Source organism: Prevotella sp. P2-180, assembly GCF_002251435.1.
Classification (GTDB): Bacteria; Bacteroidota; Bacteroidia; order Bacteroidales; family Bacteroidaceae; genus Prevotella.
The window spans coordinates 1-54,080 of the sequence record NZ_NPJI01000106.1; the positions used below are offsets into that span (position 1 = coordinate 1).

A 54,080-nucleotide genomic window follows, 5' to 3' on the forward strand; every position below is an offset into this window, starting at 1 on the left:
GTTTGATATATATTTTGATTTGCAACACTAAGATAGGTGAAAAATCTGACATGACAAAATCCTGAGCAACTTTTTGTTGCTCAGGTACTTAAAAAGTTATATTTGTAATAGTGTTGCGGAATTAAGGATAAAGTAAAGACCATACGACGGCGGGCGTTTGCGCAGCCCTTTAATTTTTTAATTCTTTAATTTTTTAATTCTCTAATTCTTCCTCGCCTCTTTAATTTTTTAATTCTTTAATTTTTTAATTCTCTAAAGAATCCCAGTGACAAGTTCATTGACCCGAAAGAGTTTAATATTGCTAAAATGATATCAAAAACTTAAAACAATTTGGATGATACAATAAAAAGTTGTAACTTTGCGGGCTGAACATAACATGACATATAAATGATTTCAGTAGAACAACTTAAAGTTGAGTTTGGAGTAAAACCTTTGTTCAGCGGTGCATGTTTCGTCATCAACGACAGAGACAGAATAGCACTCGTGGGAAAAAACGGTGCTGGAAAGTCGACACTGCTTAAGATTCTCTGTGGCATGCAGAAACCCACAGAGGGAGTGGTGGCTGTACCTAACGACACTACCATAGGCTATCTGCCACAGGTGATGATTCTTCAAGACGATACCACTGTGAGAGAGGAGACAAGAAAGGCTTTCGCTAACGTGACACAATTGAAGGCACGTGTGGACGAACTTAACCACCAACTGTCGGAACGCACTGACTATGAGAGCGAAGAGTATGCCGCGCTCGTGGAAAGGTTTACCTCTGAACATGAACGGCTGCTGATGATGGGAGCCGAAAACTGTGAGGCAGAACTGGAACGAACGCTTGCAGGACTCGGTTTCACACGCAACGACCTCGACCGCCCTACATCCGAATTCTCAGGAGGATGGAGAATGAGAATCGAACTGGCAAAAATACTTCTCAGCAATCCTGACGTGCTCCTGCTCGACGAGCCGACAAACCACCTCGACATCGAGTCGATACAGTGGCTCGAACAGTTTCTTAGCACTCAGGCAAAGGCTGTGGTGCTTGTTAGCCACGACAGGGCTTTCATCAACAATGTGACTAACCGGACACTGGAGATATCGTGTGGAAAGGTGATTGACTACAAGGTGAAATACAACGAGTATGTCACACTGAGAAAAGAACGACGCGAACAGCAACTCAGGGCATGGGAAAACCAGCAAAAGGAAATTGCCGACATCAAGGACTTCGTGGAGCGCTTCAGATATAAGCCCACAAAGGCCGTGCAGGTGCAAAGCCGACTGAAGCAACTGGAGAAAATCGTGCCCATAGAAATTGACGAGGTGGACAACAGTGCACTGCACCTGAAGTTTCCGCCATGTCTCAGGAGCGGCGACTATCCTGTGATATGCGACGACGTGAGGAAAGACTACGGACAGCACACCGTGTTCGACCATGTGACGCTAACTATTAAAAGAGGTGAAAAGGTGGCATTCGTGGGAAGAAACGGCGAAGGAAAGTCAACGCTCGTGAAATGTATAATGAACGAGATACCTTTCACCGGCGAACTGAAGATTGGACACAACGTGCAGATAGGTTATTTCGCACAGAACCAGGCACAGCTGCTCGACGAAAGCCTCTCGGTGTTTGACACCATAGACAGAGTGGCAAGGGGAGAAGTAAGGCTGAAGATAAACGACATACTCGGCGCTTTCATGTTCGGCGGCGAGGCATCGGAAAAGAAGGTGAAAGTGCTTAGCGGAGGGGAACGCAGCCGGCTTGCCATGATACGCCTGCTGCTCGAACCCGTTAACCTGCTAATTCTCGACGAGCCCACCAACCACCTCGACATGCCTTCGAAAGACGTGCTGAAAGAGGCAATAAAGGCTTTCGACGGTACGGCCATCATCGTAAGCCACGACCGTGAGTTTCTCGACGGACTGGTGAGCAAGGTGTATGAGTTTGGTGGCGGAAAGGTGAGAGAACACCTCGGAGGCATATACGACTACCTGAGAAACTGCGAGAAATCGGGAGTGGAAGCCTTCTCGCTGAGGACGGAGACAACGCCCGTGCAGCCCAAAGCCACCGGCACGGACGACAAGACCTCGAAACAAAGCTATGCCGAACGCAAGGAACGGCAGAAACTCATAACCAAGGCAGAGAAGGCCGTGAAGGAGTCGGAAAGGAAGATTGAGCAAATGGAAAAAAGACTCAAGGAACTCGACGAGATACTCAGCAAACCCGAAAACGCCAGCGACATGACCATAGTGACAGAATACACCTCTACAAAGAAAGCTCTCGACGAAGAGGTGGAGAAATGGGAAGAGGCATGCATGAAACTGGAAGAATTAAATAATATAAACATATGAAAATTAAGACTTTTATGACAATCATCGCATTGGCTTCTGCAGCATCAGGAGCCATGGCACAGGAAAGCCTCTCAACAGGCATTCCTGTAGACAATCTCGACAAGACAGCTCGTCCTGCCGACGACTTCTATCAGTTTGCTTGCGGCGGATGGATGAAAAACAACCCACTGCCGGCGGCTTACTCGCGCTACGGCAGTTTCGACCAACTGGCCGAAAACAACAACAAACGTATCAACGCCATTCTCAACGACCTCAAAAACGTGGACTATAAAGAGGGAAGCGTGGAACGGAAACTCAGCGACCTCTATAAACTCGCCACCGACTCGGCAAGACGCGACGCCGACGGCATTAAACCTCTCATGCCTTTTATCAAGCAACTCGAACAGGCAAAGACCAAAGAACAACTGTTTGACGTGCAACTGGAATACGCAAAGTATGGAAACAACGAGTTTATTGGAGCATGGTATGGCACCGACAGAAAGAACTCCAAACAAAATATCCTGAACATCTGGCAGGGAGGAATGACACTCGGACAAAAGTCGTACTACCTCGACGAAGACCCAGCGACAAAAGCTATACGTGAGGCTTATAAGAAGCACATAGCCAAGATGTTTGCACTCGTTGGCTTTAGTGAAACTGAAGCTGAGAAAAAGATGGTAAACGTGATGAAACTCGAGACCGAACTCGCCAAGGCTGCCAAGTCGCCGGCCGAACTGCGCGACCCTGAAGCCAACTACAACAGCATGACACGCCAGGAGTTCAACAAACGATATCCGAACATCAAGCTCGACAGACAACTGCAGGCTGCCGGCATCGACCTCAAGTATATCGACAACCTCGTGGTGGGACAACCACAGTTTGTTGAAGCAGCCGACAAACTCATAGCGTCTATCACTGCCGACGAGTATCGCGACTACATGGAGTGGGGACAGATAATGAGTGCAGTGTCGTATCTCGACGAAAAGACCATAGCTGCCAATTTCGACTTCTTCGGAAAGACCATGTCGGGACGAAAAGAAAACTATCCGCTCTGGAAACGTGCCACACAGCAGGTGGAAGGAGTGATGGGAGAGGCTCTCGGAAAAATATACGTGGAAAAGTATTTCCCCGCTTCATCAAAAGAAAGAATGGTGACACTCGTGAGAAACCTTCAGACTGCCCTCGGTGAACGCATCAAGGACCAAGACTGGATGGGCGAGGAAACAAAGAAAAACGCACTCGAAAAACTCAGCACCTTCTACGTGAAGATAGGTTATCCTGACAAGTGGGAAGACGTAGGAACTCTCATTATAGACCCTACCAAGTCGTACTACGACAACATCCTCGCCTGCCGATTGTTCTGGCATAAGAAAGAACTCGAGCAAACACTCGGCAAGCCGGTTGACAGAGACAAGTGGGGCATGACACCGCAAACCGTTAACGCTTACTACAACCCGACCACCAACGAGATCTGCTTCCCGGCAGGCATCCTCCAGCCTCCATTCTTCGACCCCCAGGCCGACGACGCTTTCAACTATGGAGCCATTGGAGTGGTGATAGGACACGAGATGACCCACGGATTCGACGACAGTGGACGCAACTACGACAAAGATGGCAATATGAAGGGATGGTGGACTGAAGACGACGCTAAAAAATTTAACGAGAAAGCAGACCTTCTCGACCGCTTCTTCTCAAACATAAAGGTACTGCCCGACCTGAATGCCAACGGACGATTCACCCTCGGCGAAAACCTTGCCGACCACGGAGGACTGCAAGTGGCATTCACAGCATTTAAAAATGCAACAAAAGACGCAAAGCCCGATAATAAAGATGGTTACACCCCGGAACAACGATTCTTCATGGCCTATTCAGGAGTGTGGGCAGGCAACATCACCGAAGAGGAAATACGCAACCGCACAAAGACAGATCCACACTCGCTGGGACGATGGAGAGTGAACGGAGCACTGCCGCACATCGACGCATGGTATGAGGCATTCGATGTGAAAGAAGGTGACAAACTCTTTATCCCGAAAGAAGAAAGACTCGACCTTTGGTAATTCACTTTTTTTTAAACTCTATATAAAAAAACGTCAGATTGTAAATTTTCTGGCGTTTTTTTTTGTATATTTCAGATTATTTCGTATCTTTGCACACATAAAACAAAAAATACTTCATATAGACAGAAGTAATCATATTAAGAACTTTTCTAAGAACCTTCTTATGGACTATAAAAATTCATTTAATGAATACACCCATGGCATGGAGGCATCAAAGCAAAAAATCCTCAACGATGCTACATACACGTCGGAGACCACCGGGCGTTCGCAACAAAATAATTATCAACAAGCTATGATGGCAAAAAACATAGCCGACTCTTCACTGTGTCCCAACTGCGGGTCGCCAATGCCAGAAGATGCCGACTACTGTGAGTCGTGCCGAAGATACATCAAATACGACACCTGCTCCTTCTGCGGGGCACACCTTCAGGGCGAAGAGGCTTACTGCCCGGAGTGTGGAAACCCAAGAGGCGGAATATTGTGCCCAAGGTGTAATACTATGAACGAGTTCGCATTCTGCAAACAATGCGGCAAACCACTGACAGAGGAAGCGAAAATGCTGCTCGAAAGAGTGAAAATGCTGCCGGAATACCAACAGATGCAAGCAATTGCCGAACAAATCAACAGTCTCGAGAAAGTGGTTCCGATGAAATCTGAGGCTGAGGTACTGCACGAAGAGGCAAACAAGGCCCTAAGGGAAAGGGTGCTCACACTGCTGGCCAAAGACAGAGGTGAGAAATCGCCCGAAATACCTGACCTCCAGTCGAAAAGAATAACTGAAGAAGAGTACCAGATAAGAAAAAACAATCTCGCAGAACAACTTATGGATGCACTTGAGGCCATGCAGACAAGACCCATGGAAAATCCAGTGGAGGCAAGAAACTACACCATGGCCATGAAACCAGCAGGACTAAGGCTCGCCTGGAAGTGTAACTACAAAAACGCCATACACAGCAGCCCATGCGGATGCGCAAAGCCACATCTTGGAGGAAGATGGATTATACTCGGAAAGAAATCTAACTCAAAATTGGTTGACGACAATGGATGAAACAATAATAAGACCAGAAGGAAACAACTCCTATGACAATACGCTCGACAACACGCTCGACGCTACGCTCGACTCCACTCTGAGAGTAGAATCGACAATATCGTTGACAAAGAATGGCAACGACAATCTCGACGTGACGGGAAGAATGGACATTGACGCCAAAACCATCAGGGGAATGGCTGACAACATGTCTGACTCTAATACCCCGGCAGATACCGACGTGTTCGAGATAAACGGAAAATTCTATAAAAAACTGAAATGCCTAAGCGACAACTCAGGAGAGGCACAGGTGTTTCTCGTGGAAAATGACGGGAACAAACTCGTACTGAAAATATACTATCCTAATTTCTCAGTAAAGAAAAAACTTCTCAGAATCATTGCAGGTATTCAATTCGAAATGATTGTCAACGTGTTTGACTTCGGCAAAATGTATGTCGATGGCGTAAACCGCGACTACGAGATAATGGAATATCTAAAGGGCGGAACACTAAACGAATACAAACTAAACAATGATTTCGACCAATTCAGGAGAATAGCACTCCAAGCTGCTGCAGCTCTTGAATACTGTCACAACAACAATATCATACACAAGGATATAAAACCCGGAAACTTCTTCTTCCGCGACGAAAACCATACACAAATCGTGCTCGGAGACTTCGGTATCTCGTCGGTGATAAGCGACAAGAAAGAACTACACAGAACCACACAGGCGAGAACACCCATCTACGCCTCGCCTGAGATGTATAACGACGTGATAGACGGAATAGTGGAACTCACACCGGCATCAGACTTCTACTCACTCGGCGTCACACTGCTCACCCTTTGGCGGGGAGCAAGCCCATTCAACGTGGGAGAACGAACCATAATGAAGAGGAAAAACGAAGGACGACTGCCTGGTGTCGACACCCTGCCAGAGAGAGTGAAAATGATAGTAAAGGGACTGACAGCGGTGAACATACAGAAACGATGGACATACAACGAAGTGGAAAGATGGTTCCTCGGAGAAAGCCCGGAAGTGGACATCACCTCGCCATTCCTCAGATACAAGACTTTCGTGGTAGACCCGGAGAGAAACCTCGTGGCGGAAAACGTGCGCGAACTAATACCAATGCTGCTCGCAAACGAAAGAATAGCAAAGGGATACCTCTACGGTGGAAGACTCGCCAACTGGTTTGACTCCTGCGGAAATACCAAGACCGCCATGGTGCTGAAAGACATCGTGACTAACAAATACCCAATAGACCAGCACGCCGGACTTATGGCTGCCGTTTATGCCATGGACCCTTCGTGGCCTTATACCGACATCACAGGACAGGAATGTAACGACATGCACAGCGTGGCCATTTCACTCGTGATAAATTCGGCTAACTACCAAGTGCTGCTGCGCAATCCGAACGACGACCTCTGGGTGTATCTTGAAAGCCACACCGACTGCGACGTGAACCGAATGAGGGGCTACTTCACCGGCAAACAAAACGACAACCCGAAAATCTCACTCATGAGAACAGTTTACGAAATGGACAAAGACATGCCCTTCTTCGCAAACTACAAGTCGAGGTCTATACGCGACATCATAAGATGTTTCGGATATGAGGACATGAATGAAGACAACTGGAGAAGCATAACCGACGGACGACTGCTGGCCTGGATGTACAGCCACGAGGACAAAATGGCATGCGAAGCCATGAGAATCATGACAGAAGGACAGGCTTACAGCAAGACTCTCGCATACAAGGTGCTGTACAACATTGACCGAACGGCGGCATTCGACCTAAAAGAGGCAAACACACCGGAAAAAGTGGGAACGGCATTTGCGCAAAAACTCAAGCAATGGCAGTCGCTCGAAGAAAAGGAGTTCCAGAAAAAACTTGAGGAATTATGCGGAAAGGAAGGCAGATTCCTCTTCTACGCACAACTGCATGGATGGACAAAACAGATACACGACTTCAACAGATGCTTCGACATGCAGAGCGATGAAAACAAAGAACGCCTCGGCGACTATAACCTCAGGACCGCAGCCTACCGCTTCTGCCGATTGCTTGGCTGCAAGCCTACATACCTCTTGCCTTCGGGAAAGGAACTCGACAACGGGACAAACATCGACACACAGGACATAGCGGAAATGAAAAACGAAATGAGAAACGCATGTCTCAGCCAGTGGATGTCGGTATATTATCACGAAAACCCCCACGAAGACTTCTCGCAAGAGTATAGCTACGAGCAAAGCCTCGAAAAATGGCTCATGGCCATAGGAACCATCGACCCGCAACAAAACTATTACAGGAGATTCATAAAGGCTAAGCAGGAAACTGCAAGAAAATATGAAGAGGTGAGAAACGAGTATGTAAGTGCTTGCAGACAGACAAAATTGCTAAAAATACTCTTCTACACACTGTCGGCCATACTTGCTGTCACACTCATAGTGGCACAGATAAAAGGCACGAAAGACATTCTCGCCAACGGTTCTGTCAAACTCTTGATAACCATTGGAATTCCTACGGCTCTGATAGTGGGAGTGAAGTCTTTCTTCAAAGGATATGGAGCTCTGTTTGCCTTCTTCCTTGCCGTAATAGGATTCTTCTCAGCAGTCTTGCCACTGTTTGCCATGAGGTTTGTGAATGCCTTAATCCCAAGCTATTTCATCCCTGTCGTACTGCTCATCGAGGGAATATATGTGGCCATAGCACACTTCACCGACACCAGCAAGGAAAGCGAGGAAGACAAACAACTGATAACAGAGGTGATGGACGACGACATGAAGTCATCACTGCTCGAACCGCTTTATTATACGTTCAAGACGAAGTCGATACGTTTCAGAGGATCGAAATTCAACGTGCTAGACGATGTGAAAAACCAATTCAAGTCAGTCAGCAGCGACTCAGTAATACATTATGCCCTATGGAGCATTTTTGCTCTCGTGGTTCTTGTCGGACTATTTCTAAATAATATTCTATGAAATGCGAACATTGTCATAAGGAAAACAGACAGATTGCAAGGTTTTGCCGATGGTGCGGGAAACCTATGGCCACCAACAACATGCTGGTGAAGCTCGTAGGGCTCGACGACGTGAAACTGCAGCTGCAGTCGGTGGTCGACACCTATACATTCCTTCATTCAAGAAAGGATGTTGCAAAGGTGAGACTCAGCGTCAATGCAATTATAATAGGTGAAACCGGTACTGGTAAGACAATGCTCGCTGAAGTCATTAGAGACTATTTCTTCCAGCATAAAATAATTTCAAAGTCGAAACTTACATTGGTAGACGCTGTTGACTATCAACGGTTTGTCGACTCTTGGGACGACAACGTGAAGAAAGCAAAGGGGGGAATACTCTTCTTCGACAACGTGCAGAAACTATTGCCGGACAGATATTCCAACCAAGTGAATCCGCTCGACAAGCTTTTCGTGGAAATGGACCACTGGGACGACGACCCTATCGTGGTTATCTCCGGACTTACAAAAGGACTTGAAGACTTCCTTACCAACAACCCTTCGGTAAGCAACAGGTTCAAGTACAAGTTCGTCCTGCCTTCTCCTGGATACAAGGAACTCACCACCATCTGCAGAAACGTGCTTAAAGATAAGTATGGAATAGACTCTTTCTCCCTGGAGGCGGAACACAAACTCGCCAGATACTTCAAATACAGGGTGAAGAAAAAAGACGAGACGTTCGGATTCGCACATGAGGCTATAAAAGTGGCTGAGGACATCTTCACTTCGTTCATCAGCAGAGGATTAGACGCACACATAGTAGAGCCCGACGACATAAAGGGATATGTGCCCGAAGAAAGGTCGCTCGACGATATTCTTGCCGAAATGGACAAGTTCATTGGAATGGACGAGGTGAAAAAGGCCGTAAGGGAAATCGCATACTCCGTGAAAAACGGACTGGAAAGAAAAGAACGTGGACTCGGCGGTAGCGAAAAAATGGCTATGCACGTAGTGCTTACCGGTAATCCCGGTACAGGAAAAACGACAATAGCCAGAAAACTCGGAGAGATACTCGCAGCCATCGGATATTTAGACAGCGGACATGTGGTGGAGGTAGACAGGGCAAAAATGGTGAGCCCATATCAAGGGGAGACACCAAAACTCGTAGACAAACTCTGCGACAAGGCCATGGGCGGCATTCTCTTCGTGGATGAGGCCTACACTCTCGCTCCTGTGAGCCAAACAGGGGAAAGAGACCAGCAAGGGGCTCAGGCATTGGAAAAACTGATGAAGAGAATGGAGGACGACAGAGGAAAATTCGTTTGCATAGTGGCGGGATACAGAATGGAGATGGACAACCTCTTCAGAATAAACCCGGGATTCAAAAGCAGATTCAACTATTTCCTCAATATCGACGACTACACGCCCGACGAACTGTTTAAAATCATGCTTACGTTCGCCGAAGACAAGAAATACCTGTTTGCACCAAAGGCGGAAGACAAAACAGTAATGGTCATAAGGGACTTGTATGAACACAGAGACAAAAACTTCGCCAACGGAAGGGCAATGAGGCAGCTCTTCGACCAAATATGCAAACAACAGGCGGAAAGACTTGAAAAAAGTGACCTCAACTCGCTCAGCAACGACCAGCTCATGACCATTGTCGAGGACGACGTGCCATACGACAGACCGCAGGTTGTGGACTATAACGACTGCCTGAAGGAACTGAACGGACTCGTGGGACTGAAAAGCGTAAAACAAGAAGTGGCTAACCTCGCATCGTTTATCAACCTCCAGATACAACGTGGCGAAAAAGACACTTTCCAAGGAAAGCATTACATATTTACAGGTAATCCGGGCACAGGAAAAACTACAGTGGCAAGAATAATGGCCAATGTGCTCAAAACTCTCGGAGTGCTGTCGAGAGGACAACTCGTTGAGGCTGACAGAAGCAGCCTCGTGGCGGGATTCAGCGGACAGACGGCAATAAAGACCAACCAACTCGTTGACTCTGCCATGGGAGGTGTCTTGTTTATCGACGAGGCTTATACTCTAAAGTCAAGCGACCAAGACTCTTTCGGCTCGGAGGCCATCGACACTCTGCTGAAACGACTGGAAGACGACAGGGGAAAGTTTGTATGTATCGTGGCTGGATATACACAACAGATGCACGACTTCATCGACTCCAACCCTGGACTAAAAAGCCGATTTACACAGACCATACACTTCGACGACTATAACGCCGACGAACTTACCGACATTTTCCTCAATATGGCAAGCGCACGACAGTTTATTGTGGATGACGACACAAAGGCCACCATACACAGGATGTTTGAACAAGTATGCCTGAGGAAAGACAATAACTTCGGTAACGCACGTGAGGCAAGAAAACTCTTCGACGAGGCCGTGGAAAGACAAAGCAGAAGACTCGTGGAGGAGATGGGCTCAAAACAGCTTGAAAAGGAGGATATGTACAAAATCGTAGCCGAAGACGTCGCTGTGGGACAAAGCACAAAGAAACGACCGCTCGACGAAGTGCTCAACGACCTCGATGCTTTCGTGGGAATGAGAACGGTGAAAAACTTGATAAGAAGACTCGCCGTGCAGAGCATGTTCCTGAAACAAAGGTCGGAAAGCGGTATAGGTAAAGTGCAGCAGATGAACATGAACTTCGTGCTCACAGGAAATCCAGGTACAGGAAAGACTTCACTGGCAAGACTCATGGGTGAACTGCTGCAAAGCATGGACATACTGCCTTCAAAAAACATTATTGAGGTGAGCAGGGCACAACTCGTGGGAAAATATATGGGAGAAACACCGAAAATCGTAAACAAATACTGTGACCAGGCCATGGGAGGTGTTCTGTTTATCGACGAGGCTTACACCTTGTGCAACGGCGGAGACGACCAGTATGGACACGAGGCGGTGGACACTCTGATGAGAAGAATGGAAAACGACAGAGGAAAGTTTGTGGTCATCATTGCTGGATACAAAGACAGAATAGACGCTTTCCTCAGCGAAAACCAAGGACTCGCAAGCAGGTTCACACACAAAATGAACATCGAAGACTACAACGAAGACGAACTGCTGGCCATAATAAAGAAAATGGCGGCACAGGAAGACTTCGTCTTTGAACCATCGGCTGAGTTCAAGATGATGGGTGTGATTTGCCAGAAAGTAATGACAAAATCGTCTTCTTTCGGAAACGCAAGGGAGATGAGAACAATGCTAGACGAAATCATAGGAAGACTTTCGGAAAGGGTGGCCGACATGGAACCGCAAGACATTACGAATGAAACTTACAAGACCATAACAACGGAGGATATTGCCGATATATAAAAAGGCAGGAATACTACTCCACATTATTAATATATATATAGAATATGATAATTTGTCCATATTGCAAAGAAGAAATCGACCCAGGGTCGCACTATTGCGACCAATGTGGAAGGAAGATGGCATACTGCGAGAAATGCAGTCATGTGGGTACCGGACGACGATGCACACTATGCGGTGGGATGATGATTTCGGCTGAAGAATTGGAACTGCGTAACCAGCAGAAAACCATGTCGGAACATTTTTCCATGCCGCTTGCTGTCTCCACGTCAAAGGCAGACATATCGACTTCGCTTATAGATATGACAATACCGACCATGTCGCTCGTAAACAGACAACTGAACATCGACATACATGCTGTCAATGGTGCTGTGATCGGAAGAAGACAAGGACCATACTGCGCAATGTTCGCTCAGAACAAGTTTGTATCAGGTGCGCATGCTCAACTCTTCTACAAAAAAGGAGAGGGCTGGAGTATTATGGACAAGCACTCTTCCAACGGAACTATGCTCAACAGGAGAAAACTTGTGCCTGACGTGGCAATGTCACTTAACAATGGCGACCTCGTGACTATTGCTAACGTAAACCTGCAGGTGATTATAAATAAAGTAATCAAACACTAACATGACAATAAACAAATTTGCTATAACTGCCTCAAGCAATGTCGGATTGGTAAGGAAAAACAACGAAGACATGATACTTGTAAGAAACAAGTATGTGAGGGACGAAAACTACAGAACCGTGATCGAACTCGACAAGTGCGACAGGTTTGTCATGGCTGTCGCCGACGGTATGGGAGGATACGATGGTGGTGAAGTGGCAAGTCAGGAAGTGCTCGCAAGCCTGCATTTCTATATCGGCGACCTGCCTGCAAAACTAACAGCCACACAGTTTTGCGAAGCCATGATGGAATGGGTAAACTCCACTAACGTCACCATCAATACAAAAGGTGAGCTGTCACCCGAAACAAAAAACATGGGTACAACACTTACGGGAATTATCGTATACGAAAAAAACGTATTCTGGATAAACTGCGGCGACAGTAGGATATACAGGCTGAGAAACAAAAAACTATCGCAGATTTCCACCGACCACTCCATGTCTGCAATATATGGACCTGAATGCGGGTCTAATGCTATAACAAACTGCATAGGAGCAGGATGTGACTACTCTTACCTCGACATATTCGAATTTACCGACGACGTAAAGCGTGGTGACATCTATATGCTTTGCTCTGACGGAATGAGCGATATGGTGGATGACGAAAACATAGAACAACTGCTCGCCATAGGATGTGACGCACTGCAAATGTGTCAGGCGGCAATCGACTCGGGTGGATACGACAATGTGTCGACTTGTGTAATAACTATAGAATAACTTTATTATAAGATATAATTGAAATGCCATTAAGACTACCAGACAAGCTGCCCGCAATAGAGCTGCTTAAGAAAGAAAATATTTTCGTGATGGACAATTCAAGGGCCACTACTCAGGATATACGCCCTCTGAAAATTGTCGTGCTTAATCTCATGCCATTGAAGATTACCACGGAGACTGACCTCGTCAGACTCCTTTCAAACACGCCACTGCAACTTGACATCTCTTTCATGAAACTTAAGAGTCATACACCAAAAAACACACCCATAGAACACATGATGATGTTCTATCGTGACTTTCAGGTGATGAAAGACGAAAAGTTTGACGGGATGATTGTTACAGGGGCGCCTGTGGAAACGTATGAATTCGAGGATGTGACTTATTGGGACGAGGTGAGCACCATTTTCAAGTGGGCAAGAACTCATGTCACTTCAACATTATATATCTGTTGGGCTGCACAGGCGGGACTTTACTGCCATTACGGAATACCAAAATATCCTTTGAAGAAAAAGATGTTCGGGATATTCAAACAGAAAACACTCGCACCGGAACTTCCCATATTCAGAGGTTTTGACGATGAGTTCAACATGCCACATAGCAGACATACTGAAATAAGACGCAAAGACATAGAGGCTTGCAAAGATCTTACTATCATTGCTGAATCTGAGGAATCGGGAGTGAGCATGGTGATGGCAAGGAATGGACGTGAGTTCTATATCACAGGACATCTGGAGTATGCTCCCGACACTCTCGACAAAGAATATAAACGTGATATGGGCATAAGGGACGATGTGGGAATGCCGGTGAACTATTATCGTGACGACAATCCGGACAACAAACCTCTCGTCACTTGGAGAGCTCACGCAAACCTGCTCTACAGCAACTGGATAAACTATTATATTTATCAGGAAACACCTTTCGACATAGATAAGATTTGCTAATTTCAAGAATCGGGATTTTTTAATATTAAAGGTGGTAAGAAAACTTGAACTGCTTGCTCCGGCAAAAAACCTGGAGTGTGGAATGGCGGCTGTCGACCATGGGGCAGACGCCGTGTATATTGGTGCTGAAATGTTTGGGGCAAGGGCCGCTGCCGGAAATCCTGTCTCTGACATAGAGAAATTGTGCAGATATGCCCACCAGTTCGGTGTCAAGGTGTATCTCACCGTTAACACCATTATTTACGACAATGAAATTGACAACGTGAAAATCCTGCTCGAAAAGCTGGACAGGGCTGGGGTCGATGCTGTGCTCGTGCAAGACATGGCTCTTGCTGAAATGGTAAGGGAAATGCAAAAGAATGGCTCGAAAATGGAATTGCATGCAAGCACACAAACTGACAACCGAACAAAAGAAAAGGTGGAATGGCTCGCAGGACTCGGATTCAACAGAGTGGTGTTGGCCAGAGAACTGTCGATAGAGGAAATCGACACCATTCACAAGGCACTGCCTGAGGTGGAACTTGAGGTGTTTGTTCATGGGGCTTTGTGTGTGAGCTATAGCGGACAGTGTTATGCATCGCAATATTGTTTCTCTCGCTCGGCCAACAGGGGAGAGTGTGCACAGTTCTGCCGACTGAAGTTCGACCTCGTGGACTCTCAGGGAAAGGTGGTGGAACACGACAGACACTTGCTGTCGCTGAAAGACTTCTGCCAGATAGACAATCTTGAACGACTTGCAGAGGCTGGGGCCACCTCGTTCAAGATTGAGGGTAGACTGAAGGATGTGGCTTATGTGAAAAACGTAACGGCGGCATACAGTAAAAAGCTTGACGAAATAGTCAAGGCTCATCCCGACAAGTATTGCCGTGCATCGTCAGGAACTGTGGAACTGTCATTCACACCAAGTCTTGACAAGACATTCAACCGGGGATATACCACATATTTTGCCGACGGACGACAACCTGACATCTTCTCGCCCGACACACCAAAGGCTCTTGGAGAGTATGTCGGGAAGGTGAAGGAGGTGAGAAGGCAGATGGTGATTGTGGCTGGAGTGGCTACATTTGCCAATGGCGACGGGCTGTGCTTCATTAACTCTGAACGACAGCTGGAGGGATTCAGGGTCAACAGGGCTGAGGGCAATCATCTCTATCCTTCGGTAATGCCCAAAAACCTGCGTAACGGTATGGCTTTGTACAGAAACAACGACCAGACGTTTGAAAAAACTCTCGCTAAGCAGACAGCAACAAGAACCATAGCTGTGGACATGACTTTCCGTGAAGTGGAAAAAGGCTTCGCTCTCGATTGTACTGCTGAGGACGGAAGGGCTTGTCACGTGACGGTTGACGCTGAACATTCCAAGGCGCAGAAACCACAACGAGAGAATATTGAAAGGCAATTGACGAAACTTGGAACCACCATTTTCTCTTGCCGGAGCATTAAGGTAGACAAGGACTTCTGCTGGTTTGTGCCGTCGAGCCTGCTTGCTGCCATGAGACGCGAAATGGTCGAGAAACTAACAACCTCAAGCCCCCAACAAGACAAGGCTATATCCCGACGTGAGACGATAAAACGGCAGGAGAATAGTAACGCACTACCAACTGACCAAAGGGCAAACAGATGCGGAGGCTATCTGCTCAATGCCTCCAATTCGCGTTCGGTGGCTTTCTATAAGAGTAGGGGAGCGGAATCGCCAACGGCATTTGAGACCGAGGATAACCACAGACTGGACAGCATGCTTATGCAATGTCGATTCTGTCTTCGTCATGCCCTTGGTTATTGTGTGGCAAGAGGAGGGAGAAAGCCACAATGGAAAGAACCTCTGTCGCTTAGACTACCCGACGGACGCATGTTCCCTTTGCAGTTTGACTGTAAGCGTTGTCAGATGAATGTACTTATGCGATGGATTCTTCTTGTCATCATTATACCATTATTTGCTTCTTGCTATAAACAGGCAAGCCCTACACCAGACGCATGGAGCCTGACGGAAAGACAGCAGGACTCCATATCATTCTATTCAACACACCATTACACCCAGAACTTCAATTTCCTCGTGAAGGGAGACTCGCTTGTGCTATTGCCACAAAGAGGAGACGAAATGGTTGACGGTGGGAATTATTCGGCTTTTGAAGACACAATAGTGGTGAACCCGGGAAGCAGGGTGGTGGTGGCAGATATAGCATTTCTGCCTAACGATACGGTTGACTCAGTATGGGTGAAACTGGCTTATGACCAAAACACTCAAGGGTGGATACAAGAGAGCAAGATGCTTCCAAACGTAAAACCAGACGACCCTATCTCCTGGTTTATAGATACCTTTTCCGACTCGCATCTGTTGCTTTTTCTTGCCTTAGTGGTTGTGGTGTTGGCAGCTTATGGCTTGCTATTGATAAAAAGACGTAAGGCGATGATAGTACATTGGAACGACATAGACTCGCCGTTTCCGATGATGTTGGCACTGTTGGTGTCCACTGCAGCCGTAGTGTATGCCTCCATACAGCTTTTTGACCCTGAGGCATGGAGACATTATTATTATCACCCTTCTCTTAACCCCTTTTCACTGCCACCAAAACTGTCGCTTTTCATGACCTTGGTTTGGGCAATACTGATAGTGTCGCTGGCAGCCCTCGACGATATTATCCACCGCTTCGCGTTTGGTGAGGCTGTGGTCTACACAATGGGGCTCTGTGCGGTTTGTGCCGTTGACTATGTGGTGTTCAGCATATCAACACTATATTATGTTGGCTATCCGTTGCTTATAGCCTATTTCGCCTATGCCGTTTACTTGCGCATGAAGGCGCATGTGCCAGGACTTCGTTGCGGCAATTGCGGACAACCATTGGCCCATACAGGCGTATGTCCGCACTGTGGTGCAGAGAATTATTGAAAACGTTGGGGTCAGATCATCTTTTTGATAAGTGCCACAAATCTTGGACCGTATTTAGTCTTCTTGTGTTCTCCAATACCCGAGATGCCGCCGAACTCGTCGAGCGTGACAGGCTTTTCGGTCGCAAGGCTATGCAGTACCTTGTCGTTGAACACGATATAAGGTGGAAACCCTTCCTCATCGGCACATTTCTTTCTAAGAATGCGTAGTGCCTCAAACAGTCTTGGGTCTTCCACTCTATCCCCGACATTAGTGAAGTGGGGTATGACGAGTTGTATCTTTTTCGTGCGCCTCTGTCTTACAGGCATATCGTCATTGGCATTAATCTCGCATAGCATGGCTTTTTTCCTTCCGAAAAGCACTTCTGCCCCGGCAGTGGTCACCACAACGGCTTCTGCCTTGTCGTATGCTATTTCGAAGAACCCCATCTGCAACATTTGAAGAGTGTAGTCTTTCCATTGTTTTGTTGTCAGTTCTTTTCCCACTCCGAACGTAGGAAGAAGGTCATAGTTTTTTCTTACAACATTTGGCGACTTCATACCTTTCACGATCTCTATGATGGTAGACACCTTGGCACTCTCTCCAGTGCGCTTTGCAGCGCTAAGGGCCATTTGTACGTATTTTGTACCGTCAAATCTCTTTGGCGGATTCTGACATACGTCGCAGTTGTGGCAATCGTGGTCGGAGGTTTCGTTAAAGTAATTAAGGAGAATACGTCGTCGGCATACCACAGATTCGGCATATTCTCTCATTCTGAGAAGTTTTTCACCGTTCACCTCTTTTTGTCCACTTTCCTTGATGAATTTCTCAAGCAGGATGATGTCTTGTAGAGAATAGAACAATATGGTTTCGGCTGGTGCCCCGTCGCGTCCAGCGCGTCCTATTTCCTGATAATAGCTCTCTATGCTTTTGGGGAGGTTGTAGTGAATAATCCATCTGACGTTGCTTTTGTCGATGCCCATTCCGAAGGCTATCGTGGCACATACCACGAGGATGTCGTCTTGCTTGAACTGTGCTTGCGTGATATCGCGCTCTTCAGCTTTCATGCCTGCATGATAGGCTGCCGCCCTTATGCCTTGGGCAGACAGTTCTTTGGCTAGCCTTTCTGTCGACGCCCTGCTGAGACAATAGATAATGCCAGCTTCGAGAGGTCTCGCCTTGATGAAGTTGATGATGAATCGTGTCTTCTCCTTTGGAGTGTAGCCTCTCTTTACTGTCAGGCTAAGGTTTGGACGGTCGAAACTCGAGATGAACACCTTTGGCTCGTGTAGATGAAGCTGGCGGATGATGTCGTTGCGGGTTATCTTGTCGGCAGTGGCGGTAAGGGCCATCATCGGAACGTCGGGAAAACGGTCGCGCAGTTCGCCCAACTGAGAATACTCGGGACGGAAGTCGTGGCCCCATTGGCTGATGCAATGAGCCTCGTCTATGGCAAACAATGAAATGTGAATATTGGACAGTAAGAAAGGCATCTCGGCAAGAAGCCTCTCTGGAGACATGTATAGCAGCTTTATGTCGCCTGCGGTAGCCCTTCGTCTGATTATCATGTCTATGCCAAGGTCAACGGCACTGTTGAGTGCTTCCGCTTTAATGCCGTTAGCCTTCAGAGCCTCTACCTGGTCTTTCATGAGGCTGATAAGAGGCGACACCACAATGCAAGTCCCAGGCATGGCAAGGGCAGGTATTTGGTAGCAGATACTTTTTCCGCCGCCAGTGGGCATGAGAACAAGAGTGTCGTGCTTTTTTCTAACAGAGTCGATGATCTCCCTTTGGTTGTCACGGAAAGAGTCATAGCCAAAATATGTCTTTAAAAGGGATTGTATTTCCATAAAAATGTGATTTTGCTGCAAAGTTATATTTTTTTTAGAAAAAAAAGAAATATTTTCGTATATTATTTCAATTATTTTTGTAATTTTGCCGATGATATTATTAATTCAAATAAACTAAGGTTATGGCTAAGTACAATATTACCGAAAAAAAAGAAAAGGAGGCTGCCTATCGGACGCTGGTGAATCCTCAGTTAATGGACGAGATGAAAGAGAAAATTCTCGAAATCATCGTTATGAAGAAAAAGTATAAGGACAAAGACTACTCGGCAAAAAAACTGGCTGAAGAACTTGGTACCAATACAAGGTATATCTCGGCGGTGGTCAACGTAAGGTTTCACATGAACTATACATCATTTGTCAACAAGTTCAGAATAGAGGAGGCTATGACTATTCTTACAGACAAACGATATATGGACCTGAATATGGAGGAGGTGAGCGATATGGTGGGATTTGCCAACAGGCAGTCGTTCTATGCCTCTTTCTATAAAATCATGAACATGACCCCAAGAGACTATCGCTTGCAACATCAAGCACAGAAAGCAAAGGCCAAAGAGGCAAGAATAAAGAAAAAGGAACAAAACGCTGAATAAATGAATAATACTTCCCGTGAGTTCTCCTACGTGGAGGAACGGTTTGCGGATATACAATTGCTCAGATACCGTCTCGACGGATTTGAGCAATTGTCGCTTGAACAGAAAACTTATATTTATTATCTCGCTGAGGCTACTCTCTGCGGGCGTGACATCACCTTCGACCAGTTTGGAAAGTACAATATCTTAATCAGAAGAGTGCTTGAAACTATCATCACGGCTCCACATGTTTGTCACGACACACCAGACTTCAAGGCTCTTGAAGTATATCTGAAAAGAGTGTGGTTCTCTAATGGTATACATCATCATTATGGGCAGGAAAAGTTTGTGCCTGATTTTTCAAAAGACTATTTTACTAAAACTGCAACCGATTGTTGTATCAATAACGGGACGTTTGGCGATGACGACGAAGTGAAACGTCTTGTGGCCTGTCTGGCCGACGTCATTTTCAATCCTGATATCTTACCTAAACGTGTAAACAAAGCCGACGGAAGTGACCTCGTCAAAACATCGGCATGCAACTATTATGAAGGAGTGTCGCAACAAGAAGTGGAAAACTTCTATGATACAATGAAGAAAAAGCATGGTGACAACTCCCCCTCGTTCGGACTCAATTCGAAACTTATTAAAAGGGATGGGGCTCTGTATGAAGACAAATGGAAGATAGGTGGAATGTATGGTGAAAAGATTGAGAAAATCGTTTACTGGCTGGAAAAAGCACGCGAAGTGGCGGAAAACGACAGACAGAAAAAGGTCATTTCGCTGCTCGTGGAATACTATAGAACAGGAAATCTTGACATCTTTGACCAGTATTCCATTGAGTGGATAAAAGAAACAGAAGGGTCTGTTGACTTCATAAACGGATTCATAGAGGTATATGGTGACCCTATGGGCATTAAAGGGTCGTGGGAAGGTTTGGTGGAATATACTGACATTGAGGCCACTGAAAGAACAATGAAGATAAGCGATAACGCACAGTGGTTTGAAGACCACTCGCCTGTAAATCCCATATTCAGGAAAAAGACAGTGAAAGGGGTTACGGCAAAGGCTATTTGCGCCGCAATGCTTGGTGGTGATGAGTATCCTTCCACTGCTATAGGTATCAACTTGCCGAATGCAGACTGGATAAGGTCTCAGTATGGAAGCAAGAGTATCACTATCAGCAATATTACTGACGCATATAACAAGGCGGCAAAAGGAAACGGAATGCTACAGGAATATGTGGTTGACGATGATACTATCGAAATGATAAATAAATATGGCGACACATGCGACTCTTTGCATACCGACCTTCATGAATGTCTTGGACATGGCAGCGGACAGATACTTGAGGGAGTCAGTCCCGACGCACTGAAAGCTTATGGCAGCACTATAGAAGAAGCAAGGGCAGACCTCTTCGGACTATACTATATGGCAGACGCCAAAATGGTGGAGTTAGGACTGCTTGACAACCTTGAGGCATACAAAGCAAACTATTATACATACATGATGAACGGACTCCTGACCCAACTCGTAAGAATAGAGCCAGGTAACGACATTGAGGAAGCTCACATGCGCAACAGGGCCATGATTGCAAGATGGTGTCTGGAAAAAGGTGGCGCCTTGAGAATGGAAAAACGTAACGGGAAGACTTATGTCGTGATAGACAACTATCCACTGCTACGTTCTCATATTGCAGAACTATTGGCTGAGGTACAGAGAATAAAGAGCGAGGGCGATTTTGAGGCAGCAAAAAATCTTGTGGAAAATTACGCAGTGAAAATCAACCCCGAACTTCACAACGAGATTCTTGAAAGATACCGTAAGCTTGGCATAGCACCTTATAAAGGATTCATCAATCCAGTATTGAAACCGATGAAAGACAGTAAGGGCCGAATAGTTGACATCGTGGTTGACTATACCGAAAGCTACACTCAGCAGATGTTAAGATACGGTAGGGATTATTAAGTAGAACTTGAAATAAAAATGCAAAATAACGAACAGCTTAATGAAAGGGTAAAGGAGATAAAACAGTCGTTCAGGCTGATGATGGACGGAGTGGCGTCACAATCCATGCGTGACAAAGGCTTAAACTACCATGTCAACTGGGGGGCGTCGTTACCCATGCTTAAACAGAAAGCTGCTGAGTTGGGAAAGGACTACGACCTGGCTATTGCACTTTGGAAGGAAAATGTGAGAGAGTGTAAGATACTCGCCACGCTGCTAATGCCTGCAGACAAGATACTATCCGAAGTGGTGGATATATGGATGGAACAGACCACCTCGCAGGAGATAGCCGAGCTCGCATCCTTTAATCTCTACCAGCATCTGCCATTTGCAGCCGAAAAGGCCTATCAATGGATAGCGTCAGAAAAGGAAATCTATCAACTCTGTGGCTTCCATGTGCTCGCACGTCTTTTCGGACGAGGCCAAGAACCTAACACGCGTGGCATAAACGAATATCTCGACCAAGCTTTAGCCGCCCTACAAGGGCAATCGCTTGCAGTAAGAAAGGCGGCACTGTCAAGTCTCATAAAGTTTGCCGATTTAGGGCTTGTGTATGAGAGATTGGCAAAAAGTGCAGCAAAAAGTATCAATATGGATATAATTTAATACATTTTTCTCGAATATTATATCTAAAATGCTTTGTAATTCGCAAAAAATGTGTAATTTTGCCGTTGCTAACAGAATGAGAAGAGATGGAACAGAACGTAGCGAGAGATAAAGCAAAGGCTTTGCTAAACGATTATCTTGAGATGAATAATCATCGCAAGACACCGGAAAGGTATGCTATTCTTGATGCTATCGCTTCTATGGATGAACAATTCTCCCTCGACCAGTTGATGGAAAAACTCACTGGGGAACTTAGATTTCCTGTCAGTCGTGCCACACTTTACAATACGATGAACTTGTTTGTAAAACTGCGAATCGTCTTCAGACACAGACTCGCAAGCAAGACCACTTACGAATTCTGCCAATTTGAAGGAGGAAATATTCATCAGGTGTGCAGTAACTGCGGAAAGATAGTACTACTGCAATCGTCTGAAGTGGAGGATGCTATAGAAAAGATGAGGCTTAAACGCTTTAAACGAGACGGATTTGCGGTATATATCTATGGTATCTGTAGCACATGTCAGGCAAAAATCACAAGAAAGAAGAACAACGAGAAATAGTGTAAACTCTACAACGTTGGGCAAATGCGAACTTAAATTAATAACTTGACAATAATAATGAAAAAAGGTAAAGTAGATGTCCTGCTCGGTTTGCAGTGGGGCGACGAAGGCAAGGGAAAGGTCGTTGACGTGCTCACACCACGTTACGACGTTGTTGCACGTTTCCAGGGAGGACCCAATGCTGGTCACACTTTGGAGTTTGAAGGAGAGAAGTATGTGCTTCGCAGTATTCCTTCAGGCATTTTTCAGGGAGGAAAGGTTAACATCATCGGTAATGGTGTCGTATTGGCTCCAGACTTGTTTATGGATGAGGCCAAGGCTCTTGAGGCAAGTGGACATAGCTTGCGCGAACGCTTGCACATATCCCGCAAAGCACATCTCATAATGCCTACTCATAGAGTTCTCGACGCTGCTTACGAGGCTGCAAAGGGAAAGAGTAAGGTGGGGACTACAGGAAAGGGCATCGGTCCTACTTACACCGACAAGGTGTCACGCACTGGACTTCGCGTGGGCGACATATTCGACGATTTCAACCGAAAGTATTCTGAATGCAAGGCGCGTCATGAGGCTATTCTGAAATCTATGAATTTCGAGTATGACATCGAAGAAGTGGAGAAGAAATGGATGGAAGGAATAGAGTATCTCAGACAGTTCCCCATTGTTGACTCTGAACATGAAATCAACTCTCTGTTGAAAGAGGGTAAGTCGGTACTTTGCGAGGGTGCACAGGGCACATTGCTTGATGTAGACTTCGGGTCATATCCATTTGTCACATCTTCAAATACGATATGCGCAGGTGCCTGCTCTGGACTTGGAATAGGACCTAACCGCATCGGAGAGGTTTATGGTATCATGAAGGCTTACTGCACACGTGTCGGAGCTGGACCATTCCCGACAGAACTCTTCGACGAAACAGGTGCCACCATACGACAGATAGGACATGAATATGGTGCAGTGACAGGTCGTGAGCGCCGTTGCGGATGGATTGACCTCGTGGCTCTCCGATATGCTATCATGATAAATGGTGTGACTCAGCTCATTATGATGAAGAGCGATGTTCTTGATGGATTCGACACCATCAAGGCTTGTGTGGCATATAAGCAAAACGGCAAGGAAATCAATTACTTCCCATACAATATTGAAGAGGGAATAGAACCAGTATATGTCGAGATGCCTGGCTGGAAAACTGACATGACACAGTTCACAAGCGAGGAACAGTTCCCTGAGGCTTTCTCAAACTACGTGAAATTCCTTGAGGAGCAGCTTGAGACTCCCATAAAGATAATCTCAATAGGTCCGGACCGCGAACAGACAATAGTAAGATAATGGCACAGAAACCAAGTATACCAAAAGGAACGCGTGATTTCTCGCCAGTGGAGATGGCAAAGAGAAACTATATCTTCGACACCATACGCGAGGTGTATGCTTTATATGGTTTCCAGCAAATAGAAACACCTGCCATGGAGACTCTGCAAACCCTTATGGGAAAGTATGGGGAAGAAGGCGACAAACTTCTATTCAAGGTGCTCAACAGTGGCGACTATCTCAACAAGGTGAGCGATGAGGAACTATGCGAGCGAAATACTCTCAAACTTGCTGCCCGTCTCTGCGAAAAGGGACTACGATATGATCTGACAGTGCCGTTTGCACGCTATGTCGTAATGCATCGCGACGAGTTGCAACTGCCGTTTAAGAGATACCAGATACAGCCTGTATGGCGTGCCGACCGACCACAGAAAGGACGCTATCGTGAATTCTATCAGTGCGATGCCGATGTGGTGGGTAGCGACTCTCTGATGAACGAGGTGGAACTGATGCAGATTGTAGACACTGTATTCACACGATTCGGTGTCAGGGTTCTGATAAAGATTAACAACAGAAAGATTCTTACCGGAATAGCGGAAGTCATAGGTGAGGCAGACAAAATTGTGGATATCACTGTAGCCATCGACAAACTCGACAAAATTGGTATTGACAATGTCAATCAGGAATTGCGTGAAGATGGCATCAGCGAAGAAGCCATAGAAAAACTTCAGCCTATCATTAATCTTACCGGTACAAATGCCGAAAAGTTGCAAGTCATAGCTGATGTCCTTGCTTCGAGCGAGACAGGACTAAAAGGTGTGGAAGAAACAAAATTCATTCTTGACACACTCGAAAAAGTAGGACTCAACAACGAGATAGAGCTTGACCTTACACTCGCACGCGGCCTGAACTACTACACAGGAGCTATCTTTGAGGTTAAGGCTCTCGACACTCCAATGGGCAGCATCACTGGCGGTGGACGTTATGACAATCTCACAGGCATTTTCGGTATGCCTGGCATTAGCGGTGTGGGCATCTCATTTGGTGCCGACAGAATATTCGACGTGTTAAACACTCTTGACCTCTATCCGAAAGAGGCAGTTTGCAGCACACAACTCCTTTTCGTCAATTTTGGAGAGAAGGAAACCGAATATTGTCTGCCTGTTGTGGCAAAGGCTCGTCAAAATGGTATCAGAACGGAGATTTATCCTGATTCGGCAAAGATGAAAAAGCAGATGAGCTATGCCAATGCAAAAGGTATTTCGTTTGTGGCTATTGCAGGAGAAAACGAGATTGCTGAAGGTAAGTTTACTCTCAAAAACATGATTACAGGAGAACAGAATCTCGTCACTCCTGATGAACTTGTCGAAACTCTAAAATCTTCCAAACTGTAAGGTTGGAATAGTATTGCGAATAAGTCCTGTGAGGGCGACATGATTGTTTTTTGTGCTTGTCGTCATTGCAGGACTTATACCTTACAATCTACTTGATTAAAAACAAAACTAATTATGAACTATCTTAAACATCATCATTTCGGAACTGCTGCAACATTAGTTGCTGCCATTTTCTCATTTTTCATATTGTTTTCTTTTAAGCCATCGTCGAAAGTAAAAATATTCATGATTGGCGATTCAACAATGGCAAATAAGAAATACCAATCCACACCGGAAAGAGGTTGGGGAATGGTGCTCGCTTGCTTCTTCGACGACGAGGTGGAAATAGATAATCATGCAGTCAACGGACGCTCGTCAAAGAGTTTTATCGACGAGGGTAGATGGCAGAAAGTTATTGACAATGTAAAGCCTGGCGACTACGTGTTCATACAGTTTGGACACAACGACGAAAAACCACAACCAGAAAGACATACCGACCCAGGCACTACGTTTGATGCAAACCTGCGACGCTTTGTGGAAGAAACCCGCCAACGTGGAGGTATACCGGTGTTGTTCAATGCTGTAGTAAGACGAAACTTCCAAATTGTTGAGGAAAAAAACGACGACGACGAGAAACTTCGTCTTATCGACGCAAAGACAGCTCCATTAGTGAAGGAAGGCGACACGCTTCGCGACACTCATGGCGCATATCTTGACTCGCCGCGTAATGTAGCACATGAAACAGGTTGTGCCTTTGTTGACGCAAATCTCATTACTCATAATCTTGAACAGTCACTCGGACGCGAAGAGTCAAAAAAACTACACATGTGGTATAAGCCCGGCGAGCATCCAATGTTGCCCGATGGACGTCGAGACAATACACATTATAATATATATGGGGCTCATCGTGTAGCAGCCCTTTTGGCAGAAGCCGTGGCAAAAGAAGTAAAACCGCTAAGGCGACACTTGGTTAGTTACGATATAGCGGTAGCCCGCGATGGCAGTGGCGACTATTTCACAATTCAGGAAGCTATACAAGCAGCACCTGAAGGGAAAAAGGTAACTATACAGATATTAGGAGGGGAATGGGAAAAACCAAAGGAAAATAAGGTAAAGAATATTAAATTCTACCTAAGAAATGGGGCAAAATGGATAAATTAGTAATATTTATATGATTAAAAAATGTAAATTACTTGGAAGTATACCAACTTTTGAGTACTTTTGCAAATGAAAAAAAAGACAGTTTATATTAAACATTAACTATAAAAAACATCTAATTATGAAGAAGAAATTTATTTGTTCAGTTTGTGGTTATATCTATGAAGGTGAAACTGCTCCTGAGAAGTGCCCACTATGTAAGGCTCCTGCTTCAAAGTTCTCAGAACTGAAGGATGACGGCGAGGCTTCTTTCGCTACTGTTCACGTTCTTGGCGCAGCTCGCAAGGAAGGTGCTAACGAAGAAATGATTAAGGATCTCGAGGCTCACTTCAATGGTGAGTGCACAGAGGTTGGTATGTATCTTGCCATGAGCCGTCAGGCTGACCGTGAGGGATATCCTGAAATAGCAGAGGCATACAAGCGTTACGCTTTCGAGGAGGCTGAGCACGCTTCTAAGTTCGCTGAACTGCTTGGTGACGTTCTTGGTGATACAAAGGCAAACCTTGAAGCTCGTATCGCTGCTGAGAAGGGTGCTTGCGAAGACAAGTTCCGTATTGCAAAGAACGCTAAGGCTGCAGGCATGGACGCTACTCATGACACTGTTCATGAAATGGCTAAGGACGAGGCTCGTCACTGCGCTGGATTCATGGGTCTTTACAAGCGTTACTTTAAGTAATAGATGTAATAACTCTATTATTTCAATATATTAAAATGTGAAGAAGTTAAGGAAGTAAAACATAATTCTTCTGTTGCTGACAATGTTGCATCAAGAATAATACTTCCTTAACTTTTTTATTATATTGACTTCTGAAATTATATATCCAAGTATACAATAAAACAAGATTTTTGTCGTTTTATAATATGATGAAACGACTTTTTTATTCCTTTATTGCAGCTCTGCTGCTTATTGCCGGCTCTTGTTCTGACGAATCTTACTCTACAAGCCGCAATGACAAGTTATTATTCTCTGTCGACACGCTGAAGATGGATACTGTGTTCAGTGGTGTCCCTTCGTCTACATATTCTTTTAAAGTATATAACCATAACGACAATTCATTGCGTATCAGTCAGGTAAGGCTTTCGAGAGGAAGCCAAAGTGGCTTTAGGGTGAATGTCGATGGAGTGTATCTCGACAATATGAACGGTAGTCAGGCTCAGAATTTTGACATTCGTAAAGGCGATAGCTTATTGGTGCTTGTGGAACTGACTTCACATTCAACTAATCAAACCGAGCCGCAGGCTGTTGAGGATAAACTCCTCTTCACCCTTGAAAGCGGTGTAGAACAAAGCGTTAGTCTTTTGGCTTGCTCCTGGGATGCAGTAAGCTTGAGAAACCTCGTCGTAAGCAACGACACTACCATAAGTTCATCAAAGCCCATTGTCATATATGGAGGAATAAAAGTCGATAGTGGAGCGGTGCTTACCATAAAATCGCCTGCTTCTCTTTATTTTCATGCATCAGCCGGTATCGATGTATTTGGACGTCTAATAATAAAAGGGCAACAGGATGATGAGGTGGTGATGAGAGGTGACAGACTTGACCGAATGTTCGACTATCTACCTTACGACCGTGTAAGCGGACAGTGGCGAGGTATTCGTTTCCACAGTTCATCAACTGCAAATTGTATTGACTATGCAGACATTCATAGCGCTGAAGACGGATTGGTGTGCGATTCTGCAGAAATAGACCCGTCGGTATTACGTCTTGATTTAGCACATACGACAATACATAACTGTAAAGGCTACGGACTGAAAGCCGATAATTCACGAGTGAGTCTCGTTAATTGTCAGTTGACAAATACATTAGACGATTGTCTTTCAGTGACAGGCGGCGAAACGGATATTATCTACTGCACACTTGCACAGTTTTATCCTTTCAGTGCCGACCGTGGTGTAGCATTGCGTTTTGGCAATTATGAGAATGCTGTTCAGCGAGGAACATTGATGTGTCAGAATAGTGTAGTAACCGGTTATTCAGAAGATGTTGTGATGGGCGACTCACTTGCTTTTGACTATCATTTTGTCAATTCCGTTTTAAGAACTCCAGCTGTTTCAGACAGTGTTCTGCTCAAGTCACGATTTGAGAATGTAGTGTTTGAGACCAGCAAGGACTCAATAAACGGAGATATGCACTTTGTAGCTGTAGACCTTGACTTACAATATTACGATTTCCATCCCGACACCCTTTCCACACTTCGTTTACAAGCCATTCCACTTGAGGCTATAAGAGACGATCGTGAAGGGCGTAAACGAGGCGATCAACCAACCATAGGTTGTTTTGAGTAGTGATAATGGAATAAGAATTATCAGAACTCCACATAGGGAGATATGCGTTGCAGGTCAGCATCAGTGAAATCAGGACAAGCATTGAGATCTTGTAAAGATTTCAATGGTCCGTAACTTCGTCGATAATCCACTATAGCCTTTGCCTGATAGTAATTGAAGTATGGATGGCTACGCAGTTGAGACAATGTCATCTTGTTGATATTGAGTTTATTGTTCAGTTTCTTTCCAATGCGTATGTAATTTTTTGCATCCTGCGGAAAACCATCAATTTCATCAAGTTGTTTTATGCTGGCATATCCACCCAGACGCCTTCTGTATTCAATAATTCTGCGGGCATAGTAGCTGCCAATTCCTGGCACTCGTTTTAGTAATGAAGTGTCAGCTTCGTTAAGGTCGACAAATTCTCCCGAATGCAGTTTTTTGGATTCTCTATTCAAACCCCTGTAAACACTGTCTTTCGACTGATAAGAATTGGTATGTATGGATTTTCCTTTTTCACTATCTTTGGAAAATAGGGAAGATGCGGGTAATGAATACTCAGGAGCTATACGGATATATGGTTCCAGTCTGCGATAGTCATGGACTGTAAGTCCATAAAGGCGGGCGAAGTCTGATGGCTTTCGGTAGGTTCCACCGCGGCTGCGATATTTATATATCGACGCCACCTGCCATCTTCTCAGTCCGAGTCTTAGTAGCGCTGTACTGTCGGCAGTGTTAGGGTCAAAGGCGAAAAGTTCTCTTTTGTCTTCGTATTCAAGACTTTCCGCCTCAGCCCTTTTTTGCCTCTGTTCTGAGTCTTTTTTTTCTTTCTCCACCCTTACTCCACCAATGTCAGTTTTCAGTCCACCTTTTATTACGACAATGATGAGTGCCATTGTTGAAATTAGAGTGCAGATAGCAAGTAAAGCTCTTCTGTTGCCTATCATCATATTTGTCAATGGCAGTTACATCTTATCCGATTTCATTGCATTTCTTTGCAGATTTGCGTGAAATCGGACTTTTAAGCGTAAAATTAATGGCGTTGAGCGAATGTATATCGTTGCCTTTCATGTCATACATGTCAGCTTTGAGTATTCGTTCTGCCTTTTCTTTTACGTGACGCCCATAGAAACCTGCAAGCGAGGGAATGTTTAGTTGGAATGATATGCCTCGCTCTTTCAGTTGCTTATAGTCGTTCATATCCATATATTCATATCGCTCAGGATGTGCCAGGAGAGGGAAATATCCCTTTGCCTTAATATTGTCGAGCATTTCGTGAAAACGAATTGGTGCATTGAAGTATGATGTCTCAACAAGCAGATAATGTTTTCCTTCTTCGAGCGGAAGGAGCTCGTCGGCTTCGAGAAGTGTATTAAACTGATTGTCGAGCATGTATTCAGCTGCAAGTGATAATTCCAGATTTCCCTTATATTCAGTCTTTACCTTGGCAAACCTGTTCAGCAAGTCAGCTTTTTTGTTAGGTATGTCTTCCATTACGTGTGGAGTAAACCATATCTTTCTTACTCCTTGTTCTTCTAAGAGTGAGAGTATGCTGATGGTGTCTTCTATTTTTTTTACGCCGTCGTCTACGCCAGGCAAGAGGTGAGAGTGGCAGTCGATGATGCCTTGCAATACGCCTGATGATGCAAATGATTTAGTGAAAAACATATTGTTTCTATATTATGTTGCTTATGTGAAAAGAAAAAAGAGGAAAGCGGCGCCATTGTGGTCATCCACTTTCCTTTATTCTTGTTTTTAAACGAGAACTGATTAATATCCGTTGTGATATCCGTTGTGGTATCCATTATGATAACCATAGCGGTAACCATAACGATACCCATATCTGTAGCTATAACGTCCCACAGCACTTTCTGTACCGTTGAGAATGAGCGACAGGTTCTTGAAGCGCTTTTGCTGATAGATATTTTCCAGCTCAGGTATCATTGAGCGTTCAAGCAGTCCGGCTCTTACCACAAATACTGTTCGGTCAGCACATTTTTCGATAATCTGTGTGTCGGCAACGATATCGATAGGCGGACAGTCGATGAAGATATAGTCGTATAGTGGTCTCAATTCTTCAATGAGCTTGCCGAGCTTTCCGTTTTCGAGCAATTCGGTCGGGTTTGGAGGAACAGTACCTATTGGCATGATGTGCAAATTATCCATCTTGCCGTATTTGACAATAAGGTCCTTCCAGTTGTCGGTACGGTTGCTGAGGTATTCGCTCAATCCCTTCGATGGAGAGTTTACATAAGAAGAAGTGGAACCATGTCTGAGGTCGCCGTCGATAACGAGGATTTTCTTGTTTTTGATAGCAAAGCTTGCCGCGATGTTCATTGTAAGGAATGACTTACCGCTGCCAGGATTGAACGACGTCATCACAAGCACATTCTTATTCTTGTCGCTACCAGCCATAAAGTCCATGTTGGAGCGGAGCACACGGAATGCCTCGTTTATTACGTCTCTGTTGCCTTCTTCCACAACAAGAGTCTTCAAACCATCTTCCTTTTCTTTCTTTTTCTTGAAGAATATCGACTTGCTTGCCTTCTTGCCTGTAGCATAGAGAGGAATTTCTCCGAGGAAAGGTACGTTGACCTTGTCGAGATCCTTTCTTCCACGCAGCTTGGTGTTCATATTTTCAAGCAGGTAGATGATTACGGCAGGAATGGCAAATCCAACAACAATTGCCACGAGGAGTATCAGAGGCTTACGTGGAGCAGTAGGAGACTTGCTTCCTCTTGGAGTGGTTATCACTCGTGTGTTGTAAGCGGTGAATGCTTGCGAGAGCTCATTCTCCTCACGTTTCTGCAGCAGGTAGAGATAGAGAGCTTCCTTCACCTTTTGCTGACGCTCAACCGAGAGCAGGTATTTTGCTTGGTTCGGGCTTGACGCAAGTTTGTTTATCGAAGTAGCTTCCTGCTGGCGGTTACTATTTATCTGTGAGTTGATGGAAAGTATCAAGTTGTCGATAGACTGTACTATGGTTTTCTGCATGCTCTGCAAAGAGCTTGTAAGGTCTTGAACGAGTGGGTTTGCCTCACTACTGTTGGAAATCAGTCGGTTGCGGTCAAGTACCATATTATTATAGTTGTTTATCTGAGTCTCGATATTTGCGTTGGCAATACCAGAGTTTGTAGGCAGGGTTTGGTCTATTGACTTGCTTGTGAGTTCGTGTCTGATATATTGAGCTGTTGTGAGCTGGCTGTTAAGTTCAAGAATAGCCTTTTTACTTTCAGCCGACTGGTTCATATACAAGGCAGAGGCAGCCTGTACGTCAGGCAGCAAGTTTGCACTTTTAAAGCTTGAGATGTTAGCGTCCACATGTCCGAGTTCGCCCTCAATTACGCCAAGGCGTTCACCGATGAACTGTGAAGTGCTGATAGCGATTTGGTTTTTGTCGAGAATCCAGTTTTCGTTATACACCTCAATGAGTGTATTGAGTATGTCTTCAGCCTTTTTTGGAGAAGTAGCCTCAGTGGTAAGTGTGATAACGGTACCTTCCTTGTTGTCCAGTTCAGCCACGAGTTTTGTAGAGAGAGCATCAGCGAGGTCGTCGATGTTCTGTTTGCTGTATGTTATCTTTTCTCCGATAAAGTCTTCGCGTGCTGTTTTGGTGCCGTGGACAGTCATTTGTCCTATTGGTGTCATCACGACTTTTCCTATATTGCCTTTCACTTCTTTGTCATACTCAACCTTACCGTCTTCAGTATACATTTTGAAGTCATATAAAGTGAACGAATGTTCGTCGTTGAGTTTGATTACAAAGGAGAATGGATATTTGGATTGTTTACGCATCATTACTTCCACGGGCGATGTCCCATAGAGTTCCACTCGTTTTAGTCCTTCACGTACGCTGTATACCTCGTTCAGTCTAAGTCGCTTCACTACTTCAGTCATGAGATTAGGCGACTTTATTGTAGACAATTCATTTTTTATGTTCGTATTAGACTTGAACAGTCCGCCCATGTCAGCGAAGTCGCTGATGAGGTTTGACGATTTTCCCTTAGCGTCTTCCTTAATGAGTATGGAAGCTGTTCGGGTGTAAATGTTTGGAGTTCTGAGCAGATAAAGCACAGCAGCCGAAGCGCAAATCAAAACAGAGAGTACGAACCATCTCCAGCGTGGCAGACAAAGTCCCCATAAGTCTTGCAGACGAAGGAAATCATCGTTCTGTTCATTTGTCTGATTATTATTGTTTGTTTCCATTTATTTAAGATTTGGATGATAATAATTACTTGAATAAAAGAACACCGAGTGAGCAGAGGAACGAACCGATGCTGAGCCAGAATCCAGCCGACTTCACACTGTTTTCGTTAAGTGTGGATTGTCCGGCACGCACATCGTTTGGTTCAACGTAAATAACGTCGCTTTGTTTGAGATAATAAACAGGCGAGTTGAAGAAATCCTTAGAACGGATGTCAACCATGTGAGTGATTCTTTTTCCGTCTTCCTCACGAATGACATATATAGCATCGCGTTTACCATAGATGTTAAGGTCTCCAGCCATGGCAATAGCTTCAAGCAGAGTGACTTGGTCTTTTGATATGGTATATTTTCCAGGGTTCTTTACTTCACCAAGCACTGAGAAGTACAGATTCATGAATTCCACTGTAACCACAGGGTCTTTGATAAGTTTGCTGTCGATAATTTTTTGTTTGATGACAGCAGCCACCTGGCTTTTAGTCAGTCCTCCGATATGTATCATACCAAGTTGTGGAAAGTCGATGTCTCCGTTTTGGTCGAGTGTGTATCCGGAAACCTCACCATTTCCATAGTTCGTACTCATTGTAGTGTAACCAGCACGATACTGTGCTCGAGTAAGGTTGAAAAGCGAGGCGAGTTCTGGGTCCTTACTTGATACGATGATAGAGATTTGGTCTTGTGGCTGTAGGGTAATATCCCTTACAGCTTCTATGACCTCTGGTCGGTTAAGTGGCACGTCTTGGAAATAGACGATTTTCTCAGAAGTGTGGCATGACACCAGCACCAATGCCACTAGAAGAAGGCTTAGAAAATGCTTTTTCATATAATTATTTTGTTTATTTTCCCTTTAGTATTGTATTTATTATTTAACGAATAATCTTCAAGAGAAGGCTTTTTCGCTGCAAAGTTACCGAAAATTTAGTTAAGTTCCAAATAAAAAATCATGTTTTTTCTAAAAAAAGTATGTTTATTGACAACTTTTCTACAAATAGTAAAAAAAAGTGGGTGATTTTATTGAAAAACAATATCAATCACCCACTTACTTATTTAAAAAAACTCCTATTTCACTGAAATCTCTTTTGTGCAAGACATCTTGCGCTGTTTGTCAAAAACAGTAACCTTAATTGTTCCAGGTGTTGTAGAACTTCTTACCACGAAAACCGTCTTTCCGCTAAACAGAGCCATTTCCGGTTGTTTCATTGGTTGAAGAGAAGTTGCGTCGCCGTTGCATGCTGCCTCGAAGCTGCCATTTCCTTCAACCTTTATAGTAATATTGTCTGAAAGGGTAGGGCAGAAGGTGCCATTTTTGTCAACCAAACTTACTGTGATGTAAGCGAGATCCATTCCGTCAGCCTTCAGTGTTCCGTCAGATGAAGCCGGACACTCAATGTCAAGTTTCATTTCTGCAGGTTTGCCGGCAGTTTTTCTACTGTCTTCTCCCACTACCGTACCATTGTTGTCATAAGCCACGACACGTATTTCACCAGGCTCATAAGCAACGTTGTTCCATCTCAGTCTGAATCTGTCGAGTCGGGAGTCTTTTTGTTTCTTTATACGTCCTTGGCTTTTTCCGTTTACGAACAGTTCAGCCTCATTAGCGTCGGTGTAGCAATAAACTGGAGTCACTTGTCCTTCCCTTCCAGGCCATGTCCAGTGAGGCAGCAGGTATACGGTGTGAGCATTGGTGTTCCAATGGCTTCGGTAGAGGTAGTAGCGGTCTTTTGGCAGACCTGCAAGGTCGCAGATTCCGAAATAGCTGCTGCGGCTTGGCCAGTAGGTGTCGTAGGGAGTAGGTTCGCCGAGATAGTCATATCCAGTCCATACGAACTCTCCTATAACCCACGGATAGTCCTCTTGGCATCTCCAGTCGTCGTCAGGAAGATTGCTCCACGAGCAGTATTCAGTGTCGTAGCTTGAGCATTGTCCGTCGTCGTAAACAGCCTTGTCGCTCACTACGACAGGGAATTTGTACACACCTCTTGAACTTACTGTAGATGCAGTTTCCGAACCGAGTAAAAATCCCTTTGGCAGTTGTTTGATATTATTTTCGTATTTATGAACCCTATAGTTAAATCCTGGCACATCCATTACTTGTGCGAACCCCGACTTGAGTGCCCTTTCAGCCTTGTCCATGCCCTGTGTTACAGGTCTTGAAGGGTCGAGTTTGTGACAGATGTCTTGTAGGTGACGTGAGATGTCCACACCTTCTTTAGACCATTGTTCAGGTATTTCGTTACCAATGCTCCACATTATGATTGAAGGGTGGTTACGATGGTGACAGACGAGGTTTGTGATGTCTCTGTTAGCCCATTCCTTGAAATATTTGGCATATCCGTTTTTGCATTTCGGGTAAATCCACATATCGAAACTTTCAGCCATGACCATCATTCCGAGCGAATCGCAAATATCCATCTGCATGGTTGATGGCATGTTGTGAGCCGTTCTTATGGCGTCGCATCCCATTTCCTTCATGGTTTTTATCTGCCTGATGAGAGCGGTTTCGTTTTCTGCAGCACCGAGTGGTCCAAGGTCGTGGTGAAGGCATACACCTTTAATTTTTCTTGTTATTCCATTGAGTTGGAATCCACCTTCTTTTGTTACGCTAATCGTACGAATGCCGACATTATGTGTTTCTTCGTCAAGCGTCTTACCGTTTAGGGAATGTGTGAGTCTGATTTTGTAGAGATAAGGCGACTCCGGTGACCAGAGCTTAGGTTTCGTTACGTTAAGTTGCATCACCACATATCCTTCATCGTCAGTGGTTTGCGAAGCTGATGCCACAATATTTCCTTTGTTGTCGGTCATTTCCGCCTTGGTAATACCTTTTTGCCCCGACACTTGAGCTATGAGTTCGAGTGTGGCTTTTTCTGCCGATGCATCAATGGTGCGTATATAAGTCTGCCATGTGTTGAAGCGAGTGTCGCCAGTGAGCAAGAGTTTCACAGGTCTGTATAGTCCGCCTCCGGGATACCATCTGCTGCTTTCCTCCACGTTGTTGAGCGACACCTCGATATCAACATTCTTTATGTCTTTGATGGGGAAGTCCACATTAAAGGCGTTGTATCCATATGGCCACCAAGCCAGTTCTTTCCCATTTATTTTTACATGTGCATTGCTCATGGCTCCATCTATCATAAGAGTAGCCTTTGAGTATCCTTCAGGTATCTCTACAGAAGTTCTGTAGTGTCCCTCTCCAATCCAGGGCAATGCCCCAGACCTTCCGGACTTTTCTGTTTTTTCCTTTTCTCCGTTTTGTTCAATGGCAACCCATTGCAAGTCCCATTTTTTGTCGAAAGGTCCAGCTATGGCCCAGTCGTGTGGAACGCTTACTTGAGTCCATTGTTGCATGTCTCTCGAGAACTCCCATCCGTTATTGAGTTCCACGACACGCCTTTCTTGTGCATTAGCCATGGCAGCTATAGCTAAAGCAATGATAGTTAGTTTGTTACGCATAATAGTAAATTAAGTTTATAGGTAAACGTCTTCGTATACGGGAGTTTTCTTTTTCTTCTTCTCCGTAGCTTCCGAGTTATTGTTCTCGCGTTGTGTCTCGTTCACTTGTGGGGCATTTTTCGGTTCGGTCAGAGGAGTTTCTTTCTTTTCTATTACGTTACCGTTTTCGTCAAGCATTACCTCTTGTTCTGTTACCACCTCCGTACTGTCTACGAGGGTAGAGTCATCATCTTTTTTATGCCAATAGCTTGAGCAGTTATAGTCTTCGTATGCTATGTCGTCCTTTGGTTTTCCAAATTTTCCGTGATACTGTTTCATGTTAGGGTCGTCGAGCACAGCTTGGAAGAAATATCCGCATATAGGCAGTGCGGTACGGCTTCCTTGTCCGAGAGCACCAGTACGGAAGTGAATACATCTGTATTCTCCACCTACCCAGGCACCGGCCACCAGGTTAGGGCTTACTCCCACGAACCAAGCGTCAGAGTGGTTGTTGGAAGTACCAGTCTTTCCGCCGAAATCCGTGTCAGGATGAGTTCCCACAAATCTCCACAGGCTTTGGCTAGTACCTCCCGGTTCTCTCATGCCACCCATGAGCATTTGTTGCATGAGGAAAGCGCTTCGGTAAGGAATGGCTTGTTTTTGAGTTGTGGGCGCCGTGTAAACTTCGTTGCCGTCTCGGTCGAGGATGTGTGTTACGAGAATTGGCTCGTGTGTCATTCCGTCGTTCGCCACGGTGCTATATGCATTTACCAGTTCAAGCAGGTTAACGTCGCTGGCACCAAGAGCCAGTGAAGGCGTGTTGTCGAGTTTGCTTTTGATGCCCATTGCGTTAGCAGTCTCGATAATGTTGTATATGCCCATTTCCTGTCCCAGTTTCACTGCTATGGAATTGATGCTTTGTGCAAAAGCACCTTTCAGAGGTATCGTGTCACCGGTGAAGTAACCGTTAGCATTGGTAGGACACCAGTTCACCTCTTTTTTCTTTTGTGCGTCATACACTTTCATGCTGATAAACTCATCCCTTCTTCTGTCGCAAGGCGTTAGTCCTTGGTTCATGGCTTCAGTGTAGACAAAGAGCTTGAAGGTAGATCCAGGTTGTCTCATGGCGGTGACTTTGTCGTATTTCCACGATTTGAAGTCAATGTCTCCCACCCATGCCTTTACATGTCCGTTATGAGGGTCCATAGCCACGAAACCGCAGTGCATAAACCTCACCATATATCTTATGGAGTCCATCGACGACATGGTCATTTCGACAGTTCCCTTTTCATAATCAAACAACTTCACCTTGTGTGGTTTATTCATATAGTAGTCTATGGAATCTTGGTTGCCATCAAATCTTTGTTTAAGTTCCTTGTAGCAAGCCTGTCTTTGTGCGATACCTTCGATAAATCCTTCAATCTCCTGATGTCTCTCGTCTTGCCATGGGTTAGTCTTTCCCCAGTGGTTGTTGAAGTTTTTTTGTACCACAGCCATTTGTTTTAATGCAGCTTGCTCAGCATATTTTTGCATTCTGGTGTCAATAGTGGTATAGATTTTCAGTCCACTTGCATCGAGGTCGAATCCGTTTTCCTTGCACCAAGGTTCAAGATAGTTGGCCACAGCCTCTCTGAAATACTGGGCCTGTCCGTCGTATCTGCTCTCAACGCTGTAGTCGAGTTTTATCGGCAACGATTTTAGCGAGTCGTAAATCACTTTGTCGAGATGTCCTTTGTTCACCATGTTGTTCAACACAGTGTTTCTTCTCTTGAGGCTGTTTTCAGGATTAATTCTCGGGTTATAGTAAGTAGTGGCTTTCAGCATTCCCACGAGTATGGCAGCTTGGTCTGTTGTCATATCTTTCGGTGTAGTGCCGAAATAAGTTTTGCATGCCGTCTTTATGCCGAAAGCATTTGAACCGAAGTCCACGGTGTTGGCATACATGGTAAGGATTTCCTGTTTGTCGAAAATCATTTCAAGTTTCACTGCCGTGATCCATTCTTTGCTTTTCATTATCAAGATCTTAAGACCTGGAATGTTTCCGAGCAATCCCGTCGAGTAGTTTGTTCTTACTCGAAACAGGTTTTTTGCAAGTTGCTGTGTGATGGTCGAAGCGCCTCTTGCGTCCCGATGTACGGCATAGTCTTTCAACGCGGCAAAAAGTCCAATGGGGTCAATACCCTTATGATGGAAGAATCTCTCGTCCTCAGTGTCAATAAGTGCTCTCCAGAATTCAGGGTTTACGTCGTTGTACTTTACCGGTTGTCTGTTCTCATTGAAGAATTTTCCGAGTAAGACACCGTCGGCGCTGTAAATTTCAGAAGCCTGGTTGCTGACCGGGTTTTTAATTTGCGCAATGCCAGGAGACTTTCCGAAAAGCCACAAGAAGTTGATGTCTACAGCACCAAGATATAGAAAGAGAGCTACGATGCATGACAGAAAAGCCACGGCAGTTTTCGTATACCATTTTCTTCCCTTGTATAGATTCGCATACCACGTTCCGAAACGTCGGAACTCTGACCAGCAGGAGCAAGCTATTCTGGCAAAGGCTCCATTTTTTTTCTCTTCATTATTATTCATAGTCGAGAATTTTTGTTCAGTCAACAAGTCAACTTGTCAACCAAATACATAAATACTTTATCTGTTTCAGCGGCATCAAACCAGACGATGTCGTTGTCTTTCTTATACCATGTCAGTTGTTTTCGCGCATAACGGCGCGTGTTTCCCTTTATTCTTTCTATCGCTTCCTCCATCGTCCATTCCCCGTCGAAATACCTGAACAATTCCTTATATCCCACGGTGTTCAAAGCATTCAGGCTACGATAAGGCAGAAGAAGTCTAGCCTCTTCCACCATACCGTTTTCCATCATTTCGTCTACCCTTCGGTTTATTCTCGAGTATAACTCTTCCCTATCCCTATTGAGTGCAATCTTAATGATTCTGAACGGTCGTTGTTTTTTTTCTTTCACCCTGAACGAAGAGTAAGTACGACCGGTTTGGTGACAAATTTCCAGTCCGTGCACAACTCTTCTTGGATTGTTTTTATCCACGAAGTCATAGTATTGCGGGTCTTTGACCTTGAGTTCCTGCAGCAATGCTGTCAGTCCTTCTTTTTCAAGACGTTGCTTGTATAGCAGTCTCACTTCGTCGCTGATGGTAGGAATATCGTCGATACCGTTACACACTGCGTCAATATACATCATGCTGCCACCAGTAAGCAGCGCTATGGCGTTATCCTTGTCTTTGAACATGGAATAGAGCAGTTTCATCACGTCTTGTTCGTACATCGAAGCGTTGTAGTATTCGTCGAGTTCGAGCAAATCCACGAAGTAATGCCTTACCCTTTTCCTTTGTTCGGGAGTAGGAGCCGCAGTGCCGATCTGCATACCGCGGAAAATCTGTCTTGAGTCAGCATTAATTACCGGAATATTAAATTTTTCGGCAATTCTGAGGCAGAGTTCCGTTTTTCCCACGGCAGTAGGACCTGTGATAACGATAAGGGTGTTCATTTATGATGATTTATCTTACAACACCTCTTTTAGAGTTTTCGATAAACGAGCAAATATACTCCACCTCTTTCACGTCGGGATATTTTTTTCTAGCCTCGCTGATTCCGTCTTTGATTATTCCGCATGCATATATGGTGCGGTAAGTGTCGTGAATGATATCAATCATCTCAGCTGAGTATCCCCTTCTCCTAAGTCCCACAATATTTATTCCGCAGTATCTTGTAGGTTCCTTACCGGCAATGATGAAAGGCGGAATGTCGAGGCTGAAACGGCATCCTCCCTGTATCATCACATATCCTCCGATTCTGCAGAACTGGTGACACAAAACAGTAGCGGAAATGATAGCATTGTCGTCAATTTCCACTTCGCCAGCCAGTTTTGTAGAGTTTCCGATGATGAGTCCGTTGCCGAGCACACAGTCGTGAGCAACATGCATGTTTTCCATAAGCAAGTTGTTCGAGCCCACTACTGTTTTTCCTTTGCTTGCCGTACCTCTGCTTATTGTGACGTTTTCCCTGATGCTGTTGTTGTCTCCCACGACACATAGAGACGCCTCTCCACGATATTTCAAGTCCTGTGGCTTAGTGCTGATGCTTGCCCCGGGAAATATCTCGTTGCCGTTTCCAAGTCTGGTTCCTTGGTGAAGAGTCACACTATTGTACAACTTGTTGTTGTCGCCGATAACCACGTCGGCGTCTATATAACAGAAAGGGCCAATTTCGTTGTTGTCACCTAACTTGGCTTCAGGATGAACGAAGGCCATAGGGCTAATAATATTCATATCAAAAAAGAATTTATTGAGTTATATTAATATAGAATACTCCTTATTTGTTCTTTACTATTTGTGCAGTGAATGTGGCTTCAGACACGATATGGTCTCCCACAAACACATAACCCCTCATCGACGATATTCCGTGTCGTATAGGAGCGAGCAGGTCGACCTTGAATAGCAGCGTGTCACCCGGCACTACTTTTTGCCTGAATTTCACATCGTCGATTCTCAGGAAGTAAGTCGACCATCTTTCCGGCTCTTCCACAGAGTTGAGCACGAGCAGTCCTCCACACTGAGCCATGGCTTCTATTTGTAACACTCCCGGCATTACGGGTTCCTGTGGGAAATGTCCTTGGAAGAAAGGCTCGTTGCTTGTCACGTTTTTCACACCTACGATGCTTGTAGCGCCCAGTGCTATCACCTTGTCCACCAGCTGCATAGGGTAGCGGTGTGGCAGCAGTTCCCTTATTCGGTTCACATCCATCAGCGGTTCCTCGTTCGGGTCATATATAGGAGCCTGTATTTCGTGTTTGCGTATTTCCTTCCGCATTTGTCTTGCAAACTTGTTGTTGATGGTGTGTCCGGGTCGAGTTGCAATGATTCTGCCTTTTATAGGCTTTCCGATGAGAGCCATGTCGCCTATTATGTCGAGCAGTTTATGGCGTGTACACTCGTTTTCCCACACCAGCGGTTTGTGCTGTATGTATCCGAGGTTGTTGGCGTCTCGGTGTTCAGCGTGCAGCATGTCAGCAAGTGTGTCGAGCTGTTCCTGCGAAATCTGTCTTTCGTAGATAACGATAGCGTTGTCGAGGTCGCCTCCCTTAATGAGGTTAGCGTTGAGCAGAGGTTGTATGTCTCTGACAAAGACGAAGGTTCTCGCCGGTGCAATTTCCTTGGCGAAATTTTCCATTTTGTCGAGCGATGCAAACTGGCTGTCGATATATTTGGAGTTAAACGAGCACATGGCAGTGATGCTGAACTCCTCGTCGGGAAGGATAGTGATGCACGACCCCGAGTTATCATCCTTCACTTCGATTTTCTTTCTGATGATATACCAGTCTTTCGGAGCGTTAAGTTCCTCTATTCCCACCTCACTGATTTTCTCGACATATTTAATAGCGCTACCGTCGAGAATAGGAAATTCCGGACCGTTGACCTGTATGAGGCAGTTGTCTATGCCGAGAGCGTAAAGAGCAGCAAGTCCGTGTTCCACAGTAGACACTCTTACATCACCTTTTCCCAACACCGTTCCCCTTTGTGTGTCCACAACGTTTTCAGCCACAGCGTCCACGATAGGTTCACCCGGCAGGTCGATTCTTTGTATTTTATATCCGTGGTTTTCCTTAGCGGGATTGAAAGTCACTGTAAGGCTAAGTCCAGTGTGAAGTCCCTTCCCGCATAGAGAGAAACTACCTTTTAATGTTGTTTGCTTTGTCATAATTGGATGCTTTGTTTGAACTTGTTATGGTAGAGTTATTTAAGATTTTTAAGTTCCTCTACTGTTTTTTGCAACTCGTTGAGTTGTTTGTATATATCTGGTAATCTGCGGAATATGGCTTGTGACTTAAAGTAAGCCTTAGGCTCCATGGGTGGAGTTCCGATAAGGGTTTGGTCTCCCTTTATGTTTCCAGGCACACCAGATTGTGCACCGAGGAAAGTCTTGTCGCCGATAGAGATATGTCCAGCAATGCCCACTTGTCCTCCAAGCATACACCACGCCCCGATTTTGGTGCTACCGGCAATGCCCACCTGAGCCGACATTACAGTATTTTCGCCCACTTCGCAGTTGTGGGCCACCTGTACGAGATTGTCGAGTTTCACACCTTTGTGAACAACGGTGCTTCCCATAGTGGAGCGGTCTACACAAGTGTTGGCCCCGATTTCCACATTGTCTTCAATCACCACGTTTCCAATTTGTGGAATTTTGTCGTATCCCTCAGCATTAGGAGCAAATCCGAATCCGTCGGCACCTATCACGCATCCGGCGTGAAGCACGCAATTGTTTCCCACCTTGCAGTGATGATAAACCACCGCGTTGCTGTATATTTCAGTATTGTCGCCCACAGAAGCCTTCTCTCCGATGGTGACATGTGGATGGAGCACACATCCGTCGCCTATCACCACTTCAGGACCAATAGCCACGAAAGGTCCGATGTAGCAGTCCTTTCCCACCTTAGCCGTAGGGTGAATATAAGCGAGAGAGTCGATACCCTTTTTCTTTGGTTGCATCGACTGGTACAGTTGCAGCAGCTTTGCCACAGCCTCGTAAGCGTTTTTCACCCTGATAAGAGTAGCCTTTGTCTGTCTTTCCAGTTTCACGGTATCGTCGACGAGCACTATCGACGACTCAGTGTCGTATATATAGTGCAAGTACTTCATGTTAGACAGGAATGAGATAGCCCCTTTCTTTCCTTCTTCAATTTTTGCGAAAGAGTTGACAGTGGCCAGCTCGTCGCCTTCCACTTTTCCACCAACGAATTCCGCTATCTGTTTTGCTGAAAATTCCATGTAGTCAAATAATTATAATGTTCAACTCCTTTACTGCTAAAGTATTATTCATTGTTAAATACCGTGTTCAGTCATGACGGCATCCATTTGTTCCTTTAGTTCCCTTGCCTTTTCTGCAGCCACGGTGTCGAAGTCCGTTCCGCTACTTGCATATATGATACCCCTTGAGCTATTGACAAGCAGTCCGCAGTCAGCCGTCATTCCATATTTGCACACTTCCTCGAGACTGCCGCCTTGGGCACCCACTCCCGGCACGAGAAGGAAGTGTTCTGGAGCCAGTCGTCTGATGTCCTCAAACATTTTTCCCTGAGTGGCTCCCACCACATACATCAAGTTGTCAGGCGTACCCCATTTCTGGCTTGTTTTCAACACCTTTTCAAACAGTCGTTCGCCTTCAGAGTCTGTGGTGAGTTGGAAGTCGTGGCTTCCCTTGTTGCTTGTGAGAGCGAGCAGTATGACCCACTTTCCCTCATATCCGAGGAAAGGAGTCACGCTGTCTTCTCCCATGTACGGAGCCACGGTGAGGGAGTCAACGTCATATTCCTCAAAGAAAGTCCTTGCATACATAGCCGACGTGTTGCCGATGTCACCACGTTTTGCGTCGGCAATGATGAAGTGTTGCGGGTAGTACTTCTTGAGGTAGTTTACGGTTTTCTCGAACGCCATAAGTCCTTTGACGCCGAAGGCCTCATAGAACGCAAGGTTAGGCTTATAAGCCACGCAGTACTTAGCCGTAGCGTCTATTATGGCTTTGTTGAAAGAAAAAATGGGATCAGAATCCTGGAGCAGGTGCTGAGGCATCTTCTTCAGGTCTGTATCGAGACCAACGCAAAGGAATGATCGTTTAGTCTTTATTTGTTCAATAAGTTGTTGTCTATTCATATTATTTCTTATTTCTTTATTTCTGTCCTTGGTGGGTCGTTAAAAGTTTCTATTGTTTTCTGCTTCATTGAGATCATCCTGTCGATGAACTCTTCAGCCTGAACAGTTTTCTCACGCTGTTCGTTGTCTTTCTTTTTTGTGTAAACCAGTCCCATTGAAAAAAATCTTTGTTCTTGTTTTATCACAATTCCGCCTCTTTCATCCTTTCCGCGTTTTCAGCCACGGTGAGAGCGTCTATCATGTCTTGTATGTCGCCTCCGAGGAAGCCTTGGAGATCGTGTGTGGTGTAGCCTATGCGGTGGTCGGTCACACGTCCCTGCGGAAAGTTGTAGGTACGTATTTTCGCACTGCGGTCGCCGGTGGAGACGAGAGTTTTCCTTCGGCTAGCAATGTCGTCGATATACTTTTGGTGTTCCTTGTCATAGATAAAGGTACGCAGGCGTGCGAGTGCGCGTTCCTTATTTTTCGGTTGGTCTCGTGTTTCCGTACACTCGATGAGAATTTCCTCCGTCTCGCCGGTGTTCGGGTTTTTCCACATATATCTCAGTCTCACTCCCGACTCAACCTTGTTGACGTTCTGTCCTCCGGCACCTGACGAGCGGAATGTGTCCCACTTTATCTCGCCCTCATTGATGTTCACTTCAAACTTGTCAGCCTCAGGCAGTACCGCCACGGTGGCAGCACTGGTCTGCATACGTCCGTTGCTTTCCGTTACAGGCACTCTTTGAACGCGGTGTACCCCCGACTCATATTTCAGTATTCCGTAGACGCCATCACCGCTGACCGCGAAGTCAATTTCCTTAAATCCACCTACAGCCCCTTCGCTGACGCTGGTGATAGATAAGTTCCATCCCTTCGCCTCGCAGAATTTCTTATACATGGCAAACAAGTCACCGGCAAAGAGGCAAGCCTCGTCGCCTCCAGTACCAGCACGTATTTCCATTTCTACGTTTTTAGCGTCTTCAGGGTCTTTAGGTACGAGAGCGATTTTTATTTCCTCTTCTATTTTAGGTTGAAGCTCCTCGTTGACAGACAGTTCCTCCCGAGCCATCTCCCTCATCTCCGGGTCGTTTTCGTTAGCGAGAATGTCTTTGGCCTCCGCAATGGAGTTAAGACACGCGATATATCTCTTTCGTGCGTCCATGATGTCGCCGAGGTCTTTATACTCTCGTGTCAGTTTCACGAATCGTTGTTGGTCTGCAATGACAGAAGGGTCGGTAATGAGAGTCGACACTTCCTCAAACCTGCTTACCAGTCCATCAAGTTTTTGCAGTATGCTATTATTGTCAATCATCAAATTATGTATAAGGTATCAATACTCAAACTTTCCGTATTCCGACATTATGGTCAGGCTTTTTTGTCCCTCTTCGATATGTCCTACCACCTGAGCGTCTATATTGAAGCTTTTGCTGGTTTCAATTACCTTTTCGGCATTTTCCGGGCTGACATAGATTTCCATTCTGTGTCCCATGTTAAACACCTTGTACATTTCCTTCCAGTCCGTTCCGCTTTCGTCGTGTATGACTTTAAACAGTGGAGGTATGGGGAACATATTGTCTTTCACCACTCTGCAGTTGTCTCCCACGAAGTGCAGCACTTTTGTCTGTGCGCCTCCAGTGCAGTGCACCATGCCGTGTATGTCCTTTCTCATCAGGTCGAGCAGTTTCTTTATCACCGGAGCGTATGTTCTGGTAGGGGAGAGCACGAGTTGTCCTGCGTTCACATCCACACCGTCGACCTTCTGGTCGAGTTTGTAGCTACCGCTGTACACGAGTTCTTCAGGCACAGCATGGTCGAATGTCTCCGGATATTTTTCTGCCAGATACTTGTTGAACACGTCGTGGCGAGCCGATGTAAGTCCGTTGCTGCCCATACCACCGTTGTATCTGTCCTCGTAAGTGGCCTGTCCACACGACGAGAGTCCCACGATTACGTCGCCCGGTCTAATGTTAGCATTGTCTATCACGTCGCTACGTTTCATTCTGCAAGTCACGGTAGAGTCAACGATGATGGTTCTCACGAGGTCTCCCACGTCAGCCGTCTCTCCACCAGTGGCATAAATGCCGATGCCCATGTCCCTCATCTGTCTGAGCAGTTCGTCAGTCCCGTTGATGATGGCAGAGATCACCTCTCCCGGCACGAGCATTTTGTTTCTTCCTATAGTGCTTGAAACAAGAATGTTGTCTACGGCACCTACGCAGAGCAAGTCGTCTGTGTTCATGATGAGAGCGTCCTGTGCAATACCTTTCCAAACGCTGATGTCACCAGTTTCTTTCCAGTAAGCGTAAGCGAGCGACGATTTTGTTCCAGCCCCGTCGGCATGCATTATGTTACAGTATTCGGGGTCTCCTCCGAGTATGTCAGGAATAATTTTGCAAAAAGCCTGCGGGAATATGCCCTTGTCGATATTTTTTATCGCATTGTGTACATCCTCCTTTGCGGCACTTACGCCGCGCATCATATAACGGTTGTCTTTATTCATATATCGGTGTTATAATTCAATTATTTCTTCCAGAAGTCCCAGCTGGCAAAAGCCTGCAGCAGCAGCATTTCCAGTCCGTTTTTAGTTTGTGCCCCATATTCCTCACCTTTTTTCATAAACAGAGTGGTGTCAGGGTTGTATATGAGGTCGTAGAGTATAGTTTTGCTGTCCATGGCCTCGTATGGCAGTTCAGGACATTCGTCAGTGTGTGGATACATTCCGCATGGAGTGCAGTTGACGATTACGTTGTATTCCTTAACCACATCCGGTGTCACATCTTTGTATTGTATGGTACCCGGCCTGTCATACCTGCTGACAAACAACGTTTCCAGCCCTAGGCTTTTCAGTCCGTACTGAATAGCCTTTGAAGCCCCACCCGTTCCGAGAATAAGGGCTTTTTTATGGTCTTTCTCTATCATGGGCTGTATGCTTTGTGTGAATCCGATCAAGTCAGAGTTATAGCCTTTCAGAAGAATCCGTTTTTCAGTTCTTTCAATCTTAATCACATTTACAGCACCAATGGCCCTTGCTTCCGGACTGAGAATATCGATGTACGGTATTACTTTTTCCTTGTATGGAATAGTGACGTTCAGCCCTTTGAGTTCAGGATTAGTCTCCACTACTTCCATAAAGTCGTCAATGGTTGGTATCTCAAAGTTTTCGTAAACAGCGTCAATGTTCTCGTCAGCAAACTTCTGGTTGAAGTAGCTGATTGAGAACGAGTGTCCCAAGGGGTATCCTATCAGTCCGTATTTATCCATTGTGTAAACGTTTTATTGTATTATATTATTTTGTTGCCATATAAAGAGTGCATATGCCGAAAGTCAGTCTTCTGAACTTGGTTTCCCTGAATCCGGCCCTTTGCAGTATGTCCATCATTGTTTCTCCCTGTGGGAAAGCCTCGATGGTTGCAGTGAGGTATGAGTACGCCTTGTTGTCTTTTGATATCATTCTTCCCCAAGCGGGCAAGACTGTGTGTGAGTAGATGTTAAACAAGGTTTTCATTGGATTCCTTGCAGGTTGTGTAAGTTCTATCACGCAGAGGTGTCCCCCCGGTTTTATCACTCTGCACATTTCCTTTAGCCCTTTGTCGAGGTTTGGGAAATTCCTTATTCCGAAGGCTGCGGTACAAGCGTCGAAAGTATTGTCTTGGAAAGTAAGGTTCATGCAGTCTTCCTTTTTGAATGATATGACATGCTGTAGGTTTTCCTTTTCCACCTTTTGCCTTCCGATGTTCATCATTCCTTCCGATATGTCGGCTCCCACGAGTTTTTGTGGTTGTAGTTTTTTGGCCGCAAGAATGGCGAAGTCGCCCGTTCCTGTAGCCACGTCAAGAATGGTCTTGGGCTTATATTGTCCCAAGGCTTCGATGGCAGTGTTTCTCCATCCTTTGTCTATGTTCCACGACAGCCGGTGGTTTAGCAGGTCGTATGTTGGAGCGATGCTGTCAAACATCATTTCCACCTGTTTTCCCTTTTCTCCTTGGTTGTCGTAGGGCATTATTTTCTCCTGTTTATACATACAATATTGCAATATCAGCCGCAAAGGTAGTAAAAGTTGTGGTAATTACAAAATTATTTCATGTTTTTTATTGAAATAGAAGTCAATAAATATCACTTTTAGACATAGAAAAAGCGCGGTTCACTTGCTTTTTTCCAGTGAACTGCGCTTTGTGCGTTTATAGCTGCGGTATTCGTCGAGTGGTATTTCCACTTCCGACTCCTCCAGTTTTGTGTCTTTTGGGAGTTGGAATTTCATGTATTTTATGTTCAGTCCCCTTTCTATCCACTGTGCCTCGTAATAAGTTTTTATGTCGAGTATTTTCTTTGTGTCCTGGTCTATGCCGTCGGTGTGATAGAGGTCGTCGGTACGGAAGAGCACCGGCAGTTTGTTATGGTCAGCCATCAACGATGTATAGGTGTAGAGGAAGTTGCTGTCGGTTTTGAGATGCACTATGCCTCCATCTGCAAGAAAGTGTCTGTATCTTTCCATGAAGAAAGTGCTTGTGAGCCTCTTCCTTGGGTTTTTCATCTGCGGGTCGCTGAAGGTGAGCCATATTTCCTCCACCTCTCCTTCCTCGAAGAATCTGTCGATAATCTCGATATTTGTTCTGAGGAAAGCCACGTTTTTCAGGTTTTCCTCCATAGCCTGTTTTGCGCCCGCATGCATTCTAGCGCCTTTTATGTCCACTCCGATGAAGTTGACGTCGGGGAAGAGCTTGGCCAGTCCTACGGTGTATTCACCCTTGCCGCATCCGAGTTCGAGCACTATGGGGTTGTCGTTATGGAAATAGCCGCTTCGCCATGATCCTTTCATGGCGAAGGGCTTATTGTCGGTCATGGCTGAATATGGAAACTGGAACACGTTGGTAAACGTTTCCATCTCAGCGAATTTCTGTAGTTTACCTTTTGACATTTATTTGCCTGATAATGGTGAAGCCTGGGTGTAGGTACGTGCTCCGAGTTCCTTGTCGAGCATGTAGAGTCCGTATCCGTTGTCCTTTATCATCTTCAGGTTGTCGATGATGTTCTGTGCGTTTTCCTCTTCTTCCACCTGTTCGTCGATAAACCATTTCAGCATGCTTGAAGTGGCATAGTCCTTTTCCTGCTCGCTCAGCGCCATGAGGTTGTTTATCAGCGATGTCACTTTTTGCTCGTGTGCGAGAGTGCTTTCGAGCACGTCGAGAAGGTTGTTCCACTGTGTAGGCACTTCTTCAATGGCCTTGAGGTCCACCTTTCCGGCTCTGGAGATGATATAGTTGAAAAGTATCTTTGCATGGTCTTGTTCTTCCTGGAACTGAACCTCAAACCACTTTCCAAAACCCGGTTTTCCGTTTGCGTGACACCAAGCTGCCATCGACAGGTACAGGTATGCCGACCACATCTCGGCATTGATTTGGGCGTTGATAGCCTCTTCTACTTTTTTGTTTAACATAGCTGTTTTAATTTATGATTATTAAATGAATTTATTCAATCACCACCTTTGTCCATCCGTGTTTGTCTTCTTCAGTGCCGTACTGTATTCCTCTGAGCAGGTTGTAGAGTTTTTCGCTCACAGGTCCCGGCTTGTCACCAAACACATAGCTCTTACCGGTCTCCACGTCGTCTATGCGTGATATTGGCGAGATGACGGCAGCCGTTCCGCATGCTCCGGCTTCCTCGAATGTCTCGAGTTCCTCTTCCGGTATGTGTCTCTGTTCCACGGTCATTCCGAGGTCTTCTGCCAGTTGCATCAGCGACTTGTTGGTGATGGAAGGCAGTATGCTAGTCGACTTGGGAGTGACGTAGGTATTGTTTTTTATACCGAAGAAGTTGGCGGCCCCGGCCTCGTCGATATATTTCTTTTCCTTTGCGTCGAGGTAGAACTCGCAAGCGTATCCCAGGTCGTGTGCTTTTTTGTTGGCCAGCAGCGATGCAGCATAGTTGCCGCCCACTTTGTATATGCCGGTGCCGAGAGGGGCAGAGCGGTCGTGGTCTCTGATTATCACGTAAGGGTTGGCGTAGAAGCCGCCTTTGAAGTAAGGTCCTACTGGTGTGACGAAAATCAGGAACAGATATTCGTTGGCGGGATGAACCCCCACCTGTGCCCCTGTTCCGACGAGCAGCGGCCTGATATATAGTGTTGCTCCGCTTTCGTAAGTTGGAATCCATTCTTGGTTCAAGGTCACTACTTTTCTCACCATTTCCTCAAACAGTTCAGTGGGCAGTTCGGGCATGAGAATTCCCCTGCAAGTGCTTTGCAGTCTCTTTGCGTTTTCGTCCATTCTGAACACCCTGACCTTTCCGTCCGGGCATCTGTAGGCTTTGAGGCCTTCGAAAGCCTCTTGTCCGTAGTGCAGACAAGTGGCGGCCATGTGCATGTTGATGTACTCATCGGAGCAAATTTCTATTTCGCCCCATTTTCCGTTGCGGTAATAGCAGCGTACGTTGTAGTCGGTTTTCATATAACCGAACGAAAGGCTTGACCAATTCAAATCTTTCATAGTGTTTATATTTAATGTTGTTGTATTCCTTCTTTTGTAGTTTTTTGTTATTGTCTCAATATCGTTGCAAAATTACGAAGAATTATTTTAATCTGCAATATTTTTTGCGATTTTTTTCATTCTTCGCAGTTCTTTAGTACATTCTTCACCTCATTGTCGGCCTTGGTGAGCTTGTCTTTACATATTTTAATAAGAGTTTGGGCTCTTTTCAGTTCTGCTCCGAGCATGTCGATGTCGAGTTCGTTGTTCTCCATCTTTCTTACTATGGCCTCGAGTTCCCTCATGGCCTGTTCGTATTTCAATTCTTTTTCCATGTTTTTTTGTTCTTGGTTTATAATGTTGGGTGAGTTTCAAGAGATATTATTCTCGAACTTATGGTACCTTTTTCGAGTCTTGTCACGATAGTGTCTCCCTCTTTGGCGTCCTTTGGGTCTCTCAGCGCCTTTCCTCCTATGGTAGTGATGCTGTATCCTCTTTTCAGCAGCCTTTTCGGGTCGAGCAGGTCTGCCTGTTTTTCGAGTGTCTGTAGTCTCATCTGTTGCGTTTGCAGCAAGTGTCGTGCCGCGATGGCGGTTTTTTCCTCCATGTGTGCCACTCGTCTTGCGGCGTTGGCAATGGTTATGGCGGTATGCTTTTCAAGCTGTCCTGCGAGCATTGCTATTCTTGCTTCGTGCCTTGTCCTGAGTGCGATGTATCTTGCAGGTATTCCTTCGGTTATTCTTGCCAACCGTTTTTTCTCGTTTTCCAGTATCGAGGCGGTCAGAGCCGCGAGCCGTTGCCTTGCCTCGTCTATTCTGTTGTCCACGGCGTGTAGGTTGTCCACGAGCAGTGCTGCCGCAGCCGTTGGTGTTTTCACCCTTGTGTGCGAAACGATGTCGAGCACGCACTCGTCTCTTTCGTGTCCTATGCCGGTGATGACGGGCAGTGGGAAGTTTGCCACGTTTTCCGCCAGTTCGAGGGTGTCGAATCCAGCCATGTCGCTTGTTGCCCCTCCTCCTCTTATTATCACCACGCAGTCAAATTCCTCATATCTTTCGTTTATGTCGTTGAGTGCTTTTATGATGCTTTTCTCTATGCCTTCTCCCTGCATCACGGCATGGAACAGGGTGGTGGAGAAGTGGTAGTGGTAGGGGTTGTTGTGTAGCTGGTCGATAAAGTCGCCGTATCCTGCTGCCGTAGGGCTTGACACCACGGCAATGCGTTGTGTAAACAGTGGCATACTGAGTTGTCTGTTCAGGTCAATCACACCCTCTTTTTTCAGCTGTTGGATTATCTCCATCCTTCTCCTCGCGATGTCGCCGAGCGTGAAAGTCGGGTCGATATTGTTCACTATCCATGAAAATCCGTAAGCTTCATGAAACTGTGCATACACCTCCACGAGTATTTTCATTCCGGCAGCGAGCCGTTGACCCGTTGTTTGCTCGAAATACGGTTTCATGGCGGTCCAAGTCTGTCTCCAGCATTTAGCCGAAGCCCTTGCTGTTGGAGTGTTGTATTTCGGGTCTTTCTCAATGAGTTCGATGAAGCAGTGTCCGGCGTTCTCCCTTAGTTCCGCTATTTCAGCCTTCACCCAGTATGTTCTTGGCATGCCGAGTTCTATGGTCTTTCTCACAAGGTAGTTGAGTTCGTATAGTGAAAGAGGTGTTGTTTTCATTGTCTTAATGCTTTTTCAAAGTCAGGCACTCCGTAACCGTAGATGTTGTCGGGGTGGCAGTAGTTGTTTGCCGACTGTCTTACGATGTCCATTATCTGTTTTGCGTTTTTTTCAGGCCTTGCCTGCCATAGGCACGCTATGAGTCCGCACACGATGGGAGTTGAGAACGATGTTCCCATGTCTTCTATCACCGTTCCTCTTGCCGAGATGAGTGTTGCAGGGCTTCCTATTGCCATCACGTCTGGTTTTATTCTTCCGTCCTGTGTCGGTCCGATGCCGCTGAAAGGTGCGTTTTGCAGGGTGGCTGTGAGAGCCCCCACGGTGATGATGTTTTCCGCGTCGGCGGGGAAGGTGATTTTCTTCCATGGTCCCATGCCGTAGTTGCCGGCGCTGTTGACGAGTATTATGCCTTTTTCGGCGAGCATCGATGCGGTACGTGATATCAGTGTGGTCTTTCCGTCCATTTCGTGGTAGTGGTGGTCGCCGTAGTGGTTGTCGTATTCGTTGTATCCCAAGCTGCTGCTTATGATGTCCACTCCCACCGAGTCGGCAAACTCCGCCGCCATTGCCCAGTAGTCTTCTTCCACCGGCTGTTCCGTCTGTTGGTCTTCACATCTTAGCAGCCAGTACGACGCGTCGGGCGCTGTGCCGATATATACCGTTGGAGCGTTCATGGCCATGGTGGAAAGCACCTTTGTGCCGTGGTCTGTCTCGTTGTAAATGTCTGTAGACCTTGGAAACACGAAGTCCCTTGCCCCCGTCACCTTCACGTTTTTGAAAGCGCTGAGTCTGTCTACGTTGGCAAATCCGCCGTCGAGCACCGCAATGGTCATTCCCTTTCCTCTGAATCCCCTCTCATGCAGTTTTTCTCCGTTCATCAGGTGAATCTGGATGAAGGCCGATCCGTATGCCACGTTTTTCAGTGAGTCCCATGAAGAGAATCCGCCTTTTATCTTTTTCCTTTTTACGTTAGGAGTGATGGAGTCGGGCGATGTCCATACTCTTTTGCAGTCGCTTACAAACTCCATTTTCCTTATTTTCTCAACAGCCGTGGTGTCGGTGAGGTTTACCACCACCGTATTGTTCCATTTGCTCGTTCCCAGGAGTGTGATTTCTTCAGTGGAAGCCAATATGGCCCTGACATTATTTCTGTTTACGGGCAGGTCTGTAGAGTCTAAAGGCAGGTTTTGTTTCCTTCGTCTGTCTATGGCCTTTTGCGATAGAAACTGCTTAGGTTTGTCTATCGAGAATCCGCATCCCTTTTTATCTTTCAGTGTCACCCTGTATGTATAGCATTTCTTTCCTGGAAATTTTTTCAAGGGCACGCTAATGTTTTGGCCAGCCCATGACACGGCTGCCGTCATTACGATACATAATATGGTGACAATACGCTTCATAGTTTGATTTTGTTTTTGTCTAAATTTCTGCAAAGGTACATTATAATTTTTATATCTCCAAATTTATCATCCCTTTTTTTGTATGAGAGAAATAAAAACGAAAAAGCCCAATCTCACGACTGGGCAATTTCTACAATAAAACTTTATATAATAAATACACGTACGGTTCATGTTACGGCATATAACACGAACAGTCCACGGGTAATGTCTGGCATAGCTTGGATATAATCCGGCTATTTTGTTGTTTAAGTTTGCTTCCCAACCTTACACCGAGGATGTTCTGCTGAAAGAGTTGTCGATGGGGCAGGTCTTCTGACTTCGTTCCGTCCGCAAGCCCCTTCCCGCCTTCCTCTACTTAAGAAATTATAAGTAGTGTACTGTGGCAGTGGTATGCTGCTTGCGAATGATAAAGGAACTTACAGCTGCGGGACAGTTGGGGATTTTCACCTCATTCCCTTTTAATCGCTGTTATGCGAACCTCATTCTGCTGCAAAGGTACGATAAAAAATCCAAACCGTATCTCCCGTTCATGGTTTTTCTTCTTCCTTTTGCATTATTTAACGTAATGCCATTCTTTGAAAATTAAAAATTAAAGAATTAAAGAATTAAAGAAACTGCGCCATAGAAGGGTCAGAGAAAACTCTCTGACCCTTCTATGGCGCTTGCAGACTCCAACTGTTATTGAAATATTATATAC

At 45.5% G+C, this 54,080-nt stretch carries 40 protein-coding genes, 1 pseudogene and 1 riboswitch; of the genes and pseudogenes, 18 read left to right on the top strand and 23 right to left on the bottom strand.

Annotated elements, in window-relative coordinates; genetic code table 11:
- Positions 1-387: 387 nt before the first annotated feature.
- The 9 genes and pseudogenes from CIK98_RS14815 to CIK98_RS18780 form a co-directional block, all read left to right on the top strand.
- Positions 388-2,334, top strand: coding sequence for an ABC-F family ATP-binding cassette domain-containing protein (locus CIK98_RS14815; RefSeq protein ID WP_094385589.1), 1,947 nt, complete (start codon positions 388-390; stop codon positions 2,332-2,334).
- A complete protein-coding gene (locus CIK98_RS14820) occupies positions 2,331-4,370 on the top strand; it encodes a M13 family metallopeptidase (RefSeq protein ID WP_094385591.1) in 2,040 nt (679 codons plus the stop codon). The genes CIK98_RS14815 and CIK98_RS14820 overlap by 4 nt, the downstream gene beginning before the upstream one ends.
- Before the next feature lie 163 nt (positions 4,371-4,533).
- Positions 4,534-5,418 carry a zinc ribbon domain-containing protein gene (locus CIK98_RS14825; RefSeq protein WP_094385593.1) on the top strand — a complete coding sequence of 295 codons (885 nt, stop codon included), beginning with the start codon at positions 4,534-4,536 and terminating at the stop codon, positions 5,416-5,418.
- Positions 5,411-8,374, top strand: a complete 2,964-nt coding sequence (locus CIK98_RS14830) for a protein kinase (protein ID WP_094385595.1) — start codon at positions 5,411-5,413, stop codon at positions 8,372-8,374. The genes CIK98_RS14825 and CIK98_RS14830 overlap by 8 nt, the downstream gene beginning before the upstream one ends.
- Positions 8,371-11,688 (top strand): AAA family ATPase, encoded by a 3,318-nt coding sequence (locus CIK98_RS14835; protein ID WP_094385597.1) that lies wholly within the window; start codon positions 8,371-8,373, stop codon positions 11,686-11,688. The genes CIK98_RS14830 and CIK98_RS14835 overlap by 4 nt, the downstream gene beginning before the upstream one ends.
- Positions 11,689-11,732: 44 nt before the next feature.
- Positions 11,733-12,308, top strand: a complete 576-nt coding sequence (locus CIK98_RS14840; protein ID WP_094385598.1) for an FHA domain-containing protein — start codon at positions 11,733-11,735, stop codon at positions 12,306-12,308.
- Position 12,309: 1 nt separating this feature from the next.
- Complete coding sequence (locus CIK98_RS14845) at positions 12,310-13,062, top strand: PP2C family serine/threonine-protein phosphatase (RefSeq protein ID WP_094385600.1); 753 nt, start codon at positions 12,310-12,312, stop codon at positions 13,060-13,062.
- Between the two features lie 23 nt (positions 13,063-13,085).
- Complete coding sequence (gene metA / locus CIK98_RS14850) at positions 13,086-14,003, top strand: homoserine O-succinyltransferase (RefSeq protein ID WP_094385602.1); 918 nt, start codon at positions 13,086-13,088, stop codon at positions 14,001-14,003.
- An 82-nt stretch (positions 14,004-14,085) separates the two neighbouring features.
- A pseudogene (locus CIK98_RS18780) lies at positions 14,086-15,897 on the top strand (U32 family peptidase); the annotation flags it as partial.
- Between the two features lie 1,004 nt (positions 15,898-16,901).
- Here CIK98_RS18780 and recQ read toward each other — a convergent pair.
- Positions 16,902-18,713, bottom strand: a complete 1,812-nt coding sequence (gene recQ, locus CIK98_RS14860) for a DNA helicase RecQ (protein WP_094385655.1) — start codon at positions 18,711-18,713, stop codon at positions 16,902-16,904.
- Positions 18,714-18,841: 128 nt separating this feature from the next.
- On the opposite strand from recQ, the gene CIK98_RS14865 reads away from it, so the two are divergent.
- The 9 genes from CIK98_RS14865 to CIK98_RS14905 all read left to right on the top strand — a co-directional run bounded on the left by CIK98_RS14865 (position 18,842) and on the right by CIK98_RS14905 (position 28,583).
- A complete protein-coding gene (locus tag CIK98_RS14865) occupies positions 18,842-19,309 on the top strand; it encodes an AraC family transcriptional regulator (protein ID WP_094385604.1) in 468 nt (155 codons plus the stop codon).
- A complete protein-coding gene (locus CIK98_RS14870) occupies positions 19,310-21,256 on the top strand; it encodes a dihydrofolate reductase (RefSeq protein WP_094385606.1) in 1,947 nt (648 codons plus the stop codon).
- Positions 21,257-21,274: 18 nt separating this feature from the next.
- On the top strand, positions 21,275-21,901 hold the full coding sequence (locus CIK98_RS14875; RefSeq protein ID WP_094385607.1) for a DNA alkylation repair protein: 627 nt from the start codon (positions 21,275-21,277) through the stop codon (positions 21,899-21,901).
- An 86-nt stretch (positions 21,902-21,987) separates the two neighbouring features.
- Positions 21,988-22,461, top strand: coding sequence for a Fur family transcriptional regulator (locus CIK98_RS14880; protein WP_094385609.1), 474 nt, complete (start codon positions 21,988-21,990; stop codon positions 22,459-22,461).
- 57 nt (positions 22,462-22,518) lie between these two features.
- Positions 22,519-23,787, top strand: a complete 1,269-nt coding sequence (locus CIK98_RS14885; RefSeq protein WP_094385611.1) for an adenylosuccinate synthase — start codon at positions 22,519-22,521, stop codon at positions 23,785-23,787.
- Positions 23,787-25,160: a histidine--tRNA ligase gene (gene hisS, locus CIK98_RS14890; protein ID WP_094385613.1), complete on the top strand. Its 1,374-nt coding sequence runs from the start codon at positions 23,787-23,789 to the stop codon at positions 25,158-25,160. Before CIK98_RS14885 ends, hisS begins: the two co-directional genes overlap by 1 nt.
- 114 nt (positions 25,161-25,274) lie before the next feature.
- Positions 25,275-26,300 (top strand): rhamnogalacturonan acetylesterase, encoded by a 1,026-nt coding sequence (locus CIK98_RS14895; RefSeq protein ID WP_094385614.1) that lies wholly within the window; start codon positions 25,275-25,277, stop codon positions 26,298-26,300.
- Between the two features lie 118 nt (positions 26,301-26,418).
- Positions 26,419-26,973, top strand: coding sequence for an NADH peroxidase (locus CIK98_RS14900; RefSeq protein ID WP_094385616.1), 555 nt, complete (start codon positions 26,419-26,421; stop codon positions 26,971-26,973).
- 185 nt (positions 26,974-27,158) lie between these two features.
- Positions 27,159-28,583, top strand: coding sequence for a hypothetical protein (locus CIK98_RS14905; RefSeq protein WP_094385618.1), 1,425 nt, complete (start codon positions 27,159-27,161; stop codon positions 28,581-28,583).
- 20 nt (positions 28,584-28,603) lie between these two features.
- On the opposite strand, the gene CIK98_RS14910 is transcribed toward CIK98_RS14905, so the two are convergent.
- From CIK98_RS14910 to CIK98_RS15010, 22 genes are all read right to left on the bottom strand, one after another.
- Complete coding sequence (locus CIK98_RS14910) at positions 28,604-29,512, bottom strand: helix-hairpin-helix domain-containing protein (RefSeq protein WP_094385620.1); 909 nt, start codon at positions 29,510-29,512, stop codon at positions 28,604-28,606.
- 22 nt (positions 29,513-29,534) lie between these two features.
- The gene (locus tag CIK98_RS14915) at positions 29,535-30,230 is read right to left on the bottom strand and encodes a tyrosine-protein phosphatase (protein ID WP_216358981.1); all 696 of its coding nucleotides are present in this window, start codon (positions 30,228-30,230) and stop codon (positions 29,535-29,537) included.
- Between the two features lie 102 nt (positions 30,231-30,332).
- Entirely contained in the window at positions 30,333-32,768 is a 2,436-nt protein-coding gene (locus CIK98_RS14920; protein WP_094385622.1) for a polysaccharide biosynthesis tyrosine autokinase, read from the bottom strand.
- Positions 32,769-32,793: 25 nt separating this feature from the next.
- Entirely contained in the window at positions 32,794-33,588 is a 795-nt protein-coding gene (locus CIK98_RS14925) for a polysaccharide biosynthesis/export family protein (protein WP_094385624.1), read from the bottom strand.
- 236 nt (positions 33,589-33,824) lie between these two features.
- Positions 33,825-36,218, bottom strand: coding sequence for a DUF4982 domain-containing protein (locus CIK98_RS14930; protein ID WP_094385626.1), 2,394 nt, complete (start codon positions 36,216-36,218; stop codon positions 33,825-33,827).
- 15 nt (positions 36,219-36,233) lie between these two features.
- Positions 36,234-38,777 (bottom strand): transglycosylase domain-containing protein, encoded by a 2,544-nt coding sequence (locus CIK98_RS14935; protein WP_094385657.1) that lies wholly within the window; start codon positions 38,775-38,777, stop codon positions 36,234-36,236.
- A 20-nt stretch (positions 38,778-38,797) separates the two neighbouring features.
- Complete coding sequence (gene miaA / locus CIK98_RS14940; RefSeq protein WP_094385628.1) at positions 38,798-39,706, bottom strand: tRNA (adenosine(37)-N6)-dimethylallyltransferase MiaA; 909 nt, start codon at positions 39,704-39,706, stop codon at positions 38,798-38,800.
- Positions 39,707-39,716: 10 nt separating this feature from the next.
- Entirely contained in the window at positions 39,717-40,487 is a 771-nt protein-coding gene (gene lpxA, locus CIK98_RS14945) for an acyl-ACP--UDP-N-acetylglucosamine O-acyltransferase (protein ID WP_094385630.1), read from the bottom strand.
- A 43-nt stretch (positions 40,488-40,530) separates the two neighbouring features.
- Entirely contained in the window at positions 40,531-41,916 is a 1,386-nt protein-coding gene (locus tag CIK98_RS14950) for a bifunctional UDP-3-O-[3-hydroxymyristoyl] N-acetylglucosamine deacetylase/3-hydroxyacyl-ACP dehydratase (protein WP_094385632.1), read from the bottom strand.
- A gap of 35 nt (positions 41,917-41,951) precedes the next feature.
- Positions 41,952-42,986, bottom strand: a complete 1,035-nt coding sequence (lpxD, locus tag CIK98_RS14955; protein ID WP_094385634.1) for a UDP-3-O-(3-hydroxymyristoyl)glucosamine N-acyltransferase — start codon at positions 42,984-42,986, stop codon at positions 41,952-41,954.
- Between the two features lie 54 nt (positions 42,987-43,040).
- Complete coding sequence (gene pyrF / locus CIK98_RS14960) at positions 43,041-43,868, bottom strand: orotidine-5'-phosphate decarboxylase (protein WP_094385636.1); 828 nt, start codon at positions 43,866-43,868, stop codon at positions 43,041-43,043.
- Positions 43,869-43,876: 8 nt separating this feature from the next.
- Positions 43,877-44,023 carry a hypothetical protein gene (locus tag CIK98_RS18355; RefSeq protein WP_172409980.1) on the bottom strand — a complete coding sequence of 49 codons (147 nt, stop codon included), beginning with the start codon at positions 44,021-44,023 and terminating at the stop codon, positions 43,877-43,879.
- A gap of 26 nt (positions 44,024-44,049) precedes the next feature.
- A complete protein-coding gene (gene prfA / locus CIK98_RS14965) occupies positions 44,050-45,162 on the bottom strand; it encodes a peptide chain release factor 1 (RefSeq protein ID WP_094385638.1) in 1,113 nt (370 codons plus the stop codon).
- Positions 45,163-45,180: 18 nt separating this feature from the next.
- Positions 45,181-46,350 (bottom strand): AIR synthase-related protein, encoded by a 1,170-nt coding sequence (locus CIK98_RS14970; protein WP_094385639.1) that lies wholly within the window; start codon positions 46,348-46,350, stop codon positions 45,181-45,183.
- Between the two features lie 20 nt (positions 46,351-46,370).
- Positions 46,371-47,111, bottom strand: a complete 741-nt coding sequence (locus tag CIK98_RS14975; protein WP_094385641.1) for a shikimate dehydrogenase — start codon at positions 47,109-47,111, stop codon at positions 46,371-46,373.
- A gap of 25 nt (positions 47,112-47,136) precedes the next feature.
- A complete protein-coding gene (gene ubiE / locus CIK98_RS14980; protein ID WP_094385643.1) occupies positions 47,137-47,871 on the bottom strand; it encodes a bifunctional demethylmenaquinone methyltransferase/2-methoxy-6-polyprenyl-1,4-benzoquinol methylase UbiE in 735 nt (244 codons plus the stop codon).
- A 120-nt stretch (positions 47,872-47,991) separates the two neighbouring features.
- On the bottom strand, positions 47,992-48,765 hold the full coding sequence (trmB, locus tag CIK98_RS14985; protein WP_094385644.1) for a tRNA (guanosine(46)-N7)-methyltransferase TrmB: 774 nt from the start codon (positions 48,763-48,765) through the stop codon (positions 47,992-47,994).
- On the bottom strand, positions 48,766-49,284 hold the full coding sequence (locus CIK98_RS14990) for a ferritin (RefSeq protein WP_094385646.1): 519 nt from the start codon (positions 49,282-49,284) through the stop codon (positions 48,766-48,768).
- 31 nt (positions 49,285-49,315) lie between these two features.
- Positions 49,316-50,383: a branched-chain amino acid aminotransferase gene (locus CIK98_RS14995; RefSeq protein WP_256387786.1), complete on the bottom strand. Its 1,068-nt coding sequence runs from the start codon at positions 50,381-50,383 to the stop codon at positions 49,316-49,318.
- Between the two features lie 65 nt (positions 50,384-50,448).
- On the bottom strand, positions 50,449-50,646 hold the full coding sequence (gene xseB / locus CIK98_RS15000; protein WP_094385649.1) for an exodeoxyribonuclease VII small subunit: 198 nt from the start codon (positions 50,644-50,646) through the stop codon (positions 50,449-50,451).
- Between the two features lie 17 nt (positions 50,647-50,663).
- Positions 50,664-51,986, bottom strand: a complete 1,323-nt coding sequence (gene xseA / locus CIK98_RS15005; protein WP_094385651.1) for an exodeoxyribonuclease VII large subunit — start codon at positions 51,984-51,986, stop codon at positions 50,664-50,666.
- Positions 51,983-53,383 carry a S8 family serine peptidase gene (locus tag CIK98_RS15010; protein WP_253249758.1) on the bottom strand — a complete coding sequence of 467 codons (1,401 nt, stop codon included), beginning with the start codon at positions 53,381-53,383 and terminating at the stop codon, positions 51,983-51,985. The genes xseA and CIK98_RS15010 overlap by 4 nt, the downstream gene beginning before the upstream one ends.
- A gap of 284 nt (positions 53,384-53,667) precedes the next feature.
- A riboswitch (cobalamin riboswitch) is annotated at positions 53,668-53,880 on the bottom strand.
- Positions 53,881-54,080: the final 200 nt, after the last annotated feature.

Coding starts and splice junctions, on each gene's coding strand:
- pyrF (WP_094385636.1), bottom strand. CDS start 43,868: ATGAATAGACAACAACTTATTGAACAAATAAAGACTAAACGATCATTC.
- xseB (WP_094385649.1), bottom strand. CDS start 50,646: ATGGAAAAAGAATTGAAATACGAACAGGCCATGAGGGAACTCGAGGCC.
- CIK98_RS14880 (WP_094385609.1), top strand. CDS start 21,988: ATGGAACAGAACGTAGCGAGAGATAAAGCAAAGGCTTTGCTAAACGAT.
- miaA (WP_094385628.1), bottom strand. CDS start 39,706: ATGAACACCCTTATCGTTATCACAGGTCCTACTGCCGTGGGAAAAACG.
- lpxA (WP_094385630.1), bottom strand. CDS start 40,487: ATGAATATTATTAGCCCTATGGCCTTCGTTCATCCTGAAGCCAAGTTA.
- hisS (WP_094385613.1), top strand. CDS start 23,787: ATGGCACAGAAACCAAGTATACCAAAAGGAACGCGTGATTTCTCGCCA.
- CIK98_RS14865 (WP_094385604.1), top strand. CDS start 18,842: ATGGCTAAGTACAATATTACCGAAAAAAAAGAAAAGGAGGCTGCCTAT.
- CIK98_RS14935 (WP_094385657.1), bottom strand. CDS start 38,777: ATGAATAATAATGAAGAGAAAAAAAATGGAGCCTTTGCCAGAATAGCT.
- CIK98_RS14950 (WP_094385632.1), bottom strand. CDS start 41,916: ATGACAAAGCAAACAACATTAAAAGGTAGTTTCTCTCTATGCGGGAAG.
- CIK98_RS14885 (WP_094385611.1), top strand. CDS start 22,519: ATGAAAAAAGGTAAAGTAGATGTCCTGCTCGGTTTGCAGTGGGGCGAC.
- CIK98_RS14820 (WP_094385591.1), top strand. CDS start 2,331: ATGAAAATTAAGACTTTTATGACAATCATCGCATTGGCTTCTGCAGCA.
- trmB (WP_094385644.1), bottom strand. CDS start 48,765: ATGTCAAAAGGTAAACTACAGAAATTCGCTGAGATGGAAACGTTTACC.
- CIK98_RS15010 (WP_253249758.1), bottom strand. CDS start 53,383: ATGAAGCGTATTGTCACCATATTATGTATCGTAATGACGGCAGCCGTG.
- CIK98_RS14895 (WP_094385614.1), top strand. CDS start 25,275: ATGAACTATCTTAAACATCATCATTTCGGAACTGCTGCAACATTAGTT.
- metA (WP_094385602.1), top strand. CDS start 13,086: ATGCCATTAAGACTACCAGACAAGCTGCCCGCAATAGAGCTGCTTAAG.
- CIK98_RS14905 (WP_094385618.1), top strand. CDS start 27,159: ATGATGAAACGACTTTTTTATTCCTTTATTGCAGCTCTGCTGCTTATT.
- CIK98_RS14925 (WP_094385624.1), bottom strand. CDS start 33,588: ATGAAAAAGCATTTTCTAAGCCTTCTTCTAGTGGCATTGGTGCTGGTG.
- CIK98_RS14870 (WP_094385606.1), top strand. CDS start 19,310: ATGAATAATACTTCCCGTGAGTTCTCCTACGTGGAGGAACGGTTTGCG.
- xseA (WP_094385651.1), bottom strand. CDS start 51,986: ATGAAAACAACACCTCTTTCACTATACGAACTCAACTACCTTGTGAGA.
- CIK98_RS14835 (WP_094385597.1), top strand. CDS start 8,371: ATGAAATGCGAACATTGTCATAAGGAAAACAGACAGATTGCAAGGTTT.
- ubiE (WP_094385643.1), bottom strand. CDS start 47,871: ATGTATAAACAGGAGAAAATAATGCCCTACGACAACCAAGGAGAAAAG.
- CIK98_RS18355 (WP_172409980.1), bottom strand. CDS start 44,023: ATGGGACTGGTTTACACAAAAAAGAAAGACAACGAACAGCGTGAGAAA.
- CIK98_RS14990 (WP_094385646.1), bottom strand. CDS start 49,284: ATGTTAAACAAAAAAGTAGAAGAGGCTATCAACGCCCAAATCAATGCC.
- CIK98_RS14845 (WP_094385600.1), top strand. CDS start 12,310: ATGACAATAAACAAATTTGCTATAACTGCCTCAAGCAATGTCGGATTG.
- CIK98_RS14825 (WP_094385593.1), top strand. CDS start 4,534: ATGGACTATAAAAATTCATTTAATGAATACACCCATGGCATGGAGGCA.
- lpxD (WP_094385634.1), bottom strand. CDS start 42,986: ATGGAATTTTCAGCAAAACAGATAGCGGAATTCGTTGGTGGAAAAGTG.
- prfA (WP_094385638.1), bottom strand. CDS start 45,162: ATGATTGACAATAATAGCATACTGCAAAAACTTGATGGACTGGTAAGC.
- CIK98_RS14830 (WP_094385595.1), top strand. CDS start 5,411: ATGGATGAAACAATAATAAGACCAGAAGGAAACAACTCCTATGACAAT.
- CIK98_RS14975 (WP_094385641.1), bottom strand. CDS start 47,111: ATGGATAAATACGGACTGATAGGATACCCCTTGGGACACTCGTTCTCA.
- CIK98_RS14875 (WP_094385607.1), top strand. CDS start 21,275: ATGCAAAATAACGAACAGCTTAATGAAAGGGTAAAGGAGATAAAACAG.
- CIK98_RS14915 (WP_216358981.1), bottom strand. CDS start 30,230: ATGTTTTTCACTAAATCATTTGCATCATCAGGCGTATTGCAAGGCATC.
- CIK98_RS14900 (WP_094385616.1), top strand. CDS start 26,419: ATGAAGAAGAAATTTATTTGTTCAGTTTGTGGTTATATCTATGAAGGT.
- CIK98_RS14970 (WP_094385639.1), bottom strand. CDS start 46,350: ATGAATAAAGACAACCGTTATATGATGCGCGGCGTAAGTGCCGCAAAG.
- CIK98_RS14930 (WP_094385626.1), bottom strand. CDS start 36,218: ATGCGTAACAAACTAACTATCATTGCTTTAGCTATAGCTGCCATGGCT.
- CIK98_RS14815 (WP_094385589.1), top strand. CDS start 388: ATGATTTCAGTAGAACAACTTAAAGTTGAGTTTGGAGTAAAACCTTTG.
- CIK98_RS14920 (WP_094385622.1), bottom strand. CDS start 32,768: ATGGAAACAAACAATAATAATCAGACAAATGAACAGAACGATGATTTC.
- CIK98_RS14840 (WP_094385598.1), top strand. CDS start 11,733: ATGATAATTTGTCCATATTGCAAAGAAGAAATCGACCCAGGGTCGCAC.
- CIK98_RS14910 (WP_094385620.1), bottom strand. CDS start 29,512: ATGATGATAGGCAACAGAAGAGCTTTACTTGCTATCTGCACTCTAATT.